Here is a 54,622-nt window from a genome sequence, read left to right on the forward strand (position 1 = left end):
CCGTATCGCGTTCGCCACGCGCGTCGAGAATGCCAGCGGGATGATGCGCCGGGTAGGTCCGCTGCTGCTCGCCGGCGCTGCCGGCGATCTCTTTCGTTTGGATCAATACGTGCAGGTGGTCTTCGCCGACGGGTCGATCGAGACTCCTCTTGGCCAGGAGCTGATACTGCCGGTCACCAATCATGACGTGGCGATCGCCGCAGGCGCCGAGCATGGGATCATTCGTGATGTCTTCGTCGACGGTCTGCATCTTCGGATGGTGACCGGCCCGGCCGGCAAGGGCCAGGCGGTCCAGTACGCCCGCCCGTTGACCGAAGTCGATCAGACACTCGCAAAACTCGCTTTGGTGCTCGGCCTCGTCGGGCTCGGTGGTATCGCGATCGCCGCCGCTCTCGGGATGATCGTCTCGCGCAGCAGCCTCGCGCCGGTGATGGCGCTCACGGCGACTGCAGAGCATGTCGCAGAAACACAGGACCTCGAGGCACGGATCGACGTCGATCGCGACGACGAGATCGGGCGACTTGCAGCGTCCTTCAACACGATGCTGGAGGCATTGCAGACCTCGCGTGAGCAGCAGCGCAGGCTGGTTGCCGACGCATCACACGAACTGCGAACACCTCTCACGAGCCTGCGGACCAACATCGAGTTCCTTGCCCGGGCCGAGGGGATGGGTGACGACGACCGGATGGCACTCATGGACGATGTGTCTTTCGAGATGCGCGAGTTGAGCAGCCTGGTCGGTGAAATGGTCGAGCTTGCGACCGATCCGAAGGCAGGCGACGAGCCGCTACAGGGTGTCGACCTCACCGAGACGGTCGACGAGGTTGTCGGACGGGCTCAGCGGAGAACCGGAAGGACGATCGAAGTGTCGGGTGATGCAGGGCAGATCGAAGGGCGTCCGAACTCGCTTCAGCGCGCCGTGTCGAACCTGATCGACAACGCTCACAAGTGGAGCCCTCCGGAGGCGCCGATCACGATCACCCTCTCACCGGGCAGGGTGGAGGTCGCCGATCGCGGGCCAGGGATTCCCACGGAGGACCTTGCCTACGTCTTCGATCGTTTCTATCGGGCGACCGAAGCGAGGTCCCTCCCCGGATCCGGGCTTGGGCTGTCGATCGTCAGGGAGATCGTCGAGAACCATGGCGGCACCGTGTTCGCGTTCAACCGGGACGGTGCGGTCGTCGGGTTCGAGATCCCGATTCTCACCTGATTCTCACGTTGCTCTCAGGCTCCTCTCATGGTGGGAGCGCATCCTTATGAATGCAACTCGACAAAGAGTGCTCTTCCCTCCCCAAGGACCCGGCTTTCGAGCCGGGTCCTTGTCTGCAGTTTGTCTGCACACAATGAAAGAAGACCCGGAGATACTTCGGCATTGAGCCGCCGCATGAGGACCAGCATGCGGATCTCCAGGTCCCGGTGGTCCGGTTGGTAGTCGCCACCTCGAGGAAGCGACATCATGGCCGCTTCAGCGACCGGCCACCTCCAGAGTCCTGTTACAACTGTCTACCAAGACCACCTCCTCTCTCTGGTGGCCTCAGTTTGGCACAGAACGCTGCAAGATCGGAGAGGTTTTTTTCGACGATCGAACCCTGGTTTCGTCTGAGGGAAAAGGAGATGGTCGGGAGACTTCCTCTTTTCGTTGCTTTCTCTGATGAAGGAACAGGGCGTCACGAGCAGGCGGAGTGTGAAGTGGGACGGTTCTCGCAACGCCTCCGTCGTCTCCGCCTGGCTTGGGACTTCCCTCTGCGGAGGGGGAGGAGGAACGGTGCCTCAGCGCTCGCCGACGGTGACGGCGATGGTGCCCTGCCGGCTGCCTCGGACGACGGTCAGCAGGAGCACGTCCCCTTTCTTGGCCGCGGCGATCGTGGCCTCCAAGGTCGGCTGATCGGTGACCTTTGCTCCGTTCACCGCGGTGATGATGTCACCGACCTGGAGACCTGCGCTGTCGGCCGGGCCGGTCGGGAGCACGGTCGTGACGATCACACCTTCGTTCGTCGCCAGTCCGAACCGTTGTTGATACTCGTCGCCGTTGGTGACGAATCCGATACCGATGAAGGCCCTGCCGAGACCTTCGAGGACGCGGTCGACGTCGGGAAGTGCGGTTTCGATCGGTATCGCAAATCCGATGTTCTGTGCGTTGCCTGCGATTGCGGTGTTGATGCCGATCACCTCGCCATTCCGGTTCAGTAGCGGCCCGCCGGAGTTGCCCGGGTTGATGGCCGCGTCGGTTTGCAGGAGGCCGCTGAGCCGACCGGTTTGCGTCCGGATCGTTCGATCGACGGCGGAGAGGATACCGACGGTGACCGTCGGTGAAGAGCTGTCCAGGCCCAGTGCGTTGCCGATGGCGACCACCGGGTCACCGACGTCCATCGAGTCTGCCCTTCCCAGCGGGAGTGGCTCGAGACCCTGTGCGTCGTCGACTTTGAGGATCGCCACATCGTCCGCCGGGAAGCCTCCGATCACTTTGGCGGTTCGTGTCCGGGCGTCCTCCCCGACGATCGTCACCTGGTCGGCTCCCGCGATGACGTGGAAGTTGGTGAGGATGTGGCCATCGTTGTCGATGACGATGCCGGTGCCGGTGCCCGACTCGCTCAGCTCTCGCCGCAGGAACATGTCGATGGTGATTCTGCTTTGCGTAACCGTGACGATGCCGGATCGAACGGTGTCGACGAGGTCCGAGACGTCGTAGAGGATCACCCCCGGCTGTGGAACGGCAGGCGAGATGGCAGGAGGCATGGCCGGTGCGCGCGATGGCGCGTTCACGGCGCCGAGACCTGCGCATGCCGACAGCACGATCGAGAACGCTGCAACGGAGATCGGGCGCATGCGGGTGAGTGTACGTGTTTGTGGCGGGTGTCTCGGAGTAGGGACGTTCGGCCCTTTCATAGGGGACCTTCGGGTGGATTCCAGGTACCCCCGGGGGTAGTAGAGTGATATGTACCACTTCTTGATACGCGATCCGACACGGGGGTCGAACTTATGGCACAGGATCCCGGACACGTTCCAGACGAGAAGGCGTCGAAGAGGCTCCTTCGACGCGATTTCCTGATCGGCCTGATCGCGATCCTGGTGGTGATCCTTGTTCCGATCATCATCTTCGTGCCGTTGCGGAGCCCTGCTACGCCGAGTGACCCGTGGTCTCACGTCCCGGAGAAGCTGGGGCACACCGACCACACGGCCTTGATGCCCGGCCCGTACGAGACCGGACAGGAGGTCACCCGGGCCTGTTTGGAGTGTCATCCCGACGCCGGTGAAGACATGCTGCACTCGGAGCACTTCACATGGGTGAACGATCCCGTCCCCATCGCAGGTCGGCAAGAACCGGTTGCGTTCGGCAAGAAGAACTCGATCAACAACTTCTGTCTCGGTGTGCAGGGGAACTGGCCGAAGTGCACGACCTGCCATGCCGGCTACGGATGGTCGGACGAGAACTTCGACTTCACGAACGAGGACAACATCGACTGTCTCGTCTGCCACAACCAATCCGACGCGTACGCCAAGGGGGAGTCAGGCAACCCCGCAGAGGGATCCGACCTCACCATCGCCGCGCAGAGCGTCGCGAATCCCTCACGTTGGAATTGCGGCCAATGCCATTTCGAGGGCGGGGGCGGCAACGGGGTCAAACACGGGGACCTCGACGACACGCTCATCTATCCGGACGAGAACATCGACGTCCACATGGGCAGGTACGACCTCGTTTGCACCGACTGTCACAAGACGGAGGACCACGACATCAAGGGCACCGCCACGTCGGTTGCACTCGATGCACACAACCAGATCCTTTGTACCGACTGCCACGATTCGAAACCGCACGAGGATGAGCGCCTGAACGGTCACACCGACGCGGTGGCGTGTCAGACCTGCCATGTCCCCGAGTACGCGCTGAAGGACCCGACGAAGATGTGGTGGGACTGGTCGACAGCCGGCAGCGACAGTATCCCGCAGGATCACTACACATACCTCAAGATCAAGGGCAGCTTCGTCTACGACACGAAGGTGACGCCCGAGTACTTCTGGAACGACGGAACCGCCGATCGATACCTGCTCGGTGACCCGATCGATACCGATGGCCCTACCCCGCTGAACAAACCCAACGGTGACATCACAGATCCGGGATCGAAGATCTGGCCCTTCAAGGTCCATCGTGCCAAGCAGCCGTATGACACCGTCAACAACATCCTGATTCAGCCGAAGTTGGCCGGTGAGGGCGGCTACTGGGTCGACTTCGACTGGCCAACGGCCTTGAGACTGGGAGCGGAGATCACCGGCCTGGACTACAGCGGCGAGTACGGATTCACGCGCACCGACATGTGGTGGCCGATCACCCACATGGTGCAGCCTGCAGAGAAGGCTCTGCAGTGCAACGACTGCCACGGAGATGGAGGCAGGTTCGATTGGGAGGCGCTCGGCTATCCCGGTGACCCGATGTTCTCTGGTGGCAGGGTCGATCTCGGTCTCGTGGGAGGCGAGTGATGGGACGCAAGACCGTACGCCGGAGTCTGACAGTCGGCTTGGCTGCCACCGCGCTCCTGACCGCCACCTTGGCTGCGATGACGAGACCGGCGGCCGCCGACGTGAGCCCCGTGCATCCCCGGTACGAACTGCTGGACCAGAACGGTCGGAATGTGCTCGATTCGGGCGGGCCGGTTTCCACGATGCAGACATGTGGACAGTGCCACGACACCGAGTTCATCGCCGATCACGACTTCCATTCCGACCAGGGGTTGACTTCGATGACCGAGCCGGGGTTGAGCCCCTCAGGCCGGCCCTGGGATACGAGTCCTGGTTGGTTTGGTGAGTGGAGCCCGATCACGTATCGGTATCTGTCGCCGGTAGGTGACGAGCGACTCGACCTCGGCACCGCAGACTGGATCGAAGCGCTCGGCTACCGCCATCCTGGCGGCGGTCCGGCCACGACGTCGCGAAACGGATCGCCGCTCGGCGATCTGGCGGTGATCCCCGGGGATCCGGAGACACACGTCGTCGATTCGGCCTCTGGCCAGATCGTGCCCTGGGATTGGAAGTCGTCGGGTGTCGAGGAACTCAACTGCTTCCTCTGCCACATACCGCAGCCCGACAACGCCTCCAGGATGCGTGAGCTTGCCGCAGGACGGTTCGAATGGGCCAACACGGCGACGCTCAACGGAACCGGGATCGTGACCTCGACCGTGGACCATGCCTGGAAGTGGAACCCCGGGGCGTTCGATGAAGATGGGAGACTGGCGAAGCAATACGTCAGGATCCAGGACCCCTCGAACGACAACTGCGGAATATGCCATGGGGTCGTTCACGACTCCGACCGACCGCTCGACGAAGTGGGTTCGACGACCGGCGGATGGGAGACCCTGACCACAGGCCAGGTCTTCTCGGCACAGCGGATCTCCGAATCGGCGCTCAATCTCGCCGACAAACAAGACCTGAACCGGGCGTGGGACGTACACGCCGAGCGCCTGGTGAAGTGCACCGACTGCCACCACTCGCTCAACAACCCCATCTATCTCGAGACGGCACGACCGAGTTACCTGGATTTCGATGCCCGTAGGGCCGACATCGGTGACTATCTGACCCGGCCTCTCCATGAGCTGGCAAGGGGCAGAAGCGCCCAGGGGACGCTCGCCCCGGAGTTCGACTACACGATGCGATCCTGTGAGTCGTGTCACGGTATCGAGAAGGCGCACGAGTGGCTTCCCTTTGCCGACCGACACATGGAGCAGCTTGCATGCGAGACATGCCATATCCCCAAGATGTACATGCCCGCCGCCGAACAGTACGACTGGACGGTCATCCACACCGATGGCACTCCGGCGGTGGTGAACCGGGGCATCGATGGGGTGCCGGGTGACCCTTCGGCGCTGATCACCGGCTACGAGCCGGTCATCCTGAAGCGTGTCGGTGAGGAAGGCGAGACTCGCCTCGCCCCGTACAACCTGGTGTCGTCATGGTTCTGGATATACGGCGATCCTGCGCGTCCTGTGCGTCAGAGGGACCTCGAAGCCGCGTTCCTGGTCGGGGGTGCATACCGACCTGAAATCGTGGCAGCGTTCGATACGAACGGCGACGGAGTCGTCGCCGAGAGAGAACTCGTGATCGACACGACGGAAAAGGAGGCGGCTGTCAAGAGTCGGCTCGAGGCGATCGGGCTCTCCGATCCTCGCATCGATTCGGAGATTCAGCCCTTCACCGTGGCTCATGGTGTGACCGGTGGTGAATTCGCCACCAAGGATTGTCAGACGTGCCATACGAAAGACTCCCGGCTCACGGCGTCCATGCAGCTTGCGGCATATGTGCCCGGCGGAGTCATACCGCACTTCGTCTCCGACACGAATACGGAGACGACAGGCTCGGTGCAACTGGCCGAAGATGGAACGCTCTGGTATCAGCCGACGACGTCGGAGGCCGACATCGGGGTGTTGGGAAGCGATTCGGGCGGTTGGATCGATTGGTTCGGCTGGGTGCTGCTCATCCTGACACTCCTCGGAATCAGTCTGCACGGCGCCCTCCGGGTTCTTCTCGGACTCAGGTTGAGCAAGGCCAAGCCCAAGACGGTGCTCGTGCACATCTATGAACCGTATGAGCGGTTCTGGCATTGGTTGCAGGCAGTGGCGATCATCCTGCTGGTGGTCACGGGTGCGATCATCCACTGGCCAGGTGCCGTGAGTCCTCGAGGCTTTACGAGGCTCGTGATCACCCACAATGTGATGGCGGCCATCTTGGTGGCCAACGCGTTGCTGTCGATCGTCTGGCACGTTGCCAGCGGCGCGATTCGCCAGTACATCCCGCGGCCGAGAGGGTTCTTCGACCAGGCAGTCCGCCAGGCGGTCTTCTACGTGCAGGGCATCTTCAGAGGTGAACCCCACCCGTTCGAGAAGGATGCCCGCCACAAGATGAATCCTTTGCAGCAGATGACATACGTCGTGATTCTGAATGTGTTGTTGCCGCTGCAAATGATCACCGGGATCATGATCTGGGGTGCCCAGCAGTGGCCGGGAGCGACGGCGGCCCTCGGTGGGCTGGCGTTCTTGCTTCCGGTGCACGCGCTCGGAGCGTGGCTGTTCGTCGCCTTCATCATTCTGCACGTCTACCTGACTACCACGGGAGCGACTCCGCTCGCCGCCATTCGGGCCATGATTTCCGGATGGGAGACCATCGAGGTCCATGAAGAGGAGGTCACGGCATGACCATCGCCACCGCGCGATCGTGGCTCACCAAGAAGCGCCCGGAGAAGCCGTGGATGAACCCGTATCTCGGTGGTGTGCTCCTCGGCCTGGTGCTCTTTGCTGCGTTCTTCATCACGGGGAATGGTCTCGGGGCCTCTGGTGGTTTCCAGCGGATCTGGGCATTCATCGAGGACTTGATCGTCCCGGGGCATGTCGACCGTACCGCCTACCTCGCGAACTACGCGGGTGGGAACAAGAACCCCCTCGACCTGTGGATCGTTCCGCTTCTGGTCGGAGTGCCGATAGGGGGGTTCCTGTCCTCCTGGTTCAGCGGTCGATTCAAGATCAGGACCGGGAAAGGGCCGAACATCTCGGTGAAGACTCGTTGGCTCTTCGCCTTCATCGGCGGAACGATCATGGGGTTCGGGGCCCGGTTCGCTCGAGGGTGCACCTCGGGTCAGGCGCTGTCCGGAGGGGCCGTGCTCTCGGTAGGGAGCTGGGCATTCATGTTCGCGATGTTCGCCGGGGGCTACGCAGTCGCGTGGTTCGTCCGAAGGCTCTGGAACTGAGGGGGTCGACATGGTCATGACATTCGCAATCGCCCCGTTCCCGATCGAAGCGGAACTCGGGAAGTGGCTCGCCTACGGGCTGTATCTGATCATCGGCGTTCTCTTCGGTGCCGCGTTGGAACAGGCGGGGTTCGCCTACTCGCCAAACCTTGCGGCACAGTTCTACCTGAAGGACATGCGCGTCTTGAAAGTGATGTTCACGGCAATCATCACCGCCATGACCCTCATCTTCTTCTCATCCGGGATTGGCATCCTCGACTACACGAAGGTGTTCGTGGATCCGACCTACCTGTGGCCCGGGATCGTGGGCGGCATCATCATGGGTGTCGGGTTCACGATCGGTGGCTTCTGCCCGGGCACGTCGGCGACTGCGGCGGCGACCGGCAGCGTTGACGGGATGTTCTATCTCGGCGGGATCATGACCGGAATCTTCGCGTTCGGCGAGACGGTCGATTCCTTCCAGAAGTTCTGGTTCGGTTGGGACATGGGGCGCTTCACGATCCCCGAGTGGCTTGGAATCTCCACTGGTGCCGCAGTCCTCCTGGTCATCGTCCTTGCTCTCGTGTTCTTCTGGGCGGCGGAGACCTTCGAGAAGCGTTTCGGCGGGATCGACCCGAAGAGCCGGCCGAAGGCCCGTTTCGTGGGCGCCGGCGTATTCGTACTTGCTGCGTTGGTGGTCATCCTCATCGGCCAGCCCGGCTGGGAGCAGCGATGGGAGCGCATGGCGGAAGAACAGAACCAGGTGCTGGCGAACCGGGAAGTGCAGATCCATCCGGGGGAGCTTCTCGGACTGATGAACAACGACAAGGTGAAACTCGTGATGCTCGATGTGCGTCCAGAGTCGGAATACAACCTGTTTCATCTTGCCTGGTCGCACCACGTCGATCCGGATCCCGCCGCGGTCGATGCCTTGGCACCCGAGTTGAATGCCAACCCGGCCAAGACCGCCGTGGTGCTGATGAGCGATGACGAGACCGCTGCAACCGAGGCGTGGAAGGTGCTCGTCGCCGAGGAGGTGCCGAATGTGTACATCCTCGAAGGCGGCATCAACGAGTGGCTGGAGACGTTCGGTGGACGAGAAGTGGAACAGGTAACGCATGTCGTGGGTGACGATCAGCTCCGTTTTGTCTTCGCGTCTGCGCTTGGTGACGCATACTCGGCGGCAAGTCCGGATCCCGAAGAGTACGAGCTGGAGTTCACGCCCAAGGTGGAGTTGGCAGCCAAGGCCGGCCCATCCGCCGGCGGCTGTGGCTGACGTTCCCCCGTATCCTCAATCGTCGGTGCTGCCGTGAACGAAGGGAGAAGCCCCTGAAGGCGGACGGCCGATCGGTAGCGACTACATTGGCGGCCGTGGAGAGCGCATTTCCTTTCCCCGAGGCGAATAGGCCGCTGGTGATCGGTATTGCGGGCGGCTCCGGATCGGGCAAGACGACGATCGCCTCCGCCGTGGTGGCGGACGTGGGGGTCGGGGAGGTCGCCGTCCTCGAGCACGACTCGTACTACCGGCACTTCGAAGGTCTCAGCTTCGAGGAGCGATCCAGAATCAACTACGACCACCCCGGTTCGCTCGAGACCGAACTGCTGGTCCGGCATCTCGAGATGTTGCTCGACGGTCATCCCATCGAGAAGCCCGTCTATGACTTCACGACACATTTGCGATCCCCCGAGACGGTCACCGTGAAACCGGCGCCGGTGATCGTCGTGGACGGCATCCTGGTTCTCGCCGATGCTCAGCTGCGCGCCCTGCTGGATCTCAAGGTGTTCGTCGACACCGACCCGGATCTGAGGGTGCTGCGACGCCTGCAGCGAGACATCGAAGAACGTGGCAGGACGATGCGCTCGGTGATCGAGCAGTACCTGGCCACGGTGCGACCGATGCATCTGCAGTTCGTCGAGCCGTCGAAGGTCCATGCGGACCTGATCATCCCGGAGGGATACAACCGTGGCGCCGTCGCCGCCGTCCTGGGGCTGGTTCGCCAACGCCTCGAAGGTGGCCCCGACGTCGGGTCCGTATAATCGCTCGGATGACACATCCAACAGTCGGAGTACTCGGTGTCGGCGCAATGGGCGAGGCACTCGTCGTCGGTCTTCTGAATGCCTCCTGGGAGCCGAGTGAACTGTCGCTCGGCGTGCGACGGGAAGAACAACGTGAGGAGCTGGCCGACCGGTACGGGTGTCCAACCAGCCTCGACCCGGTCACCGTGGTCGCCGGCCGCGACGTGGTCGTCGTCGCGGTGAAGCCCCGTTCGGTCCCACGGCTGCTCTCGGCAATTGCCGGTGTGGTCACGGCGGAACAGACCGTGGTGTCCCTCGCCGCCGGTGTCGCGACGAGTCTCTATGAGGATGCGCTTGGTGACGTACCTGTCGTGCGGGCGATGCCGAACACTCCGGCGCTCGTCGACGAGGGCATCACCGGGATTGCTCCAGGCCGCTTTGCGGGCGAGCGTTCGATGCGCCATGCGGATATCGTGCTTCAGGCGGTTGGTGGCGTGATCCAGATGGAGGAGCACCACCTGGATGCCGTCACCGCGGTGTCCGGTACGGGTCCCGCCTACGCGTTCCTTCTTGCCGAGGCGCTCACGGAAGCGGCCGTCAGAGAGGGCCTCTCCCGAAGTGTGGCCCAGCGCCTCGTCAATCAGACCATCAAGGGTGCCGGCGCACTCCTCGTCGAGACGGGCAAGGGACCGTTTGAGCTTCGTGCACAGGTCACATCACCCGGTGGCACGACCGCCGCTGCGATGCACGTCCTGGAAGGACGAGGTTTTCGGGCGTTGGTCGAGGACGCGGTCGCGGCTGCGGCGAATCGCTCACGAGAGCTGGGTGAGGCGGCTCGTCGAGAGGAGAGATGAGGGGTGTCGACACTCTTTCGCAAGGCCTTGCTGGCGGTGACCGAACGGAGTGCGGTTCGGGCGACGTTTACGAGGTTTCCGGCCGGGCGGGCCATGGCCAAGAGATTCGTCGCCGGTGAAAGCCTTGACGATGCGGTGGCTGTGGCCCGTCGGCTCAACGAGTCCGGTGCCATGGTGTCGCTCGACCATCTCGGTGAGGACGTGCACGACGCGGCATCGGCCAAGGCGGCGAAAGAGGACTACCTCGCCATACTCGACAGAATCGCGTCCGAGGGTCTCGACGCCAACATCTCCATCAAGTTGACGCAGCTCGGTATGGCCTTCGACGAGGAACAGGCGCGGGTGGCGCTCGAGGAGCTTGCCACCGAAGCGGCCGAGGTCGGTACGTCGGTGACGGTCGACATGGAGGAGTCCACCTGGACCGGGATCACGATCGATCTCTATGAGAAGGTCCAGCGTGCTCACGGGAACCTGGGCATCGCCGTGCAGGCCTATCTGCATCGCACTGCGGATGACCTCGAGCGGCTGATCCCACTCGGAGGGCATATCAGATTGTGTAAAGGCGCCTATGCCGAACCCGCCGACATCGCCTACCAGTCCAAAGGGGAGGTCGACGAGTCGTACGAGCGGCTGCTGGAGACGCTGATGGCCGCCAAGGAAACCAAGCCCGCGGTGGCGACCCACGACGAACGTTTGATCGAACGCACGTATGTGCTGGCCGCGTCGAGGGAAGAGCCGTTCGAGTTCCAGATGCTCTACGGGATCAGAGAGAACCTGCAGCAGGAGATCGTGGCCAAGGGGTACCCGCTGCGGGTGTACGTGCCGTACGGTTCCCAGTGGTATCCCTACCTGACCCGGCGGCTCGCGGAGCGCCCGGCCAACCTCTGGTTCTTCGCGAGGGCCCTGATCGGGCGGTAACTCACTGAACCCAGGGCTCGTAGGGGTCGTGGCGACCCCCCTGAGCCCTGGGTTCGCAGGGGGTCAGTCGTCGAGTCTGCCGAGGAGGTCCTCGACCAGGCCCGCCTCGTCGTGAAGTGGACCGACGGCTCCGGCACCATGACGGCACCAGGTGCACAGTGTCCGTCCGTCGGCGCCGACCTTGGCTGCCGTGGGCGTGTTGCAGCTTTCGCAGGCGGTCAGGGGTCCGGCCGCCAGTGTTCTGGCGTTGAGCAACCCCTCGATCCGGTCGCCGAAGCTCACTGCCGATTCCGGACAGGCAACGGCACAGATCCCACAGTCGAGACATGCCGCCGGCCGAAACGAGATGGCGAACGTCGCATCTTTCGTCGACATCGTCAGCGCATCGGTGGGACAGAACTGCACGCACGCCCGACACGCGGTGCACGCATCCGGATCGATGCGAACATCGGCAAAGGGAATTCGTGTCGTGCCCATCTCATCGATCGTGGGAAGGTGGGCGAGCAGCCGGACGCGCGATGTCGGAAGGCTGCCGCCGGGATCCCGATCGGTCAGTTCGGCAGCGCGATCCCGGACCAGGCCGAACAGCGCCCGCCGGGTGAAGTGCGGGTGGGCCCCGTCGATGACCTCGCGGACGGCGGCTGTTTCCGTCGCGTCCGAGGCGACGCGGATGGCCTGAGGGTTTCCGAGGAGGGCATTCACCGAATCGACCGCTGTGGCGATGACCGTGTGCGCCGAGCCGATGGGGCACTCTTCGCAGAGGGTGTCGTCCAGCACGATCGGTCGGTTCCCTTGGTCGGACAGTTCCAGGAGGTCGCCTATGTCGAGGCTTCCCAGGCATCGGGGGTGGGTGACGACGATGGCCGTCGGAAGTGGAGCTTTCCGCGGGTTGGTGCGGCGAACGCACACGACGCCGAGTTCGTCGGGTGCGTGCTGCGAGACCGACCGGAGGAGTGTCCGTTCGGTGTGGTCTCCCTCGCCGAACACGTCGGTTGGGCATACCGCGATGCAGACGCCACAGGCAACGCATGTTTCGGTGTCGAGGATCGGTGCAGGATGCTCCAAGCTGATCGCATCGACCGGACAAGCATTCGCGCACAGTCGGCAACCCGCGCGCCGATGGATGAGGTTGAGGCATCGGTCGAGGTCTGCCGATGGGACGTGTTGGCCGATCACCCGTGGCCTCCAGACGCAATCATGGGTCCGATCGGACCCATGATCGCGTCTGGGAGGAATACTGCAACGTGGGGCAGGCGAATCACCGATCGTCGCGGTGGCGCCGCTCGCCGGACTCCTACACCTTCTCGACCCTGACTTTCGTGTCGTAGAAGCTGGCGCTCCCACCGATCGGGTCGGTGAGACAGACGTCGCCGACCACCGGGTCGATTCGCATCGCCGGGTTCGGTACCGTGCCGGACGCCCGGGCCGGTTCGCCCTTGATCGTTTGACCGTCGATGACGATGTCGTTCGAGCCATACGCCCAGTGGCCCCGCCACGAGAGTGCCACGGTGCCCGGACGCATCCCCTCCATCACATCCACTTCGGCTTCGACCGCGTAGGTGCGGCCATCACCGAGATCGAAGGTCCCGGTCGGAAGGCTCGCCGACACGATGCGGGCACGCTCACCCGACTTGATGCCTCGCGCAACCGCGTCCCTCGTGTTCATCTGGATGTGGTTCCTGGGCGACAGTGCCTTCTGGAGCCAGGCGGATCCTCGGCTGCGGCTCTGACCCTCCCAGATCTCCTTGAAGGTGATGAGGCTCAAATCGAACGCTCCGTCGTCGATCTCGTTGCCGGCCGCATCCTTGACCGGTTGCCACTTCGGTAGACCATCGAACCGTTCACCGGTCATGCTGTCTTTCACCTTGGACACGTTCTCGATGAACAGGTTCCACCGGCCCTTCCATTGGTGGGCGAGCCACTCGTTGTCCTTGTACAGCTTGTCGCTCGCCTCGAATCGCCCGCCCCGGTTGAGTAGGTGGACGACGCTGGGCCACAGTTTCGGCGGTACGGCTCGCATCCACACGTCCTCGTCGAAGACGGTCTTCGGGAGGTGGCGTCTCGCTTCCCGGAAGATGCGGAACTCCTCACTGTCCGACTCCGGCAGTGTTTCGGAGCCGTCCTCCTTGTCTCCGAACGCCAGGTTGGCGAAGAACGCCAGGAAGTACTGCTCGGGACGGTCCAACGGGTAGCCGGGTCCGAGTCCATCCTTTCCGAATCCAGCCAGACCGAGCTTCTTGCCCACGGCGATCAAGAACGCGTCGAATGAGATCGGCATCCGTTCGCCGTCGATCTCGACGATCTCGGTCAGGGGAGCCATGGTGGGCTGGCGTATCTTGCTCATCTTCGTCAGGATCGCCGGCGACGTGTGTGGCGTTCCCCAACGTTCCATGTAGGTGAGGTCCGGCACGATGTAGTCCGCGTACATGGAGGTCTCGCCGACCACGATGTCACACGCGATGAACAGCGGGATCTTGGTGGGATCTCGCAGGAGATCGATCTGTGCCTGTCCCGCCGGTGAGGCGAGGGCCACGGTTCCCATGTTCGTGAGCACCACTTTCGCCGAGTACGGGTACCCTGCCGCGGCGCTGGGGATGACGTGCTGGTAGACGTCGTTCGTGAACGGGTACCAGGGCCGCTTGGCCGGGAACCCTTCGAACAGCGTCGTCTTGTCGTAGGACGCCTGTTGGCGGTTGATGTGGATGCCCCACTTCTTCAGTCCGCCGGGGGCTGCGGCAACGACACTCTTCGGGAAGGGTGCCCCGGGTTTGGAGCCGTCCTCGTGCCAGTGGCCGCCACCCGCGGTGAGACCGCCGCGATGGTTCACGTTGCCGATCAGCACATTGAGGGTGATGATCGCCTGACCGTTGTGGTAGCCGTTGGTGTGCTGCACCGGACCCCGATACATGTCGGTGGCGGCGCGCTTTCCGTGACTCGTGAATTCGTCGGCCAAGCTCACGATGTCCTGCTCACGTATGCCGCAGATATCTGCGTACTCGGCGAGCGTCCTCTCGTTCGCCCGATCCGCCAGCAGCTGAAACGCCGGCTTGACCACGATGCCGTTGACGGTGAACTCGCCCAGCAAGGCACCGGCCGCTGCCGCGTCGGCGAGCGTCGGACCGCCATCGGTCATCAGGACACGAGCTCCCGTGACCGGCTCGCCGTTCTCGTCGGTGGGAGGTTCGAGTCCGGCGTCTTCCGCCGTGAGGAACACCATCTCGTCGACCCGGACCAGATGGGTTGCGTCGGTGTAGGTGACTTCGCCGTTCGCCTTCGCAGCGTCCATGCTCGGTGCAGACAGGTAGGCGGCGTCGTAACGGTCGCTCGCGATGATCCAGCGGATCATGCCCAGCGCCAGGGCGCCGTCGGCGCCAGGATTCACCGGAACCCACTTCCAGGCTTTCGTGGCAGTCTTGCTGAGCCGCGGGTCGACGACGGCGAACTTGAACTTGTTCCTGATCAGTGAGTCGGTGACCTGTTCGGCCATCGGTGTCGGACCGAAGTTCGCCTCGAACGCGCCGGTGCCGAAGAAGATGACGAACTCGGCCGAGAGGAGATCCGGCTTCAAGTGGTCCTTGCCACCGGTCATCTGCTTGAACGCGATGTGGTGGCTCTGCTCACAGATGGTGGTATGCAGGTAGTAGTTCACCGAGCCCATACCGTCATACGTGAAGCGTTTGCTCAGCTCCTTGCGGCCGTGTTCGACGCGTCCGCCCAGGAACACGAACTGGTTGTTCACCGGTCCGAGATCCGGATGGTCGGGATCGATGAGGAGATCGAGATGGGCGGCGTGCTTCTGTTTGAACTCGTCGACCGTCATGTCACCGGCCACGACGGCGCTCGTGTCTTCGGCAAGCTGCTTGGCCAGCTCAGGATCCCGGAGCTTGTAGACGTCCTGGAGCCCGTCGACCGGACCCTCGCCGAAAAGGTCTCCACCGGTGACGACCTCGTCGATGAACTGGTTCCATTCGATCACCTGCCACTGGCCTTGGCCTCTCCGACCGACACGCTTGAGGACCTTTCGGATCCGGTACGGGTCGTAGGCGATCTGGACCGATGATTGTCCTTTCGGGCAGAGCTTCGCATCGTCCTTGGCCGCCTCCGGCAGCGGGGTGTTCTCCCACAATGCAGGCAGGAGATTCATCGGGCTGTACGGGTTGCCGTCGACCTTCACGAGCACACCGTCTTGAAGCTTCGCCTTGAGGGTGCAGGCCGTGTGACAGCCCAGGCAGACCGAGTAGATGAGGTTTTCGGGCTTGTTCAGTGCATAGACGTCGCCGGCGAGTGCCGTGGTGGGCTCCACGATGTTCCCGGTGATTCGTGCGAGCGCCGGAAGGGAACCGGCCATGGCGATCGATCCACCGACGAGGGCGCTCGTCTTGACGAAATCTCGTCGAGTTACCGAGAACGTGCTGTCGTTTTCCTGGGTGTCAACGTGGCGTTCATCGGCCATGTCGGACGACCTCCTTCTGACGAATGATCGGTAAGAGTTGGTATCCGGTGAGGAACAGGATTCCGGCCAGAGAGACCACCCAGACGAAGACGAGCCATTCACCGAGGCTTGGGTAGTAGTTGAACGTCAGGCCGGGACCGGTGAAGGCGTGCTTGAGCCCGGCGAGCTCTTCGACGTCGAGGCCGGGAAGGACGATGTTCAGCCGCACGGTGAGGAACGTGGATGCGATGAGCGCACCCGCCCATCCGATCGCCGCCTTCGACCGGCCACGGAAGGTCAGGAGCGCGGCCGGCACGATGACGCCGAGTATGACGTGAACGATCCAGAACGCCCACCAGTACGGTCCGAACATGACGAGGCGGATGCTCTCCGTCATCGACGGTACCGCCGATATGAGACCGGTGGAATACTCGGCCCATTCGAGGAGAACGTCGAGCGCCAGAAGCCCAAGGACGATCTGACCGAGGAAGATGACGGTGTTGCGGTGTGCTCGAGAACCTCGGTCGGGACCCCAAAGGACGGTGAGAAAGGTGAGGAGGGCACCTCCCGACACCAGGGCCCCGACCAGGAACACGATCGGTGTGAGGCCTCCGTGCCAGAAGGGTCGTGCACCGACCACACCGAAGAGCGCTCCGACACCTCCGTGGAAGGCGACGGCGAGGGGAACACCGATCGATCCGAGGATCTTGAGGATTCTGTGGTCCCTCTCGATGCTTTCGGTCGACTGGTCCCTACGTCCGAACGTCAGGAAGCCACAGAGCTTGCCTCGAAGCCCTGGATCGTTCGCGCAGGCGGCCAGGTCGGCTCGTATGGCGAACCACAGTTCGACGAGGAGCAGGACGAAATAGCTTGTGTACAGCCACGCCATCCAGCCCATCATCGACGTGAAGTGGGTGTGGGTGATCAGGCGGTATGCCCGCAGTGGATGTCCCAGGTCGAACCACACCAGCAGCATCGCTCCGAAGAGTGTGATCAGGGCGGTGAAGAGTGCCAGTTTGCCGACTCCTTCGAGCCGCTTCACTCGAAACACGTAGACGAGTGTCGACAGCAGGAATGCACCGGCAGACAGACCGATCAGGTAGATGTAGGCGGCAACCCACAAACCCCACGGTATGTAGCTGCCGTAGTTGGCCATGTGATGGCCTTGGGTGATTCGTAGGACCACGCCGACGGTTCCTGCGAGGAACCCTGCGCCGGCGAGTGCCCAGGCGATGGTCTTCGATGTTTTGGTCACAGTCACACCTCCTCTCACACCACGTAATAGACGGATGGTTTCGTGCCGAGCTCTTCCTTGAGCCGGATGACGTCAGGCCGGGCGGCCATCTCGGCGACGAGGGAGTCCGGATCGTTGATGTCACCGAAGTAGTTCGCGGCGCCGATGCACGTCGTTACACAGGCGGGCAGCAGGCCCTGCTCCAGCCGGTGGAGGCAGAACGTGCACTTTCGCGCATTGCCTTCGGGTGACCCACCGTCACGCGGCCATTCCTTGCCGTACTCGTGGTTCGGTAGGAGCTCGTACTCCATCTGGCGTGGAGAGCCTTCGGTGTAGGTGTGTCCTGTATCGAAAGTTCTGGCGGAGTAGGGGCAGGCGGTGATGCAGTACCGGCATCCGATGCACTGGTCGTAGTCGATCTCGATGATGCCGTCGTCGCGTTTCCATGTTGCGCCCACCGGGCACACCTCGACGCAAGGTGGCTCTCCGCACTGCATGCACGGTCGTGGCAAGAACCGTCGGGTTACGTTGGGGAACGTGCCGATTTCCGTGTCCAACACGGGACGGTAGACGACGCCGGGCGGAAGCTTGTTCTCGGCGACGCAGCTGATGGTGCACGCGTGACAACCGACGCACTTGCGCAGATCGATCACCATCACCCAGTGGCGTTGGTCGACGGGTTTCTGAAGCGCCCGTTCGATGTCCATTCGCATTCGGATGAGCACGTTCTCTTGTTGGAGCAAGTCAGGCATGCAACATTCTCCTCTCGCATGGCCCGGGGGCATTGCATCATCCAACGCCGGTCGTTGGTAGCGGGAGAATCCCTGATTCGTGTCCGTGGGGTCCTGTTTGTCGCGGGGCCCGGTGTCGGGGAGATCCCCTACATGGCAGAGGAGGCGGCCTTCGAGGTCATGGGCGGGAACCACCAGCTGTGGTGGGATGCACCGCATGTACTCGAAGACCCCACGATACGGCGGGCACTCGAAGTCAGGGCCGCACGGGCCCTGTGACAGAGGGGTGCTCGACGGAGCAGCACTCAGGAACCGCCTATTGAAGGACCCCGAGTTCCAGGGCGAGTCGCACGAGGGAGGCTCGGCTGTGGAGGTCGAGTTTGCGCATCATGCGCGCTTTGTAGGTTTCGACGGTTTTGACACTGAGGTACAGCATGTCGGCGATCTCGGTGTTCGAGTGGCCGAGCGCCGTAAGCTCGAAGATCTCGGCCTCTCGCTCGCTGAGCGAGTTGTAGCGCTCATGCTTCTGGTCGGTCGGCTCCTGTGGCGTGTCGAGGGTGTCTTCGAGTAGCAGCTTGGTGTGGCGGGGGCTGACGTACACACCACCTTCGTGGACGGCTCGGATGGCGGTGAGGAGTTCCTCTGCAGCAGACTGTTTGAGGAGGAAACCGGCGCCGCCAGACTCGAGAATCGTCCGCAGGTATCCGGGGTCGTCGTACATGGTGAGTACGAGCACCTTGCAGTCGGGAGCTCGTTCACGGATCATCGGGAGTGCTTCGAGGCCGCTGCACACGGGCATGTTGATGTCCATCACGACGACATCCGGTTTGAGGTGGGCGACGAGATCGACACAGATCGCGCCATCACCGGCTTCTCCGACGACCTCAAGGTCGGCTTCAGCGTCGAGGAGTGATTTCAGTCCGGCGCGAAGTACTGCATGGTCGTCGGCGAGGACGATTCGAATCGGGCTCATGAGGGGACTTCGATGTACACGGAAGTTCCTCCGCTTCCACTTTCGAAGCGTACGCGTCCCCCGAGAAGGTCGGCGCGTTCGATGATGCTGTGGATGCCGACACTTGTGCCGGAGCGTCGCATGGCATCGACATCGAACCCGACGCCGTCGTCCTCGATGATCGCCTGGACCAAGCCGTTCCTTTGTGTGACGAGGACACTGATCGTTCTTCCCCGGCTGTGGCGGGCTGCGTTGGTCATGCTTTCTTGCACCATACGGTACAGCGCGATCTCCACGGTCGAGTGAAGACGGGTGGCGAGGTCGAAGTGGGTGTCCACGGCGAACTCGGGATAGATGTTCTCGAAGTCGGCGGCGTAATTGCGAAGTGCCTCGGCGAGCCCCAGATCGTCGAGGACGCTCGGACGCAGGTCCCGTCCGAGTTGTCGCACGGTCTGGAGCGTCTCGTCGGTGATCGCTCGCAGTTTCGAGGCTCTGGCATTGAGGTCTTCCGCGCCGGTGGCCAGTGTCAGCGCCGAGATCCCCAGGGTCAGTGAGTTGAGGGCCTGGCCTACACCGTCATGGAGTTCTCGAGCGATCCTCTTTCGCTCCTCTTCCTGGGCGGTGATGAGCTGTTCGAGCAGGCGTGTCCTGGCCGCTTCCTTCTCGTTGATGGTTGCCTGGCTCTCTTGGAGGTCATCGACCATGTGGTTGAACGCGTCTGCCAGCACGCCGATCTCGTCTTTCGCCCAGCGTCGGGCCCGCGCAGCGAGATCTCCCGCACCGACTTTCTTGGTCGTGTGTACGAGGTCGAGGATCGGACGAGTGAGGATCCAGGTGAGGAAGATGGCGGCAGCGATGCCGGCGAGGGCGACGACCAGCGTGGTGAGCAACATCTGGCCGGTTATCGCATTGATGACATTCTGCAGCCGCTTTTCGGAGAGCCCCACGCGAGCCGTGCCGGCGCGACCGTCGAAGATGGGTGCCGAGTACTCGTGCACGGTGCCTTCACTGCTCCCGTAGATGATCTCGCCATCGTCACCGGGATGAATACCGAGAAGTTGCGTTGGGAATCCGTCGGCTCCGAACGTGTGGGCCACGACGTTGCCGCTCGGATCGACCACGTAGGCGTAGAGGGCGTCCGGGTGATTGGCGACCGTGTCGGTGAGGAGATCGTGCAGTGAGAGTGTGTCGTCCAGGAGGAGTGGATCGGCGCTGCGCCCCGCGATGTCGCTGGCCACGGACTGGCCCCGGCTGTCCAGTTCACCGATCAGAACCTGGTGGAGGACGGCTCTGACCTGCCACGTGATTCCGAGGCCGAGAACGGTGGTGAGGGCAAGGACGATGCCGAGAATCTTGGTTCTGACGCTGACGGCGCCCAGGAGCTGTTTCGTCTGACCTGCGTATCGTTCGAGGTTCGACGAGTCGCCGGGGTTGGTGATCATGGCGTCTGCTCGACCGCGTCGATGACGGCGCGTACGCCGTCATAGGCGCCGTCGTCGACGGAGACAAAGCCGTCGATGCCCAGCGTGGCCAGGACCGGTGTGCCTGTCGGATCCGTCGAGATCGAGAGAAGAAGATCCCTGAGTTCGGCTGCCTGGCGTGGCGTGACGTCCGGAGATACGACCACGGGGGGGATGGTGAATGCAGGCGATCGGTTGATCACCTTGATCTGCAGGGCGAGGTTCGGATTCCTCTTCAGCGCATAGTCGAGGACGAGGCTGTCGACGGCGGCCGCATCGGCGACTCCGTCTGCCACGGCTTTGATGGCCCGATCGTGGCTGTAGGTGAAGAATGTTCGAGCGAAGAACGTCTCTGGTGTCTCTCCGAGTTGTTCGACGAGGTACGTTGGATAGATACGTCCCGTCGTGCTGATCGGATCGGTGAAGGCGAAGACGACTCCACGGAGATCGCTCATGGACTCCGCCGTGCTGTCGTAGGGAACGATGAGTTCGGAGTAGTAGATCGTCTGGTCGTCGATCTGGGGGGCAACGAGAAGGCGAAGGCCGAACTGATCGTGACCGGCGACATAGGCGCTCGTGCACACGAATCCGACTTCGACATCGCCGGACTTGAGAAGATCATTGATCTCCTGGTAGGTCCGGCGTTGGACGATCTCGACCGGTCGACCCAACCTCTCTGCGAGGTAGCTTGCCAGGGCCCCGTAACTGTCGATGGTGCCTTCGGGCGACAGGATCGCGGCGACGGCGACACGCAGCGGTTTGATCGCGGTGGACGCGGCGACGGGGACCGGGGATCGGTGGGAAAAGTCGACGTACGGCAGGGCGGCAGTCCGGCTCGCGGTGCACGCACCGAGGAGCAAGGAGAGCACGACGACCCGGGTGACGCTGCAAGTTCTCACGTCTCGCGTCCGTTGTTCCCGAGATGGCCGACGAGGAAGTCGGCGAGTCCGGAGGCGTCGTCGAGGCCGAATTGAGGCACCGGCAGGTCCCACGTGTGATCGGTGACCAGAGCCAGCAGCTCGTCCGGGTTGCAGAGGAGTTCGCCGCTGCGGGCCGAACGGTGTACCTCGATCTTGGGATAGGCGCCGCGTTTGTAGCCTTCGGTGAGGACCAGATCCATGTCGGAGAGATGCGCTGCGATGACCGCGTCCAGGTCGGTCGACCCTGCCTGTCTGCGAAAGACGGCCACTTGTACCGGGCTGGCGCCGACAACGACCTCCGCTCCTGCTTCTGCGAGTCGGTGCGTGTCCTTTCCGGGGACATCGAAGGAGGAGAGATGGCTGTGATGCTTCAACACGCCGACCCTGACTCCTCTGGATTCGAGTTCCGGAAGGAGCTTCTCGAGGAGGGTGGTCTTGCCGGTGCCGGACTTCGCGACGACCGAGACGACCGGTGTGACTCGCCCGAGTTCCTTCACTCGAGATCGTTCGAACCCGGCACCCGTGCTACGTCGGCGGGACATGACGTTCCGTCTCCTCCCGTGGGTCGTGATGGCGGGATCATACCCCTGTGTGAGCGAGGTCCTGTCGGAGACACGTCCGGGACGGTGATGCCCATTTGCCGACGTGTCGGATCGGCCCCCTTCAGAGCCTCGTCTATCCAGGCGGGGGCGGCGATCACGGCGGGGGACCTCGCGGTCCTGATCGCACCTGGTGCAACGTGGCGTATCTCGGAGATGTCCGCTCCGGCATCCGGGACCTTTCGGTCCTCGGGACGCACCGTGCCTTCGACCGGTGCGCCGATGGCGATGTCCAACTTCGTAAGGCGGCCGGCTCTTGCATCCAAGCGGCCGACAGTGGGGCGCCGACGCAGCAGATCGGGCGTGAGACCCGGTCCGCTCATCGTTGCGCTTCGGTCGGGTAGAAACGCCGGCGAGCCCACAGAGCGACGTACACGAGACCGACGAGGACGGGGACTTCGATCAGAGGTCCGACGACGCCGGCGAGGGCCTCACCCGAGGAGATGCCGAAGATGCCGATGGTGACGGCTATGGCCAGTTCGAAGTTGTTCCCGGCGGCCGTGAACGACAGCGTCACGTTCTTCGGGTAGGAGAGTCGTAGGCGCAGGCCGAGAGCGAAGGAGACGCTCCACATGATGGCGAAGTATGCGATGAGTGGCAGGGCGATGCGGGCGACATCGAAGGGTTGTGAGGTGATCGCGTCGCCTTGGAGGGCGAATAGCAGCACGACCGTGAACAGCAGACCCCAAAGGGCGATCGGACCGATCCTCGGCAAGAACCTTCCCTCATACCACTCGACGCCCTTGGATCGCTCACCCCACAGTCGGGTCAGCCACCCTGCGACCAGGGGGACGCCGAGGAAGATGAGTACCGACTTGGCGATTGCCCATATCGAGATCGAGACCGTGTGCGTCTCCAGGCCGAGCCATCCCGGCAGCACGGTGAGATAGAAGTAGCCGAGAACTGCGTACGCGACGATCTGAAACAGTGAGTTGAGAGCAACGAGAACCGCAGCGGCCTCACGGTGTCCGGACGCAAGGTCGTTCCAGATGAGCACCATTGCGATACACCTGGCCAGACCGACGAGGATGAGCCCGGTGCGGTAGGCGGGAAGGTCGGGGAGCAGCAGCCACGCGAGGGCAAACATGAGTGCGGGTCCGACGATCCAGTTCAGGACCAGAGAGGTGACTATCAGCGTGCGGTCCGTGGCGATCTCGCCGATACGCGAGTACCGCACCTTGGCAAGCACCGGGTACATCATCGCCAACAAGCCGAGCGCTATCGGCAATGAGACGGTGTCGATCTTGACTGCGTCGAGCCAGTCGTTGAGCGTAGGGACGGCCCTCCCGAGGCCGAGGCCCAGGGCCATGGCGAGGCCGATCCAGATGGGCAGGAATCGGTCGAGTAGCGAGAGGCGTTCGACGACCGACTCCTCTATCGCCTTGACCCGGGTATGCGGCGACGACATCATGCTCCACCCCTTCGGAGGTGATCCACGAGAGACTCGATCTTGGGTGCCGTGCCGTTGAGTGTTTCGGCACCGGCGGTCATCGGGCGATCTCCGACATGCGGTATTCGCGGGGAAGTGCGCGATCGAGCCTCTCCCAGGCTTCGGGGGCGATCGAGTAGTCGATCCATCGGCCACGCTTCTTGCCGACGATGAGGCCGGCTTCCCTGAGGACCTTCAGGTGGTAGGAGAGCAGGTTCTGGGCGATCGCGACGATGTCGCCGATCTCACACACGCACTTCGGCGTCTCCGAGAGGAGATCGAGGATGGCCAGCCGGGTCGGGTCGGCGAGCGCTCCGAGCAACTCGGCACTCTGTTCAAAACGTCTTGTATCAAGAGTTGTTGAGACGTTCATGCTTGGACTGTACCAAATGGGACGAGGGAGGCAAGTCCAGGTGAAGAACCGTCGTGCCCTTCATTGTCGGCATCATGGGCGATCGTCACCAGATGCGGACGCGACGATGCCGGTCGGCGTTCACCGATCGGCATCGTGTGGCTGAGAGTGCCCGGCGGTGGGGCGTGACCGGAGGTCGCCGGGCCAGATCACCCCGAACGCCGGGCGTGTTCGGGGGTCTACCGTCCTGTGAGCAGGTCGCTCCGTCTCTCTTCGAGTTCGAGCGCATCGATCTCCCCTCGGGCGAATCTTGCCTCGAGGATGTCGAGGGCGCGGTCGCGAGAGGTTGTCACCTGCTCCGGCCTCGAGCCGGCACTCCGAGCAATCCAGACGATTCCCCAGAGGATCGCTCCCCAGAACAAGACCATCCAAAGAGCTCCGAACCATCCTCCAAATGACCACATCATGGTGTTCTCCTTACCTGTTGATGCGGTCAGTACATCAGAGGAAGATGAACGGTCTACGCATGCCCGTGTAAAGCTTCTGCAACGGGTGACGCCTTCTTGCAACGAATTTGCAATAAGCTGCTGTTCGAGAGACTTCGATAGGAGAAGGGCCGTGCCGGAACTCATTGCCACGATCCGCACGGTTTCCCCCGTCGGCGTGGCCCTTCTCATATCGGCTTTCTTCCTTGGATTGCGGCATGGCATCGACTGGGATCACATCGCCGCCATCTCGGATATCACGAGCACACAGGAGACGGTGCGGTCCTCGCTGTGGTTTTCGACGCTCTATGCGATCGGGCACGCGGCTGTCGTGCTGGCCATCGGTGCCGCTCTGATCGTGGCCGACTTCGAGATGCCGGCAGGTCTGGAATCGCTCATGGGCAGGGTCGTCGGGGCCACACTCGTCGTCCTGGGAGTGTGGGTCCTCGTGGCACTGGTCCGTCACGGTGACCGTTTCCGGATGCGGAGTCGTTGGATGCTTCTGTTCTCCGGGGTGCGTTCCGGGATCCGACGCCTTCGAGGCCATCGGCCCGGTCCCGAAGCATCGGACCAGGATCCATTTGCGACCTATGGAGCCAAGACGTCGCTGGGTGTTGGCATGCTCCATGGGGTGGGGGCCGAGACACCCACCCAGGTGGTGATCTTCCTCGGTGCAACGGGCGTGGGTGGAAAAGGTCTCGGGATGGGCGTGCTGGTGGTTTTCGTCGTGGGGCTGATTGTGGCCAACACGCTGATCGCCGTTGGCGCCTCGGTCGGCTTTCTCGGCGCGACCCGCTCTCGTTGGGCATACCGACTGACCGGCGGCGTCATTGCGCTCTTCAGCCTGGTCCTCGGAACGATATTCCTACTCGGCGGCGCTTCGATGTTGCCCACCCTTGCGGGCTGAAGGCGCGCCGAGCGCTCGACGGCGGATCGCCCCGACGCAAAGCCGTTGCAGCTCTTTCCCTCGACTTCGTCGTAGTCCGCCGACGGCCACTCCATCCATTCGCGGTCTTGCATCGACTCGAGGTCTCGATGCGAAGTACCGGATACCACGTGGCGCGATCGGCACCCACGGCTGCTCAGAGGGCCGGAGGGGCCTCAGAGCAGCATCATCAAGACAAACGGCACGAGCACGAGTAGCGCCAGGGTCGGGTGACCGCGCCGTCGCGTGTTGTGACTGTCCCAGGTGAACAAGTAGACCGCCAACGCGAAGCCCAGGATCCCGCTGAGCGCCAGGGCGATGATCGACCCCCATGCGCTGAAGTCTGCAGCCTCTCCCATCGCCAAGGCATTGAACGCGTTCATGGCGTGGGTGGCAGGAAGCAGCCGGGCGAACCTCCCGGCAGCCTCCGGCAATTCGGCGTAGGGGATCATCATTCCTCCCAGCAGTATCGAGGGGAGGAAGACGAGTTGGGACCACAGCATCTGTGCGCGTGAGTTGGGGGACACGACTCCGATCAGCACGCTGATGCCGGCGGAGGAGAGGGTGGCGGCAAGGAACGTGAGGGCGTATCCACCCCAGTTCACGGGCGAGGGAGCACCAAAGAGCAGGGGAGCGCCGACGGTGATGATCGTCGCAGCGATCACCAGGTGAAGGGTGGTCGTGAGCGCCGGGATGGCCAGGATGGACGAGGAAGGAACCCCGTTGATCTTGTAGCTGCGAAACACGCCTGCTTCGCGAGCATCGACCAGGGGTTGGGGCAATCCCATCAGCGTGGCGGTGAGTATCGCGAACACGACCATCGCGGGCATCATGGCCTGGAGGAAATAGGGGTTGAGGCCGGGCAGGATGAGCCCCATCATCAGGAAGAAGCTCAGTGGGAACAGATAGTTCATCATGAGCAGCGACTTGTTGCGGATGCCGGTGCGGAAATCGTACGAGAAGTGGATGGCGAACGCGTTCATCGCCCTCCTTGGGTGTTCGCGGCGTCGGCAATCTCCAGGAACCTATCCTCCAGTGAGGGGCGTTCGACTCGCAGATCGATCAGAGAATCGTTGGTGTCCTCCACATGAGCGATGATCGCCGCCACGGTGGGACCGATGTCGGTGCTGAAGAAGATCGAGTAGTCCCCTTCCTGCGCCGTCCGGCTCACCGCCGGGAAGGTGACAGAGGCCCCGGACAGACCGGTGCCCTGAGTGCGTACGCTGATCTTCGTCAGCCCCGCGCCCGTGGCGGTGATCTCTCTGGGCGTACCGACCGTGGCGATGCGCCCTCCCATCAAGATGGCGACACGATCGGACATCTCTTCCGCCTCGGCCATGTCGTGGGTGGCCAGGATGATCGTCGTGCCGGCGGTGCGCAGCTCGTTCATCAGATTGTGCAGCTCGACTCGGGACGGCACATCGAGCCCGGCTGTCGGCTCGTCCAAGAACAGCACGTTCGGGTCGTGAGCGATGGCGAGTACGAGAACCAGACGTCGCTGCTGTCCTGCCGACAGGCTGTGGTATTGGGCGTCGCGCTTGTCGCTCAGGCCGAGCCGCTTCAGCAGATCGAGCCGAGGCGGCACGCCACGATAGGCACAGAAGAGCTTCATCGACTCGTCGACGGTGATGCTGTCGGGAAGTCCAGACGACTGCAGCTGCACTCCGATCAGACTTTGCAGCTTGCGGGGCTCGCGTGCCGGATCGATCCCCGCCACCCGCAAGGAGCCACCGTCGGGAGCACGCAATCCTTCGAGGCTCTCCAACGTGCTCGTCTTGCCCGCGCCATTCGGGCCGAGTAGACCGAAGATCTCACCCTGTTGTACATCGAAAGAAATGCCGTCGACGGCAACGAACCCGCCGTACGTCTTGCGGAAGTCGGTGACTTCGATCACCGGCATCGTCACCGCACGCATCCTTCGACGGTTCCGTTGCGGGCAATGCCGGCAAGGTGAAACGTGCTCGAGGGAGACTCCTCCCGTACGAGGTGGGGGGCTTCTTGGGTGTCGACCGAAGCGCTCATCCGAACATCATACCGATACGATCCGAGGTCCCGCTTCGGCAGTTCAGGCCTGGAAACACGTTCAGTTCCTTCCTGGCCCGGTCGCTCCTCTTCGTCGAAGATGCAGTCTGGAGACGGCGTCGAATGTTGCCGTGGGCGGACCCACAGGCGCCCGGCGGGTGCGTCCGCGAAATGCTTCGAGGCGTGGATCTGTCGAGTGGTAGTGGCGCGACGATCGAAGGCTGTCCGCTCGAGTCGCGAGTCCCTTGTCACCACCCGCTTGATACCGGAGGACGACGTGGCCCTTTCAGCCGTGTGGATTGCAGAGTCCACATCGCATCCGTCCCATTGTCGACGAGCCGTTCGCCTTCGTCGCCGAGGGCGATCGGGTACCCGTCGCCGCCGAGAGAGAAGGTTCCGGCGGCATCGATATCATTTCTGGTCATCGTCGGGTTGTTCCCGCCGATGACGTCGAAGGTCCGGGCGGTCGTGTCGCCGGCGCCCGGACGGACATGAGACCGTGCCGGCCCGTCCGCGTTTCGAGAGCGGTGTCAGCAGTGTCGGCGGCGGGAGCGATGCCCGCCGGACCTACGCCTGGAGGCGGTGTCGCGTGTGGTGATGAGGTCGGTGACGGCGTCGATCTTGCCGGTGATGCCGGCTTGGCCGGCCCGTTCCGCATCCTCGCCGGGCCGCGACGGTGCGGGTGTCTGGCGGGGTCTCGGCGGGATCGGCCGTCCGGCGGTGGACGCGTCGGCCGCCTCCAGGTTCCAGATCGCAGTATCCAGCCGAGTGGCCAAACGGCGCAGCTCGTTCGCGTCATCCGTCTTGTCGAGGTCCTTCAGGATGCCGGCATAGGCGACGGACGCATCACGGAAATAGGCGAGCGCCGCGTCGTCATTCGAGGTCTTGATCCGTTCTTCCAAGCGAAGGATGTCGTTGGCCACGTTGTCCAGTCGGCGGCGAAGTTCCCTTTTCGTCTCTTCCAGGCGGGTCGTTCGAGAGCGCCGATTCTGTTGCCCATTCCACCAGGAGATGGCTGCGGCAGCCAGGAGGGCGACGACCGTCAGTACGCCGAGAAGCAGCAATGTCGATGACAGATCGGTGCCGCGAGAGTCAAGCGCCCTGAACGCGAGGTAGAGCAGTACGACGATGACGATGGGGGAACGGAAGGAGAACATCCTTCTCATGATGGCATCTCGATTCGATGGTAGTTCGACGGGGAGTCGACTGGGCCGCTCATGGTTCTGTCCTGTCTTGTGGCACGGTGGCGACGATCTCTCGCCAGACGCCTTCCCGTCGTACGTCTTCGAGTTCCAGGCCGGCAGCCACCACGTTGTCTTCGGTCGGCCGATTGATGTTGAATCCGAACACGTTTCGTGTGATGGGGTTCAACGCATCGAAGAGACGTGCGAGGAGTGCGTTGCGGGGTCGCACATGCTCGAGGAGCAGAACCCGGCCGCCGGGCTTCACGACTCGAGCCACCTCGCGTAGACCTGCCACAGGATCCGCGACGGAACAGAACACCGTGGTCGCCACTGCCGTGTCGAAGCTGTCATCGGCGAAGGGAGCTTGCTGAATGTCGGCGAGGTCGAGATCGACGGGCGCCGAGATTCGTTTGGCACGTCGCCTGGCTCGCTTCAACATGCCTTCGGACACATCGATGCCGACAAGCTGGACGTCTTGGGGATAGTGCTCCAGGTTCTTGCCGGTGCCGACACCCACCTCGAGGGTGGTTCCCCGCGCCTGAGACACGAGGCGCCGCCGCCTTCGTAGCGTTCCCAGCCGTTCCATCGGCGCGTCATACAGGTCGTAGAGAGGGGCTATCCGGTCGTAGCGCCGGGTGATCTCGGCTTGGCTCTCGACGGGGCCCTGTCCGGTCATGCGTCTTCCAGGGCCGTGAGTACGGCGACGAGGCGCGACCGGGCTTCGTCGGCGATCGGCTGAATGTCGGAGCTCTCGCTGACGGAGAGCATGGCGGCGGGGTCGACGGCAGAGATCCGTGTAGACCCGTCCTCGGTGGCGCGCAACGTCACGTTGCACGGCAGCAAGAGGCCGATGGCCGGTTCGATGTTCAGTGCCTGATGCGCAAGATGCGGATTACAGGCTCCCAAGATCTTGTAAGGCGGTGTGGTGACTCCCAACTTTGCCTCGAGTGTCGCCGCCACGTCGATCTCGGTGAGAACGCCGAAGCCCTGTGCCGTCAGCGCGGCACGGGTTTCCTCCTCCGCGGATGCGATGTCGGTGTCCTTGGTGATGCTCATTTCGTAACCCTGCTTTTCCATGGGAAAACCTCCTGCGGCAGGTAGCCGTCGTCGTGGGGTAGTGTGCTGTTTACCCTACCCCACCCCGGGTGGGGTGCAAGTTTCCGGTCTCAGGAGAATGGCACCATGTTCGGATTGATCAGCTACCGCCCGATTCCCATTTTCGAGTTGGGTCCGTTGAAGCTGTCGCTGCACGGGCTCGCCGCCGGGCTCGGGTTTCTCGCCGGCGCATGGCTGCTGTTGCGGATCGCCCGACGGCGCGGGTTCGACACGGAGCGACTGCAATCGGTGCTGACGTGGGCCTTGGTGGGAGCGTTGATCGGTGCGCCGCTGCTGACCGTGCCGGCGCGCCTGTTCAATCCTGGATTCGGATTCCACGATCTCTTCGCTTCGATGTCGATCCTCGGCGGTATGACAGGCGGCATCCTCGCCGGTTGGATCAGGATGAGGATGCTCTCTTTGCCCTTCCTGCCGGTCATCGACATGGCGGCTCCCGGTCTTGCCCTGGGAACCGTGATCGGTCGGCTCGGGGATCTGGCGATCGTGGAACACCTTGGGAGGCGCACGTCGTTCTTTCTCGGCTATGCGGTGAAGCCCGGATATGATCTCGCACCGCAGCACAACGCACTCGAGTGCACGACGTCGCAGGCCGTCGATGGCATCTGCGGTGTTTATCACCCCACCGCGCTCTACGATCTGCTCGGGGCGCTGGCGCTCCTCGGCGTGCTGCTGTGGCTCGGTAGGCGCTGGCAGACCCGGCACTATGGACAGCTCTTCGCCTTGTGGATGGCATGGTATGGATTGCAGCGATTCTTCGTCGATTTCACACGGGCGGGTGGACCCAACATCGACCAGATGATCGGTGGGGTCACGTGGAGTCAGGTGACCGGTCTCGGTGCCGGTCTGGCCGGCCTGATCTTGCTGTGGGTTCTGCGGCGGCGGATGCCTGTGGTCGGCGCCGAGCAGGACGAGGTGTATACGGCCGTCTGAGCTATCGCGAGCCGAGGGGGCTCCATGCACGTCCGGTCGGCAGGTTCCTCCATGTGCGGCGGTTGGGACTCCCGGAGGCCGGGACCGGGGTCCAGCGAGCCGGCCCGAACGCAGACCGAGCATTTCTCGATCGTGGACGCCGGTTCGGATTCCGGGGAGATCTGATCGAGTCGGCCGTGCACGGGTCTCCATCGAGGACCCTTCCATGTCGACTCGCGCCGGTGCGCGTCGACATCGCCACTTGACATTCCATTCGACTGGAGGGTGTACGTTTGGCGGTGCTCGGCACGGTGAGCCGTCGCACCGTTCGATCTTCCGGCCGTGATCGCCGTGATCGTGGTGCTCTCCATCCCGGGAGACCGTCGTCCCGTGAGCGGAGAACGACGTAACCCGATCAGGGCTCTGCCGGGATGTCGAGCAGTTCGCAGGCGTGGTCGGCAGATTGCCTCGAGGAGGGGAACACATGAACGCCCAGGATCCCGAGTACACGATCGTCGGTGCCGGACCCGCCGGACTCGTTGCCGCCCTGACCCTTGCCCGCGCCGGCAAGAGGGTACGTGTGTTGGAGAAGGCCGACAGGGTGGGTCATCGTTTCAAGGGCGACTTTCAGGGTTTGGAGAACTGGTCGCAGCGACTGGACGGGCTCGAACGCCTGGCACGGCTCGGGGTCGAATCGACGTTTCGTCTCCGTCCGTTCCATGCCGTCAGCGTCTATGACCACAAGCTCCGACCAACCATCGCTCGTACCGCCGAGCCGCTCTTCTATCTGCTGTCCAGGGGACCAGGGTCGGGTTCGCTCGACACCTCGCTCCTGGCCCAGGTGCAACGGGCCGGTGTGGAGGTTCGGTTCAATTCGCCCGTTCGGCATCCGATACGCGGAGCCATCGTCTCCGCAGGGCCGCAGTATGCGCACGCCGTCGCCACGGGCTACTTGTTCCAGACCGATCTCCCGGATCAGGCGCATTGTGTCTTCGCCGAGGAGGTGGCGCCGGCGGCGTATGCCTACTTGCTGGTCTGGGACGGGCGCGCGACGCTGGCAACGTGTCTCTTCGCCGACGTCGACCGGGCTGCCGAGGTCCGAAGAACCGCCGTCGAGGTATTCCAACGGCTCGTTCCGGGGCTCGACCTCACCGGTGCACGGCCGTTCTCGGGGTACGGGACGGTGTTCTCTCGAGCGGTGTTCAGCGATACCGTGGGTCAACTCTATGCCGGCGAGGCAGCAGGGCTCCAGGATCCGGAGTGGGGGTTTGGCCTCTGGTACGCGATGGAATCGGGTTGGCTCGCGGCCCGTTCCCTCCTCGAAGGATTCGACTATGCCGTGGAAGCATCCAGGCGTTTCGAGCTCCAGCGGCGTTCGGGCTTCGCCAATCGTCTGTTCTTTGAACATATCCCCCAAGCCATCATCCCCGTCTTGGTGCGACAAGTCGCTTCATCGAGCATGCTGCGGGAACGGCTGAGACGTCATTGGAAGCCGAATTGGGTGAAGTCCACGATTGCGTATGCCGGACGGTCGAGGCTGCGCCGGTTCACGCCGGACCGGGAGGTGAACGGCAAGGCAAGACGAAGCATGCCGGAGACGGCCGACCGATCTACACCGGGTGCCATCTTGTCTGCGCCGAGCGACGGAGACACGATCTGAAGAGGGTCTTGTATGCCGCTGATCCGGCGTCACGCAATGATCGTCCATTCGGGCAACAACCCGTTCGGACGGGATGTCAACCCGGGAGCAGGTGGACGAGCTGCCAGGCTCCGATGAGTGGTTGAGCTATCACGCCGACGAGGATGACGCCTGCGGCGGTGACCACGACCGTGGCGCCCGAACGCCAATCCAAGACAGGCTGTGCTGCGAGGTGCTTGTCGACGTAGGCGGGAGCGATGATGCGCAGGTAGTAGAAGAGCGAGATCACCGAGTTGATCACGGTGACGACGGCGAGCCACGTGTAACCGGCGTCGATCACGGCTCCCATGAGTAGCAGTTTCGCCGCGAAACCGCCGAGAGGCGGTATTCCCACGAAGGAGAGGAATCCGATCGCCAAAGCTGCGGCGAGCCAGGGGTGTGGGCCTGCAAGTCCCCGATACGATTCACGGTCGGTGAGGCCGCGAAGTTGGACGACCACACCGAATACTGCGAGCGTCGCGAGGGCGTAGGCGACCAGGAACATGAGCAGGGAAGGGATCGCCAGATCACTGCGGCCGAGTGCGACGATGGCCAGGAGCCCGTATCCCGCCTGTGAGACTGCCGACCAACCCAGCAGCCTTCGCACATCGGTTTGCCAGAGGGCCGCGAGGTTTCCCAGGGTCATCGTGGCCGCCGCCAGGATCGCCGTCAGCGGTCGCCACCCGAGCGCGGTATCGGGGATCACCATGACCAGGCGAGCCAGGAACACGAACGCGCCGACCTTGCCGACGATCATCAGGAACGGAGCCACGGGAGCCGGCGCGCCCTCTGCAACGTCCGGCACCCACGGGTGAACCGGGACGGCACCCAACTTGAAGGCCACGCCGATCATGACGAGACCGAAGCCGACGATGAGGGCGAGTGGATCTGCACCGACGAGGCCGGTGCGCAGTCCGGTCAGCGTGGTGGTTCCGCCGAGCCCGAACAGGAATCCGACACCATACAGCGCCGTGCCGTTGGCGAGCGCTCCAAGGAGGAAGTACTTCATCCCGGCCTCGGAGGAGTTTCTCGATCGCCGGTGAAACGCAGCCAGTGTGAACCCGGTCACCGACGAGAGCAGCATGGCCACGATGAACTCCATGAGACTGGACGCGCCCGCCAGGAGCACTGCACCAAGAGTCCCAAACAGCAGGATCGCGTAGTACTCGCCGTGGCGGGCGTCCGACCTGAACCATTCGACCGAGAGGGCCACGGTGAAGATCGTCACGACGATCAGTACGAGGGTGGCCCACCGGCCAACCCCGTCGATGGCGAGCGTGTCGAAGAACGTGAGGCGAGAAGGCCCCGCCAGGTCCTGGCCGGCGAAGAAACCGGCCGCGGCGAGTATGGCGACGGCAAACGCGCCGATCCACGCCTGGAACCGGCGCGGAGTGAAAAGGGCGACGAAGATGATCGCTATCGCCCCCAGAGCGAGCGTCAGCTCGGGGAGGACGTCCCCGAGGAAGCGCACCATCTGGGCACTCATGTCGACTCCGGCCATGTCAACCGCCCACGACGGCTCGGCTGAATGCGTTGACCACGTTGACCAGCCACGCAGGAGCGACTCCGATGACGACGACGAGCACGAGCGCCGGCGTGAGCGCGACCATCTCCGACCATCCGAGGTCCGTCCAGCCCGTCCAGCGTTCCGGCAGAGGACCGAGGAACACCTGCTGCAACATTCTCAGGAACAGCGCAGCAGTCACGACGATCCCCAGCAGTCCGATAGCCGCCAGCCAGGGGAACACACCGAGGGTGCCGGCGAAGATCTGGAACTCGGCGACGAATCCGGCGAGGCCCGGCAGCCCGAGGCTCGCGAAAGCTGCGAGCATCATCGCTCCGGTCAATGCCGGCGCCCGGGACGCAAGCCCTCCGAACTCCCCCATCTCATACGTGTGGCCGCGGGCCAGTATCGAGCCGGACAGGAGGAACATGCTGCCGGTGATGAGACCGTGGGCGACCATCTCCACGGTGGCGCCGGTCAACGCAAGAGAGCGGGCGGCGTCCGAACCGACGAATGCCGCGCCGACCGACACGCCGAGGATCACGTAGCCCATGTGATTGACAGACGTGTAGGCGATGAGGCGTTTCAGGTTGGTCTGCGCCATCGCAACCAACGCCCCATACACGATGCTGACGACCGCGATGATTCCGAGAGGGAGCGCAAACCTGTCGAAGGTGCCCGGCATCATCTGGAGGAGCACACGGATGAACCCGTACGTCCCCATCTTCAGCAGCACACCGGCGAGGATCGTGGAAGCCGGCGCCGGGGCGTCGACATGGGCGGGCGGAAGCCAGGTGTGGAACGGCACCAGTGGTGCCTTGATGGCGAAGCCGATGGCGATGGCCCAGAAGATGAGCGTCGAGGCGAGCCCCGCAGCCGGGAGCGGCTGGGTGCGGATGATCTCGATCATGTCGAACGTGCGGGGCGACGTGTTCAGGTAGATGCCAAGAATGCCGAGCAGCAATGCCAGGGATCCGACGAGTGTGTAGAGGAAGAACTTGAGCGCCGAACGCTGGGCGTCGCCGTGTCCCCAGATGGCGATGAGGAAGTACATGCCTACCAGCGAGAGGTCGAAGAAGACGAAGAACAGGATGAGGTCCAGGGCGAAGAAGAGGCCCAGTGAAGCCGTCTCGAGGAAGAGGAAGGCCGCGTAGTACTGGCGTGCCTTGCCGCGTAGGTCGGCGGGGAAGACCATCGAGAGGGTGAACAGCAGAGCCGTCATTGCCAGCAGCGGGAGGGACAGCCCGTCGACGCCGACCTGATAGGTGACTCCGATCGAGGTGATCCATGGGGCCGATTCGACGAGTTCGAAGCCGGGGCCCCCCTTGAACATGGTCCATGCCGCGATGATGATGCCCAGTGGCACGAGGCTCACTGCCACAGCCGTCCAGCGGGCAAGCTGGGGTCGGTCCTTCGGAAAACCGAGCAGCGCTGCTGCTGCGATCACGGGAAGGAAGATGGCGATACTGAGCATTGGGCTACCTCCAGAGAACGGTCACGAAGATGATGAGGGCGGCGCCGATCACGAGGATCGTGTAGTAGTGGTAGGACATGCCGGTTTGGAGCTTTCGGCTCTGCTCGCCGGCGATGCCGATTCCGAGGGCGATTCCTTCGACGGTCCCGTCGACGGCCTCGTCATCCACGGATCGTGATGTGTCCGCCGTGCGCAGCACGCCGCCGGCTATCACGTGCACGCCTCCATCGATGACCCGTTCCGCGCTCCTGCGCAGAGAAGCCGACACACGAGTGGCTGTGCGAGCAGTGCCCAGCACGAGTGCGTCCACGACGGAGCGGTCCGTGATCCTGAGGCCTTCGGACAGGCGCAGCACAGGGTCGACGATCACGACGCGTCCTGCCGTCGGCAAGCCCCACCAGTCGGCCACTGCGGCACGGAGACGGTCGGGAATCCCGAGATCGACGAGGCGGTGGCGTTTCCAGAGCGCGGCGATGATCGCCAACCCGAGAGCGATGACTCCCAGAGATACCCACAGTTCCCACGGCTCCCCCCCTGCGATCCGGCCCGATGCGACCGTCTCGAGAAGCTTCTCTCCTCCAGGGAGCCAGAGTGCACCGAGGAGCAACGTGATCGTGGCGAGTGCGCCGATCGCGAGAAGCTCGCCGACCCCCGGACGTTCGCCACTGGTCTGTGTGGGGCCTGGCCCATAGCCGAGCAGGTGAAGGCGGCTTGCGTACAGGACGGACAAGAGTCCGGCAACGACCGTTCCCGCCCCGACCCAGACGCCGGCGTCGAAGGCTGCGGCTAGGACGGCTTCCTTGGTGAAGGCGCCGCCCAGAGGAGGGATGGCAGCCAACGCAGCCGCACCGACACCGAACAGGAGCGCCACTTTCGGCAGGGCCGAGCCGAGACGGAGCGAGCCAAGATCCAGTGTGCCTCCCGTGTGGAGTGCCACGCCCGCACCGAGGAACAGGAGTGCTTTGAAGAAGGCGTGGGCGGTGAGCTGACCCATGCCGGCTGCGGTGAAACCGGCACCGATCGCTATCAGCATCAATCCGTACTGGGCGGACGTGGAGCCTGCCAGCGCTCTCTTGAAGTCGGTCTGGACGAGTGCCACCACACCGCCCGCCAGCGCGGTGACGAGGCCAAGTCCGATGACGGTCGGTGGGAACCACGGAACCTGCGAGAAGATCGGCTCGAGCCGGATGAGTGCATAGGCGCCCGCGGCCACCATCGTCGCCGAATGGAGTAGCGCCGATACGGGGGAGGGGCCTGCCATCGCCGAGAACAACCAGGGAGAGAAGGGAACCTGGGCGGATTTCGCTGCGGCCGCCACGAGCACCCCGCCGGCGGCGATGGCCAGCCAGCGGGGGTCGGATGAAGCGGCGAGGTCGCTGTACCGGAAGCTGCCTGTCGCTGCAAAGGCGGCGCCGGCGGCGAGGTACAGCCCCAGGTCTCCGAAGCGCGTCGTGATGAACGCCTCCTTCGCCGAACGGGGCCGGTTCGGGTCGCGCCACTCGTGACCGATGAGTGACCAGGATGCCGCACCGACCAGTTCCCAGCCGATGAGCAACGTGAGGAAATCGGCGGCGACCACCAGCAGCTCCATGGCCCCGACAAAGGCGACCATGAGCCCAAGAAGGCGGGCGAGCGCCGGATCACGGCGGAGGCTTGCAGCGGTGAAACCCACGATCGGTAGCGCCACCAACGGTACGAGCACCACCATGGGACGGGCGGCACCCTCGACGGAGAGTTGGAGGGCGATACCTGCACCCCAGTCCCAGGATGCCGTCGAACCCGCGAACGCGGCGACGACGGCGACGGCGAGCGTCCCTGCGAGCGCGGCGACGGCGATGGGACCCAGAAGTCTGCGCCGACGCCGGAATAGGAGCACCATGGCGGTACCCGCTACCGGCACGAAAACTGGCAGCCAGGCCATCAGTTTCGGAGCCTCTTCAGCTTCTCGGTGATGTCGGCCTTTCGTGCCCGGTACACGTTCGCCACCAGCGCGAAACCGATCGCCGCCTCGATGGCCATGGCCGTCATGACCACGATCACGAGGAGTTGGCCTTCCGGGTTGCCGCCGGTGGAACCCCACCAGAAAGCGGCGACGGCCAGGATGGTGGCGTTCAGCATCAACTCGAGTCCCATCATGATCATGACGAAGGACTGCTGGCTGAGAGCACCGTAGATACCGACGCCGAAGATGGCGGCAGCCACGACAAGGAGTGCTTCAAGGCTCACTGGCTCGTCTCCACTTCGAGTGGAGGTTCTTCGGAGCCCTGTTCGGCGTCCCCGTACCGTCCACGGTGAGAGACGAGCGCGATCGCTCCGATCATGACGGCGAGGAGTGCCACGCCGGCAGATTCGAACACGAGCATCGACGTCCCGAGGAGTTCCTGGCCAAGGGGGACGATGGCCGGCCCGACGATGGCTGCCGGACGATCCGGAAACTCGGCGAACAATCCGACGGTTGCCAGGGCCAGGAACGAACCGACGCCAGAGAGGATTGCCGTGCGATGTTGGTGCACCATGAGCATCGGGTTCAGACCGGCCGGGTTCATCATGAACATCACCATGAAGATCGCCATGATGGTCATTTCCCCGGCCATCATCAGGATGAGGATGAGGCCGAGAAACTGCGCGTTGAGCGTGACGAGAATGGCTCCGACCGCTACGAACGACGCCATCAACCAGTACGCCGCCCGCACCATCGAGTCGGTCACGAACACGAGGATCGCCGAGATCACGGCCATCGCCGAGAAGGCCCAGAAGAGCACGTCGGTCGGCCATCCGCCGCTCACAGTGTCAACGCTCCCGAGACGAAGACGTCTACGAGGGCAAGAGGGAGGAGCACCAGCCAGCCGAACTTCACGACATTCTCCATTCTCGGACGAGCGGTCCGATGACCGAACCAGATCATGACGGCCAGCAAGGCGACCGTCTTGAGGATCGACCATGCCCAGCCGGGGAGCCAAGGGCCGAGAGGGCCACCCAGGAATGCGGCCGATCCCATGGCGGCGGCCGAGACGAGGAGTGCGGCTCTCGCCGTCCGCCACGCGAGCAGTGCCGTTCCCGACGTCTCGGTCTGTGAGCCACCTGCGAGGTCGGCGGCATCGGGATGCTGAAAGGGTCCCCAAAACGCGAATCCGAGCGCCGTCAAGAGGTAGATGGGCAGGCCGAGCGGCTGGCGGAGCACGTTCCACAATTCCGCCTGGGAGCTGATGATGACTCCTACGGACAGGGATTCGGCGGGTATGGCCGTTGTGATGAGCACCAGGGAGAACGGGATCCCCACGGAGAGGGCCAACGCTGCGAACCGGTATCCGCCGATCAGCGGAAAGATCGAGTTCGACGACCAACCGTGCAGGAAGACCGCCACCATCACCTGGACCAGGGCTGCACCGAAGAGAACGATGCCGACGGGCACGTCGGCGATGGCGAGCCCCGGGGTGAGTGGGATCGCGGTGAAGGCCACCGCCGCGAGGCCGGCGAGCAAAGCCGGTGCCAACGCCCAAGCCTCCCGGTCGGGCCGTTCGGTGACGGTCCTGCGTTGCGACATGAGGAGAGCAACGCTGCGGAAGGGGTCGAGAAGGAGCGCAGCGGTACCCTCGCGGTTCCCGGCCGCCGTGCCGGCCAAGAGTCGGTCGAGCACCGACACGATGTACACACCGGCGCCGAGGACCCCGCCCGTGAAGAGGATTGCAGTGGCCGGGTTCACGCAGCTTCCCCTTCGCCGGCACTCGGGGGAGCCGCGGCTGCCTCGGCAGGGTCCATGTCGATGCTCGCCAGGCAGGTCACCGCGTCCCCCCACTCGAGGCCGGTCAGGAGGGCAGGCAGGAGTTCGAGTAGCCGGCTCGAAGGGGTCGGTGCTCCTTGCTCCAGCCGTCCGTGGGGTCCTTCGACGACGCCGTCGCCGAATGCGGTTCGATCTGGAGCTTGCATGGCGAGATCGAGAGACTGGGTGATCTCAGCGAGCCGCTGTCTCCAGCGAGCGCGAGGGTCGCCGTCGGCGAACGTGATGGGTGTGAACCCGAGGCTGCGATAGGTGGGATCCTCCAATCTGGCGTCATCAGGAAGGCCACTCGCTCTGGCAACGGGGCCGAGACCCTCTGTCAACGAGGGATCGAGGCGACCGGCCGAACCGAGGCTCCAGGCGAAGGCGCCGCTTTTTCGGATGGCGCGAGCCAACGCGTCGACGGCGTCGTTGTCCTGGGGTGTCAACCGTGCGGCGAGCCGGAGCGCCCGAAGTCCCAGGGCTCCGAGTCCCACCAGACGCAGCGCTTCGGCCAGCCAGATCAGATGGTGTCGGGCTCGGGCCAGTTCCAGGTCGGCGAGAGGGACCGGACGGCGCAGAGCTTCTTTGAAAGGGGAGGCGATGGCGGCGGTCACGGCCGCCGGCCCGACAGAGGCTTCCTGGATGATGTCGCCCTGGAATGTCACTCGAAGTGTCAATCCGGCGGGGAGGGCAGGAAGCCAGGGCCCCAGCGTCACCGGAAGGCGATCGAGCTGGATGCCGTCCCGGTCGGGTCCGCGTTCGGCCATCGGACGTCCGTAGGGGACACCTCCGGTCATGCCCTTGCCCCCCTGACCGTATGGCCCGACATTTCGCCATTCGGCCGGATCGATGTCCGGCAGCAGGGGTGCTTCCGAGGGAAGTGTGCCGTGGAGGAGAGCGCGGTGGAGATCCACGATGGCATCCACGAGTCCATCGACGTTCCCGGACACGACATGTTCCGCGGGAAGACCTTCGAGCGTGGTTGGCCCCCAGTGAACGGTCAGGCGAGGTGGCGACATCTGGTCGTGAACGCGACGGAGGGCGGCGATGCCGGCATCCGTGAACGATCCCGCCACCAACAGGATGTTTGCAGGCCTGGGTGTGTCCAGCATGCTGATTTCGGTGCGCAGACGCAGATTCGCCAGGTCGTCGCGTGCACCGGCTCCCCCCACGGCGAATACCGGGACGCGAGCTCGGCCGGCGATGCCTGCCAGGAGGCCTTTCAGGCCCATTCGAACCCTCGCTCACGCCAGGCGTACACGATTCCTACGACCAGGATGAGGATGAACATCAGCATCTCGACCAGTGAGAGGAGTCCCTCCCGCACGAACACGACTGCCCACGGGTACATGAAGACCATCTCCATGTCGAAAGCCAGGAAGAGCAACGCCATCGCGTAGTAGCGGGTGTGGAACCGGTTCCATGCGTGGAAATCCGGTTCCACACCTCCGGCGGACGGAACGCGCTCGGGCGCGGTTGTCAGTACGGGGTTGAGCCGATCACCCACCCATCGGGTGCCGACGACTGCAAGCCCGGCTGCCAGGAACACTACGAGCGCAGCTCCGAGAGATGCCATGTCAGGCGACGTAGTCCTTCGGGTTCTCGTCGAACTCTTCTTTGCAGTCGTTCGAACAGAAGTAGTAGGTCGTCCCTTCGTACGCGCTCGTGCCGACGGCATCGTCCATCTCAATGGTCATGCCGCAGACCGGGTCTTTCATTTTCATCTCGCACTCCTCTTGTATTGCGCGGCCGCCGACCCAGCGACGGCCATCCATTCGTTTCACTCTATCCGGTGAGGAGCCTCGTGGCTCTCCTTGATTCCTCGCTCGAACTCACCTCCTTGTGCCGACCCACCCATCTCCTTGTCGGAGTGGCCGCGTTGAGTCGGTGTTCAAGTCGTCATCTTTCTACACCTTCCATCCGCCTGGAATGTCAAGCGGACCGTGGGGAATCGTGATTTCGGACTCGGCCCGCATCGATGTGTGGAGCGTGCCTGTGCTCTTTGACCTTGGTTGGCTCCATGGGTTCCGCGTGCGGGGGTGAAGTTCGCACCTGACCTGTATTAGGCACTTGACATTCCAGTTGCCTGGAAGGTGTAACTTGCGAATATCGAGAGGAGGACCGAATGAGTGACGACCCGAATGTGACGCTGGTGACGTCAGGCGGACCGGTCGATCGGCTGGTGGGCGCCCCGGTCGTACTCGAGGCGCGCTCGGTGATGAAGAGCTATGTCAGGGGATGGCGGAGGAGGCCGCTCAGGGTCCTTCGGGGCGCCGATCTGGAACTCCATGCGGGAGAGATCGTGGGTCTCGTGGGAGAGAACGGCTCCGGCAAGTCCACCTTCATGAAGATTCTCGTAGGCGCGCTCGATCGTGATGGCGGTGAACTCGTCCGAACGGGAACCTTTGGGTACTGCCCGCAAGAGCCTGTCTTGTATGAGCGACTCACCTGTGACGAGCATTTCGAGTTGTTCGGACACGCCTACGATCTCGATCCCGGAGTCAGCGATCGAAATCGTGACGAGATCTACGAACGGTTCGGATTCGAAGCGTACCGGGACGTTCTCGTGGAGGAGTTGTCCGGTGGCACCCGCGCCAAGCTGAATCTCGGCGTCGCGCTCCTGGCGGATCCGCAGATACTGTTGCTTGACGAGCCCTATGCGGGGTTCGACTGGGATACGTACCTGCGTTTCTGGGAGTTGACGGCGGAGCGGCGTGATGCCGGCCGTTCCGTGCTCATTATCAGTCATTTCGTCGCCGACGAGGGGCGATTCGACCGTATCGTGGAGCTGCGGGACGGTCGTGCGGTCGAGCGATGAAGGCGACACTGCTTACCCGCCGGTATCTGCTCGAGTATGCGCGCAGACCGTTGAATCTCGTCCTGCTGCTTCTTGTTCCTCTCGTGTTCGTCGTGCTGGTCTCGGGTGCGCTCGGCGATTTCGCCAAGGTGATTGGTGGGGTTGGCGATCCTGGCCTGTTGGCAGCTCCGAGTGCCGGATGGGCGGCCGGGTTCCTTGCCGGCGTCGCCGGTTTCTTTCATGTGCTCGGCTCTCGAAATGCCGACCGGCGGCTGGCTTCGGCGGGGTTCGGTCCTCGCCGTATCGTGACCGCTCGTCTCATCTCTGGTGTGATTCTGGCGCTCCTGGCTGCCGCATCGGCGCTCGTGGCGCTAGCGGCGCGTACCGGTCTGGCGGATCCGGTGCGAGCGATCGCGGGTTCGGTCATGTTCGCCGTCATCTACCTTGCCATCGGTGTGGCGGTCGGCTCGGTGATTCGCAACGAGGTCAACGGGTCGTTGGTCGTGATCTTCGTTTGGATGCTCGACGTGTTCCTCGGTCCGGCCATGGCCGGCGGCGACGTGTGGGTCACCCGTCTGTTCCCCACGCATTTCGTGACGTTGCTCATGCTCGACGCCCCATCCGGGCATGCGGGGTCGATCGGCGATGTGGGCTGGGCGTTGCTGTGGACTGTCGGCGCTCTGTTGCTGGCGGCCGTGTTGCTTGCATCCGCGACGAAGACACATCCTTTACACTGGTACCGTGGCGCACGTTGGGCGTCGGTCCGTCGGGCCTGGGAGGGTCTGCGCTACGGGATGCGCGAGTACCGACGCAACATCGCCATGTGGGTGCTGCTGGCGGTGCTGCCGGTCTTCTTCATCTCTCTCAGTTTCGTCATCACTCCCGATCAGCCTGCTCCTGTGGAGTTGTCCGAGGGAGGCGTGACCACGGCCCGGTTGATCTCCATGACGGACCTCCACGGCGCGATCATGGTCCCGATCACCATCGCATTCTTGGCAGGGTTGGCCGGGCTGTTCGTGATACAGGCGTCTTCGGAGGCTGATCGCCGGCTGGTGATCGCCGGGTTCCGAACCCGCGAGATCTTGGTGGCGCGGCTCGGAGTCATCGGTCTCGCCGGTCTGATCGCGACCGGGGTGTCCCTGGCGATCACGGCGATCGACTTCACACCAGGCTCCTGGATGGGGTTTACCGTCGGTAACGTGCTGGTAGCGGTGACGTACGGGCTGGTGGGGGTGTTGATCGGTTCACTGTTTGGGCGACTTGGAGGTCTCTATCTGATGTTCCTCCTGCCCTTCATCGATGTTGGCCTCGCACAGAACGTCATGTTCTCCGCCGTTCCTCCTGCCTGGGGTGCGTTCCTGCCGGCACGGGGCGCGATGCGCGTGCTCGTCAACGCGGCATTTACGCCGAGCTTCGACCAGATCGGCAATCTGCTGCTCGCTCTCGGCTGGGTGGTAGCCCTCGGATTGGTGGCTGCCCTGGTGTTGCGCCGCACGGCCGGGGTCCAGAGCACCTGACCGGCTCCAAAGGCTGGATGAGCGATCCGCGAGGAACGCAGGGCCATATCCGACGGTTACGCATTCCGGGCCGTCGGACAAGAGGGAAGCTTCGCGAGCACACTGCCACACGACCGCACCGGGAAGAACGCCGAGGTGGATGGGTGAACGTGGAGGGACAAGTGTCGAGAGAAGGTGTGGTTGTCGCGCTTGCTACGGCCGATACCCTCAGACCCGCCGACTGTCATGAGTCCGCTCGCTTTCGGACTTCACGATTCCTCAAGCATTCTCCGTCCCCTCGCATTTCGGGCCTCGCAGTGGTTCATCGATCGTCTCTGGGCCATGAGGAGGCCCCGTGATCACGGACGCGGTGTCCACCACGACGGCCCCGTCGACGATCTCGACCGCGAAGCGATCCAGGCCTCGTGGGGCGGGGCCTTCTCGCCACTCTCCGACCCGGTTGAACTTCGAGCCATGACACGGGCATTCGAACTCACCCGAAGAATCACACCACGGCACCCTGCATCCAAGGTGCGGGCACTTCCACCAGAGTGCCACGGTCTCACCTTTGTCGGTGGTGAGGTATCCGCGCATGGCGTTCACTTCGGTGACGTTGTCCGTCGGCACGCCGTTGGCCGGCCCCGCATTCACTATCTCGCCGAACCCGCCGGTTTTCGACGGCTTGAAGATGTCCCAGGTCGTCCAGATGCCCGCAACACTCACCAGCCCGAATCCCCACTTCCAGGCCCTCGTCAGCAGCTCTCTCCGGTTGATCTTGCTCATGATATTTCGTCCTGGTCTCTCCGCCGAGGAGAACCGGCGGTTCCGGGCCGGTGGTCGACAAATCGTAATGGCGTTCTTTTGCCTGCGCGGCTTCCTCCGCCATGACTGGAGACCGTGCGGTTGCCGGTTGGTCGTTCGATCTGCCCAATGGGGAGCCGGTCTCGGCGACCGGCTCGTGCACCATCTCCTCGCCTGTTCTTCCGGTTTCTTATCCGTCGGACTTGCTCGTCACCATATCGGTGAGCGGTCCTTACCGTCTTTTGTACACCCTCTACCCGAGGGGAATGTCAAGGGGTAGAGGGTTCTGATCGGTCGCCTACGTCGAGCGATCGGCGTAGGCGACAGGCGGGGAGGCGGTCTCGTCAAGCGACCGGAGCTTGTTTCCGGTCGTGTCCAAACACCGTCGCCGGGCCTCGATCGACGTCCGCCGACCTGGGCCATGCCGGTCGTTCGAGTGACCCTCGACGTTGGTTACTTCCCGTGGGAGTGAGGGGTCGGCCGCTTGTGGACATGCCGGGCGGCCGCAGCACCTCTGACCGACTCGTGATGAATGATGGTCTGACAGCGATTGGGGTCGGTGCAGGTCGACGGATCGAGGCTACGAGCCTGCTCCGCCAGAATGGCGAGTTGTCGTCGGGTCTTCTTCAAGGCTTTGATGTGCGCATCCAGGTCGTGCATGTGGCGCTCGAGCAGTTCGAGCACGTGGTGACAGGTCGTTTCACCTCTGTCACGAAGATCGAGAATCGAAGCGATCTCCGTGAGCGTCAGGCCGGTGGCCTGGGCATCCTTGATGAACAACAGTCGGTCGACGGAGCCTGTGTCGTACATACGGTATCCGTTGGGAGCCCGGTGAGGAGCCGGCAGGAGACCTATGTCTTCGTAGTACCGAACTGCCTTGGTCGAGACTCCGGCATGCCGGGCGAGTTCTCCGATGGTCATGGCACCATCATATCGTCGTGACCCTCCAGTGGGATGGAAGAAGCGGTTTGGGGTGGCCGAATTGGCCGGCGTCTTCTTGACATTCTAGTTGACTGGAAGGTGTACGTTGGCGGAAGCAACAGGAAGGAGGTGAAGGGATGAAGCGCTTCATCGTTCCACGCATCGCTCACTGTTCAGACGGCTGTACCGCCGGATCCTGAGCAGGATGTGAAACTGCTTGGCGTGGTCGGGGTCCTGCGAATCCCGACCACGCCGCCACCGAATCATCTCCTTGCACATGGGGCAGCTTGGCTGGATCTCGTCGGAGTGGCCGCCCTCGAAACCGGCCGGGCAGAGTAGGCCGGGAGAGCCTCGCGAGGTACGCTACGCAACGTAGTAGTGCAGTGTCGAAGGTCCGGCCTCCTCGGGTTCTCGCGGGAGACCGGATGCATATCGGCGAAAAGGGAAGGAATGGCGGCATGGCCAGAGAACCCATTCTCGAGAATGCCGTGATGCTGATGCTTTGGCGGGAGGAAGGTCCTCTGACGCCGCGTCAAGTGAAGGCTCGGCTCGATGAGACCCATCCGGTGGCATACACGACGGCGATGACTGTTCTGATGCGACTGTGGAAGAAGGGCCTTCTGCGGCGCTATCGCGTGGGTCGAGCGTACGCGTACGCGCCGACCGTGGGACAGGCCCAGCATGCGGCTCAGCGTATGGAAGGGATCCTCAGAGGAGTGAACGAACGGGCGGTCGCGTTGGGCCGGTTCGTGGAGCAGCTTTCGGCGTCGGACCGGGAGGAGCTGATGCGGATCCTGAGCGCCGATGAGTGAGATCCTGTTGGTCGCTTCCCTCGTGCTGCTCGGCACACCGTTTCTGCTGAGCCGTTTCGGGCATCGTATCGCCGCAGCCGAGCGCACACGGCTGATGGCCGTATCGCTCGCCGGTGGACTGGTGTTCCTCGAGCTCGATCTCGTGTTGACGGCCTTGCCGACCGTCCTGCGCTCATTTCGCCTGACAGGTCTCGCCTCTGCGTGTGAACGACTTGTCGGACACGTGTTGGGTGGGGGGCCGATTGTGGGATGGGTCGTGTTCGCCATGGCTCTGCTCCTGCCGGTATCGGCAATCGTGACGAGCCTGAGATGTCGAACGCGGTATCGTCGTCTGCGTGCCGATCCGTGGGTCGGGACACATCGGCCATATGGCGAGCATGAGCTGGTCGTGCTGCCTTCGGCGGAGATGGTCGCGATCAGTGTTCCCGGCCGGCCCGGGCAGGTGATTCTCTCGGAAGGTCTGCTCGATACTCTGGCACCGGCAGAGCTGGATGCGGTGCTGCGGCACGAGGGGGCACACCTCGATCTTCGACACTCGAGGTATCTTCTGCTCGCCGCCGTCGTGCAGTGCGCCGTGGGATGGCTTCCGACGGTCCGGGGGAGCGTGGGCAGCCTCAGGCTGTCGGTGGAGGAGTGGGCCGATGCGGTCGCAGTTCGAGATCTGGGCACCAGCAGACCCGTCGCAGATGCTTTGCGCTCGTTGGTCTTTGCCTCGCTCTTTCCACACGCGGCTTCGTTCTCTGCCGCCGAGACGATTGGTGAACGTCTCGAGGCCCTCGAGCACGGTGAGCCTCGGAAGGCCCCCCTGGCTCGCCTGGCCGCCTATTCGCTGATAGCGCTGCTGTGGCTGGGGGCAGGCGGATCCGTAGCGACATGGTTGACACATGCCCGTGGATTGGTCGGCATGACGCCGTACTGTCCTCTTTGAGGTTCGGTGCCGCAGCGGCCAGACGCATCCGCGAGGAGACCGGAAGCCGGACCGTGTTGACGCAACCGACCCGTGGACGGCAAGCCGATTCGCCAAACGTCGATGACGACTCGACTAGAGCCGAAGCTGCCGGTTTCGGGTTGGGCCGGCACGCTCCCGGCGGTGGCTGTCTTCGCCGGCCTTCGAATCGACGACCCGGCCCGTCTGGAGGGGGTGTCGGTGTGGATGAGAAACGCTTCCTCAACGCCCCGTCTACCTATTGCACAACGTCTACGACCCAGATCGTCGACCTGGTGGATCGTCACCGCCTGTTGGATGTGATCGAAGGCCGTTCCCGTGACGCACTGGACGCCGGGCTCACCGGACGGGGAGACTGCCAGTGTGGTCGTGTCCGCATCGCCACTTTGGACCCGGCAGCCGGATACCGCAAAACCTGGTCGATTGCCTCGGCGTCGCCACCCTGATCGTGGATCGTTTCCATGCGATATGCCACTCGAATCGGGCGGGCGACGAGGTGTGTCATCGAGTCCGGTCACCAAACCTTGGGACATCGGGGTCGCAAGACCGACCCGGCGTATCGGTCGTGACGGGTCCTATCGAACGGAAAGATAACGACTCACCGGAGGCCATTTCGGACAGATGCGCTCGTCATCCACCGCCAAAGATCCTGACGGCGAGGGTGTTGCCGCTCGGGACGGTCGAACTCGAAGCGGGTGTCCGCGATGCCGGTCCTCTCCCGGCGGGTCGGTGCTCGGCGGTGGCGATCGAGGACAGAGGCTGCCTGAGCTCATTACTGGGGGCACCGGGGAGAGGTGACGTCACCGTTCCGCCTGGGATTGGTGTTGCCGCAGGGTGCCGTGTCGCTGCGGTTGGTTCGAACAAACCAGTCGGTGTGGGCGCGGAGCGGTTCAATCTGCTGATAGTGTTGTTAGTTCCGCTAGCCCACGGGTGGTCGTGAGGGTTCGTGTTGCGCTGGTGTTGAGTCTGCTGGTGGCGGTGCAGCTGCTGCCGGTACCGGGAGGGGCTGCCGTTGAGAGCCCGGTTGTGTCGCGGGTTGGTGGTCGTGTCGATGGTGGTGGGGTTGTTGGTGTGTCGGCCGTGTCGATGCCCGGCGATCTTCCGGTCGAGGTTCAGGGTGATGCCGGTTCGGCTCCTGTGGATGCTTTCCGACCGAATCCTGAAAGCTTGAAGCCTGGCTGGCGGACCGGGGTGTTCGAGATTGCTGTCCCTGATGGTGGCGGCGAGGTGCGCGTGTCGGGGTCGCCTGTGCGTCTTGTGGCTCCGGCGGGGTTGGTCCCGAGCGGGTCTACGGCTCGTGTCGAGGTCTTTGATCGTGGTGCGGTCGGGAGTGTTTCACCTTTCGGGGCTGCAGTCTCGGTGGGGTTTCGCGACGCTGCGACGCAGTTGTCGCCGACTGGGCGTTCGGGGTCCTACGGGTGGGCGATCTCGAATCTGGCCTACGGGTGGGAATCGGCCGAGCCGGTACCGGTCATCGCTGGGGCATCCTATGAGGTTGGCGGATGGGTGCGTGGCGAGATCGACGCGGCCGAGTCGTTCGGGGCGTGGATCGTTCGTGCGTCGTTCCTCGATGCTGGCGGTGAAGTGACCGGCCACGTCGATGTGGCCAGAGGCGACCCGGGATCGTTGAGCGACCGGTGGGAACGGGTTGGCGACCAGGTCACAATCCCTGATGGTGTCGTGTCGGTACGGGTCGAGTTGTTCAACTACCTCAACGGCGGGTGGGTCGCGTTCGATGACACGACCGTATCGGCGGTCTCGGACGCGTCGGTGTCGACCACCTACGGTTTCGGTTCCGGTGCGGTGGCCGTCGGTGTCGATGCAGATGTCTCCTACACGTTCGGGGATCATCTCGGGTCGGTGGTAGCCGCGTATCGTCGGTCGGATGGGCGAGTGTCGCGACGTTTCTTCCTCCCCTACGGGCAGGTCCGTGCGTCCGATACGATGCCGACCGACCGTAGCTTCACCGGTCAACACGCCGACGCTACCGGCCTGTTGTACCTGCATGCCCGCTACCTGGACCCGACGATCGGCCGGTTCATCCAGCCAGACGTCCTGATCCCGGACGTAGCCGCCCCCCAATCGTTGAACCGTTACAGCTACGTACTCGACGACCCGATCAACCACACCGACCCGACCGGACGTCAGGGGTGGCCTGTGGGCGAGCGCGACCCGCAGATCGAGACTCGGGACTGTAGAGGGTCGGGGGGTTGCGGGTTGCTGGTGGTTGGTGTCCACGGCGGGTTCGGATGGGCCCGGGTGGCGTATATTGGTGCGCTTCGCCGTACCGCTGTGTCACGGGTAGCCGCCGCCGCCGGGGTGATGGTTGCCGGTGCGGTTGCTGTTGAGGTGGCTCCTGCGTTGGCTGCGCTCGTACCGGACGCGGCCGGGGCCGTCTCGGCTGCGGTCGATAACGCCCTGATCCGCATCCTTGCGAGGAGCACTGTCGCAACGGCGCAGGCCACAGGCTGGATACGACACCTCCTCGGAGCCGACACCACCACAATCGAAGAACAAACCCTCGCCACAAACACAGCAGACGACCTGCTGGCCTTGCCCGGCAGACAGGTGGATGCTACTTGGGGTGTGAACACGTATCGGCATGGCGGCACGATGACGACGATCGAGCACATCAACTATCGGCATGCCTGGGACACCGGGTTTTCGAATGTGAGCCGTTTCGCCGAAGGGACTAGCGCTCGCCAGATTCAGGGTCTTGTCGACGACGCGCTGAAGTACGGCACGGTGAGTGGGAATGGGACCAGCGTCCTGTGGGACGCTGGTCGGGCACTGGGGGTCGATGCTGCAGGCAACACCGCTACCGGTGTGCAGGTCTACATCCGAGACGGGATCATTCAGACTGCCTTTCCTGTGGGTGTGCCGTAATGGGTGTCTGTCTGCTGGATCGGTTCTTCGACGAGGAGTGCACGTCATATGTGCGTGATCTGCTGCTGGAAGCAATGGGCCGTAGCTCCGGGACTGAGTACTTCACCTTCAATGTGTTCAACGTCCTGATAGATGCTGACCGCGGCGTTGTCACCGTTGAGGACGAATTGGATCCGGCGGCGTCCTGCACTACCTCGCGTGGATCCTTCGTGTCGCGTTTGCAGGCGGTCTGAGGACATGCATCGGTACGCCGGTGGAGGTTCGGTCCGGCTGCCTGAGTATGCAGGTCTCTTCCGAGTCCTGGCTATCTTCGTGTTCATTGCCATCTGGCTTGGCGCTCCTGTTCCGAGTTCCGCTGCTGGACGGGCCACCGATGTTTCGCCGGCGCCCACCTGTGCCTACGACGACTGGGCGCCAACTTCCGCACCTACGACGAATGGCGTCGCCAGCCTCGCGGATCAAGTCGTTCGCGGCCCCAGCGAGGTCCAGGGACACCTCTACGACGTCTCTGCTAACTCCGTTGCCACAAACGCGCTACTCACACCAGGCCGACTTGCGGATGATGTCGCGGAGGCTGTTGGGGGAGTTGCCAAGCCCGCAACGAGCGGCACCGGCCAGGTGATCACGATCCCTCAAGGGAACCGCCAGATTGTCATCCGCATCATGGAGGAGGGTGGCGGAAGAACGAACTACTACCGAGTCAGTGTTGCAGGCAAGGAGGCCCTAACCGTCATGGGCGAGGCTTCGGTGGACAGGGCTCTGACGCACATACCGATCGGTGAGAGCTCTCTCGACGACATTCTTCGGCTCGTCAACCAACTTGCCGGTGGTGGCGGATGACTGTGCTCAACCGGATCTGGGGAGGCCGCCTGACACAGCTACGCGTCGATGCTGCCGTTCACAGGGTGCGCCTGGTCATATCCACGGTCACTGGCGCTGTGGAGGACGTCTGCGAGATCGTCTGTTCCGAAGTCCGCGAGATGCGCCTGTTCGATGAGAGCATGTCGGTGTGGGATTATGTTGAGATCACGGCTGCCTCAGCTAGGCCAATGCCCGATGGCTCCATGGTGCTGGAGTTGACGATGTGGACTGAGGAGGCTGGGCTGATGATCCGATGCGGCGAGATCACAGTTGACGGGGAGGCACTGTCATTCAACGGCTGCTGACATGGCTCAGAGTGTTCTTGTTAGGCGTGGTCGCCGCAGGCATCCTCCTTTTCGACCCGTGGGCTACGGCTGCCGGCGCGAACCCGATCGTCTCTCAGTCACCGGCTCTGGATGCGTGTGGTTACGATGCCCTCACACGTTGTGATGCATCTACGACGGTTTCAACGGCTGACCTTGCGGTTCAGCCTGCCACCTCACCCTCCGGTGAGGTGGGATACGTGTACGACTCTCCCCGTTTCTCCCATGCCACAAACGGGGCAGAGATCCCTGAGGTCATCTACCGAGGAGGAGGTAGGAGCCCCTCGAATCTGACGTTGCGTGAGGGCGAGGAGGCACTGTCATTCCGGAGCTCGTTGTCAAACCCCTACCCGTCTGGCCGGCAGCCGGTGTTCCGGCCGGGACGCGAGTACATCGGGATCGATACCTCTGGGCTTCCTCCGGGATCGGTTGTTGTGGACAACGTCCCGCAGGGGCATGTCTCAGTGTTCGTGGATGATGTCGACCTTCTTCGGTCGCTGATCGTTGAGAAGGGTCGGTTCCCGAAGTGAGCGATTCGTCAGACAGTGTTGTCGAGGCAATCCGATGTCTTGTCCGGGTCGCAGAGATCTTCGGCGACTTGGCCTCGTGGCTTCGACAGATCGAGGGAGCGACTCGAGTGATGCAGCCGTGTTCCATGACCACGCTTAGGCGACGCGAAGACGAAGTGATCGAGTATGGCATCGGCGACGGGGTCGGGATCGACTGGTACGCTGATGTGGAGTTTACCAATGGCAGAGCGCTGAGCTTCGGCCTGGAGCTGAGCTGGGACGGGGGCGAATGGCGGGTGGTGCCCGGGATCCGGATCACCCATCGAGCGGGCCAAGATGATCTGTTCGACCTTGCCGATCGCTACGCGGTTGACGATGTTGACATGTGCAACTCACTCCTGGGAGCTGCTCGCGAACTAGCCAGCTTGCGGGATGAAGCGTTGGAGTTGTTCCGGTCATGGTCCGGGTGATCCCCTCCCGGGCCTTTGCACACTCTGCCGGGCTCGTCGTTATGGCTGCTGCGGTGCTGGGGCTCACGGCCCTTTCCGGATCGGCCTCCGCTGAGGCGCGGCTGGACGTTTGGACGGTTACTCATACGCACGACGACACAGCGACTGCACCTATGGCTATGACGACTCGCGGCGTCGACGTTGCAGAGCGGCCAGTTCCGTCCTCCTCAGGCGGTCTCGGATTCACCTACGACCCTTCCGGCCATTCCGATGCCACAAACACAGCAGGGGTGGTTGATGATGCGGCCAATGCTGCGCAAGGTGCTCGGCTGCGAGAGCACTTGAGGCTGTTGGAGCAGTACGGTGCGGGTGGGGTACGCGAGTTGGCCGATGGCCGTATCCGCTACTACAGCGAGGTGACGATAGCATCGAAGCCAGGCGAGATGGCTGGTGCGCGTCTGGTACGGGAGTGGAATCCTGCGACCGGCAACTACCGAACGTGGTACGAGACGCTTGACCACGCCGGCCAGATACGCCAAGTCCATCCATATCAGCCGTACTCGTCGTACCACTACATGTTCATGTTCGATGAGTTCGGCAACTATGCGGGGCGCGGGTGATGCGCAACTTGGTACCGTCACCGCCGTCGCAGGCAGATATCCGGGACATGCTGCGGGGGCTCCTCGCTGGCAGTCTGTCGCGCGAGGAGGTTTCGAGATGGGCTCAGCGGTGGGTCGGGGCGGTAGATCCAGGGATCGACGACCCTGTTGTGTGGCGTGCGCTGACACGGCTAGGCGGCGTCGACCTGCGCGCCAGCACTGACGAGTACCTGTACTACGACCCCGACTTTCACTCGTGGCTGGATGAGGTGGAGGATGCTATCGATCCTGGCGACTAGGAATCCGCGACCTGCAGGTGTTCTCAACCGCTTGATCGGGATCGCGCTTCTCGTCGTCCTTTTCTTGGTCGTAGCCCCACCTACGATGGCCGGACTCGACTACGACCTCACGGGTCCTGTTGATGGGACTGTGATGGTTTCGGCCACTGACCTGCCTGTTCAGTCGGTTCCCTTCCCGGGCAGTAATGCCGGACACGTCTACGACTCCCTCCACTATCGACATGCCACAAACGAGACAGCTGGCGTTGGGACAAGCATCGTCAAGTACGAACCGTATCCACCCGCCGCGACGAGTCCGGGAGGGTTCTGGGGAGCACCTGTTCGGAACAGGCTTCGCCCCGGAACGATCATTTCGCGCTACGGCGGGGAGGGCGGGACGTACGCCTCACCGGCGGGAACACCGTTCTCTGCCAGAGCGCTCCCGCCAGCGCAAGAAGCACTGGGTGAGAGCCTCTACACAGTCACACAGCCGCTCGACGTCGATGCCGGCATCGCCGCCTGGTGGCAAGGAGGTGGCGGAGGGATCCAGTACAGACTTCCGGCCTCGGTGTCGGAACTCCTTGAGAGCGGATTCCTGAAGAGGCTGGATCTATGAACCGCCGCGATCTTCGACGGTGCGCTGAGGCCGAGGGTATTCGAGAGACGGCCTACAGTCTTGAGGGAGGACTGCCACCCGAGACGTACGTGCTTGCGCTCGAGGAGGGCGGATGGTCCGTCTACTACTCCGAACGCGGCTCACGCGTTGATGAGCGCCACTTCGATACAGAGGACGAGGCATGTTCGGACCTGCTGCTTCGACTCGTGGAGGACCCAACCACGCGTGAGCGGCGATGACGTTCTCTGGTGCCGACAGCGAGCGCATGGCCACGCTCCGGTGGGTCGGAGCCGTGCCTGCTCCGATCTTCGTGATGAAGGATGACCCTACGCCCTTCTTTGGCCGTACCGATACCTCGGTCGAGGACCAGACCCCATGATGGCGGCCGTGCGGTCGGGTCGGTCGAGGTGGCAGTCGTGGCCGCTGTTCGTGGCTGTTCTCGTGTTCTCTGTACTGGCTGGGCCGGTGGCGAATCCTCAGTGGGCGTACGGCTACGACGGGCCTTCCTCGATCTACGACGGCCTGGGCACCGTCGCGTCAGTCGATGGACCCATCGGCGGTAGCCCCGTGCTTTCGGCGACCGTGGACGCCGATCGGTACTCCGGGTTCATCCACGACTCCTCCGGCTACGCATCTGCCACAAACGGCGCAAGAGGTGTTCGTGGACTGTCTGGTGCTGGCGACGAATTGGCTCAGGGTGGCGTCTACGCGCTACGTGATCCCGTCACGGGGCAGGTCGTGCGAACGGGACGAACGAGCGATCTGATTCGGCGTGCAGGTGAGCACCTACGTGATCCGGCGCTGGCCGACTACGAGTTCGAGATCATTGCTCGAACTGACATCTATGCACAGCAGCGAGGGCTTGAACAGCTCATCCACGAGGCGTACTCGCCTCCTCTGAATCTGATCCGGCCAATCAACCCGACGAATCCGAGTGTGACTACCTACTTGGACGCGGCGGCTGAGTTCTTGTCGACATACGGAGGCGGCTAGATGACGAAGAAGCTGCCCTATACCAATGGTGATCTTGTTGCCGTGCCGCTCCGCGAGGGGCTTGGATATGCAGTCGGTCTCATCGTGGCTCATGACGGTCTGGGTGGGGTGATCGGCTACTTCTTCAATCTGCGGTTTGATGCGATTCCGACCGTTGACGCGGCAGGGGCTTGGGGGCGCTCTGATGTACTGAGGGTGATGCGTTTCGGCGATCTGGGGTTGATCCGGGGCGATTGGGTGGTTCTCGGCGAGCATCCTGAGTGGCGACCTTGTGATTGGCCGATTCCTGCCTTTGGGAGACGCGAGCCTACGGGTAGGGCATTCAGGGTCACTTACTCGGCCGAGGATCTTCGCGGGCCAGCCCGCGAGGAACTGATCGACGACGATGAGTGCGACCGTCTGCCTCGAGACGCCCTCAGCGGCTCGGGTGCTGTCGAGCGAGTTCTGACCCATCTGCTATCCGTGGACACCTAGCCATGACCCCGATTGTCGGAGCTGTCTCTCCAGTGCCACGTCGAGGTCAGAGCTGCGCGGCTTGGTGGACGGTGACGGTGATGCTGCTGAGTTTCGTTTCCCTGCTCGCAGTTTCTCCCGCGGCCCACGGGTCCAACCAGGCTGCACTTGGGTACTACTACAACGGCTCGATTCCAGACGCTGCGCCTACGACAGTTCCTGC

General features: G+C 63.4%; 56 protein-coding genes and 1 pseudogene (1 of these 57 only partly in view). 28 read left to right on the forward strand and 29 right to left on the reverse strand.

Features of this window, described 5'->3' with window-relative positions:
* Positions 1–1,210, forward strand: the 3' portion of a protein-coding gene (locus GXP34_04495; GenBank protein ID NOY55228.1) for a HAMP domain-containing histidine kinase. Its footprint begins 131 nt before the window's first position; 1,210 of the gene's 1,341 nt are visible here — the last part of the coding sequence; its start codon lies off the left edge, out of view; its stop codon occupies positions 1,208–1,210.
* A gap of 560 nt (positions 1,211–1,770) precedes the next feature.
* Here GXP34_04495 and GXP34_04500 read toward each other — a convergent pair.
* Positions 1,771–2,826, reverse strand: coding sequence for a PDZ domain-containing protein (locus tag GXP34_04500; GenBank protein ID NOY55229.1), 1,056 nt, complete (start codon positions 2,824–2,826; stop codon positions 1,771–1,773).
* Positions 2,827–3,072: 246 nt separating this feature from the next.
* Here GXP34_04500 and GXP34_04505 point away from each other — a divergent pair, with 246 nt between their 5' ends.
* From GXP34_04505 to GXP34_04535, 7 genes are all read left to right on the forward strand, one after another.
* Positions 3,073–4,473 (forward strand): tetrathionate reductase family octaheme c-type cytochrome, encoded by a 1,401-nt coding sequence (locus tag GXP34_04505; GenBank protein ID NOY55230.1) that lies wholly within the window; start codon positions 3,073–3,075, stop codon positions 4,471–4,473.
* Complete coding sequence (locus tag GXP34_04510; protein ID NOY55231.1) at positions 4,473–7,178, forward strand: hypothetical protein; 2,706 nt, start codon at positions 4,473–4,475, stop codon at positions 7,176–7,178. The genes GXP34_04505 and GXP34_04510 overlap by 1 nt, the downstream gene beginning before the upstream one ends.
* Positions 7,175–7,726: a YeeE/YedE family protein gene (locus tag GXP34_04515; protein ID NOY55232.1), complete on the forward strand. Its 552-nt coding sequence runs from the start codon at positions 7,175–7,177 to the stop codon at positions 7,724–7,726. Before GXP34_04510 ends, GXP34_04515 begins: the two co-directional genes overlap by 4 nt.
* A 16-nt stretch (positions 7,727–7,742) precedes the next feature.
* Complete coding sequence (locus GXP34_04520; GenBank protein ID NOY55233.1) at positions 7,743–8,981, forward strand: YeeE/YedE family protein; 1,239 nt, start codon at positions 7,743–7,745, stop codon at positions 8,979–8,981.
* Positions 8,982–9,076: 95 nt separating this feature from the next.
* Positions 9,077–9,742 (forward strand): uridine kinase, encoded by a 666-nt coding sequence (gene udk / locus GXP34_04525; protein ID NOY55234.1) that lies wholly within the window; start codon positions 9,077–9,079, stop codon positions 9,740–9,742.
* Between the two features lie 8 nt (positions 9,743–9,750).
* Positions 9,751–10,575, forward strand: a complete 825-nt coding sequence (locus GXP34_04530) for a pyrroline-5-carboxylate reductase (protein ID NOY55235.1) — start codon at positions 9,751–9,753, stop codon at positions 10,573–10,575.
* A 3-nt stretch (positions 10,576–10,578) separates the two neighbouring features.
* Positions 10,579–11,493 carry a proline dehydrogenase gene (locus tag GXP34_04535; protein NOY55236.1) on the forward strand — a complete coding sequence of 305 codons (915 nt, stop codon included), beginning with the start codon at positions 10,579–10,581 and terminating at the stop codon, positions 11,491–11,493.
* Positions 11,494–11,556: 63 nt separating this feature from the next.
* Here the strand turns inward: GXP34_04535 and GXP34_04540 are convergent, their stop codons facing one another.
* The 4 genes from GXP34_04540 to GXP34_04555 form a co-directional block, all read right to left on the reverse strand.
* The gene (locus GXP34_04540; protein ID NOY55237.1) at positions 11,557–12,669 is read right to left on the reverse strand and encodes a 4Fe-4S dicluster domain-containing protein; all 1,113 of its coding nucleotides are present in this window, start codon (positions 12,667–12,669) and stop codon (positions 11,557–11,559) included.
* Positions 12,670–12,787: 118 nt separating this feature from the next.
* Positions 12,788–15,946 (reverse strand): molybdopterin-dependent oxidoreductase, encoded by a 3,159-nt coding sequence (locus GXP34_04545; GenBank protein ID NOY55238.1) that lies wholly within the window; start codon positions 15,944–15,946, stop codon positions 12,788–12,790.
* Entirely contained in the window at positions 15,936–17,180 is a 1,245-nt protein-coding gene (gene nrfD, locus GXP34_04550; protein ID NOY55239.1) for a polysulfide reductase NrfD, read from the reverse strand. The genes GXP34_04545 and nrfD overlap by 11 nt, the downstream gene beginning before the upstream one ends.
* 14 nt (positions 17,181–17,194) lie before the next feature.
* On the reverse strand, positions 17,195–17,911 hold the full coding sequence (locus tag GXP34_04555) for a 4Fe-4S dicluster domain-containing protein (protein NOY55240.1): 717 nt from the start codon (positions 17,909–17,911) through the stop codon (positions 17,195–17,197).
* Between the two features lie 18 nt (positions 17,912–17,929).
* Here GXP34_04555 and GXP34_04560 point away from each other — a divergent pair, with 18 nt between their 5' ends.
* Positions 17,930–18,169 (forward strand): hypothetical protein, encoded by a 240-nt coding sequence (locus GXP34_04560; protein ID NOY55241.1) that lies wholly within the window; start codon positions 17,930–17,932, stop codon positions 18,167–18,169.
* Positions 18,170–18,206: 37 nt separating this feature from the next.
* Here the strand turns inward: GXP34_04560 and GXP34_04565 are convergent, their stop codons facing one another.
* The 7 genes from GXP34_04565 to GXP34_04595 form a co-directional block, all read right to left on the reverse strand.
* Complete coding sequence (locus GXP34_04565) at positions 18,207–18,863, reverse strand: response regulator transcription factor (GenBank protein NOY55242.1); 657 nt, start codon at positions 18,861–18,863, stop codon at positions 18,207–18,209.
* Positions 18,860–20,284, reverse strand: a complete 1,425-nt coding sequence (locus tag GXP34_04570; GenBank protein NOY55243.1) for a HAMP domain-containing protein — start codon at positions 20,282–20,284, stop codon at positions 18,860–18,862. Before GXP34_04570 ends, GXP34_04565 begins: the two co-directional genes overlap by 4 nt.
* Positions 20,281–21,201, reverse strand: a complete 921-nt coding sequence (phnD, locus tag GXP34_04575) for a phosphate/phosphite/phosphonate ABC transporter substrate-binding protein (protein NOY55244.1) — start codon at positions 21,199–21,201, stop codon at positions 20,281–20,283. Before phnD ends, GXP34_04570 begins: the two co-directional genes overlap by 4 nt.
* A complete protein-coding gene (gene mobB / locus GXP34_04580) occupies positions 21,198–21,764 on the reverse strand; it encodes a molybdopterin-guanine dinucleotide biosynthesis protein B (GenBank protein NOY55245.1) in 567 nt (188 codons plus the stop codon). The genes phnD and mobB overlap by 4 nt, the downstream gene beginning before the upstream one ends.
* A gap of 376 nt (positions 21,765–22,140) precedes the next feature.
* Positions 22,141–23,229, reverse strand: a complete 1,089-nt coding sequence (gene arsB, locus GXP34_04585; GenBank protein NOY55246.1) for an ACR3 family arsenite efflux transporter — start codon at positions 23,227–23,229, stop codon at positions 22,141–22,143.
* Between the two features lie 79 nt (positions 23,230–23,308).
* The gene (locus tag GXP34_04590) at positions 23,309–23,623 is read right to left on the reverse strand and encodes a winged helix-turn-helix transcriptional regulator (GenBank protein ID NOY55247.1); all 315 of its coding nucleotides are present in this window, start codon (positions 23,621–23,623) and stop codon (positions 23,309–23,311) included.
* A gap of 218 nt (positions 23,624–23,841) precedes the next feature.
* On the reverse strand, positions 23,842–24,066 hold the full coding sequence (locus GXP34_04595) for an SHOCT domain-containing protein (GenBank protein ID NOY55248.1): 225 nt from the start codon (positions 24,064–24,066) through the stop codon (positions 23,842–23,844).
* Between the two features lie 154 nt (positions 24,067–24,220).
* Here GXP34_04595 and GXP34_04600 point away from each other — a divergent pair, with 154 nt between their 5' ends.
* On the forward strand, positions 24,221–24,994 hold the full coding sequence (locus GXP34_04600) for a hypothetical protein (GenBank protein NOY55249.1): 774 nt from the start codon (positions 24,221–24,223) through the stop codon (positions 24,992–24,994).
* 194 nt (positions 24,995–25,188) lie between these two features.
* Here the strand turns inward: GXP34_04600 and GXP34_04605 are convergent, their stop codons facing one another.
* The 6 genes from GXP34_04605 to GXP34_04630 form a co-directional block, all read right to left on the reverse strand.
* Complete coding sequence (locus tag GXP34_04605; GenBank protein ID NOY55250.1) at positions 25,189–25,995, reverse strand: ABC transporter permease; 807 nt, start codon at positions 25,993–25,995, stop codon at positions 25,189–25,191.
* Positions 25,992–26,918 carry an ABC transporter ATP-binding protein gene (locus GXP34_04610; protein ID NOY55251.1) on the reverse strand — a complete coding sequence of 309 codons (927 nt, stop codon included), beginning with the start codon at positions 26,916–26,918 and terminating at the stop codon, positions 25,992–25,994. The genes GXP34_04605 and GXP34_04610 overlap by 4 nt, the downstream gene beginning before the upstream one ends.
* Before the next feature lie 364 nt (positions 26,919–27,282).
* Positions 27,283–27,459, reverse strand: coding sequence for a hypothetical protein (locus GXP34_04615; GenBank protein ID NOY55252.1), 177 nt, complete (start codon positions 27,457–27,459; stop codon positions 27,283–27,285).
* A gap of 105 nt (positions 27,460–27,564) precedes the next feature.
* Positions 27,565–28,200 (reverse strand): hypothetical protein, encoded by a 636-nt coding sequence (locus GXP34_04620; protein ID NOY55253.1) that lies wholly within the window; start codon positions 28,198–28,200, stop codon positions 27,565–27,567.
* Between the two features lie 49 nt (positions 28,201–28,249).
* Positions 28,250–28,894 carry a methyltransferase domain-containing protein gene (locus GXP34_04625; GenBank protein NOY55254.1) on the reverse strand — a complete coding sequence of 215 codons (645 nt, stop codon included), beginning with the start codon at positions 28,892–28,894 and terminating at the stop codon, positions 28,250–28,252.
* Positions 28,891–29,274: a DUF302 domain-containing protein gene (locus GXP34_04630; GenBank protein NOY55255.1), complete on the reverse strand. Its 384-nt coding sequence runs from the start codon at positions 29,272–29,274 to the stop codon at positions 28,891–28,893. Before GXP34_04630 ends, GXP34_04625 begins: the two co-directional genes overlap by 4 nt.
* Positions 29,275–29,400: 126 nt before the next feature.
* On the opposite strand from GXP34_04630, the gene GXP34_04635 reads away from it, so the two are divergent.
* Both GXP34_04635 and GXP34_04640 read left to right on the forward strand, forming a co-directional pair.
* Positions 29,401–30,264: a prolipoprotein diacylglyceryl transferase gene (locus GXP34_04635; protein ID NOY55256.1), complete on the forward strand. Its 864-nt coding sequence runs from the start codon at positions 29,401–29,403 to the stop codon at positions 30,262–30,264.
* A 463-nt stretch (positions 30,265–30,727) separates the two neighbouring features.
* Entirely contained in the window at positions 30,728–31,903 is a 1,176-nt protein-coding gene (locus GXP34_04640; protein ID NOY55257.1) for an NAD(P)-binding protein, read from the forward strand.
* Between the two features lie 76 nt (positions 31,904–31,979).
* On the opposite strand, the gene GXP34_04645 is transcribed toward GXP34_04640, so the two are convergent.
* The 9 genes from GXP34_04645 to GXP34_04685 are packed head-to-tail and all read right to left on the reverse strand — an operon-like array spanning position 31,980 to position 40,383.
* A complete protein-coding gene (locus tag GXP34_04645) occupies positions 31,980–33,395 on the reverse strand; it encodes an NADH-quinone oxidoreductase subunit N (GenBank protein NOY55258.1) in 1,416 nt (471 codons plus the stop codon).
* A 28-nt stretch (positions 33,396–33,423) separates the two neighbouring features.
* Entirely contained in the window at positions 33,424–34,899 is a 1,476-nt protein-coding gene (locus tag GXP34_04650) for an NADH-quinone oxidoreductase subunit M (protein NOY55259.1), read from the reverse strand.
* A gap of 4 nt (positions 34,900–34,903) precedes the next feature.
* Positions 34,904–36,820, reverse strand: coding sequence for an NADH-quinone oxidoreductase subunit L (locus GXP34_04655; protein NOY55260.1), 1,917 nt, complete (start codon positions 36,818–36,820; stop codon positions 34,904–34,906).
* The gene (gene nuoK / locus GXP34_04660; GenBank protein NOY55261.1) at positions 36,820–37,125 is read right to left on the reverse strand and encodes an NADH-quinone oxidoreductase subunit NuoK; all 306 of its coding nucleotides are present in this window, start codon (positions 37,123–37,125) and stop codon (positions 36,820–36,822) included. Before nuoK ends, GXP34_04655 begins: the two co-directional genes overlap by 1 nt.
* Positions 37,122–37,685 (reverse strand): NADH-quinone oxidoreductase subunit J, encoded by a 564-nt coding sequence (locus GXP34_04665; protein NOY55262.1) that lies wholly within the window; start codon positions 37,683–37,685, stop codon positions 37,122–37,124. Before GXP34_04665 ends, nuoK begins: the two co-directional genes overlap by 4 nt.
* On the reverse strand, positions 37,682–38,602 hold the full coding sequence (locus GXP34_04670; GenBank protein NOY55263.1) for an NADH-quinone oxidoreductase subunit H: 921 nt from the start codon (positions 38,600–38,602) through the stop codon (positions 37,682–37,684). The genes GXP34_04665 and GXP34_04670 overlap by 4 nt, the downstream gene beginning before the upstream one ends.
* Positions 38,599–39,891, reverse strand: coding sequence for a hypothetical protein (locus tag GXP34_04675; protein ID NOY55264.1), 1,293 nt, complete (start codon positions 39,889–39,891; stop codon positions 38,599–38,601). The genes GXP34_04670 and GXP34_04675 overlap by 4 nt, the downstream gene beginning before the upstream one ends.
* Positions 39,882–40,235, reverse strand: a complete 354-nt coding sequence (locus GXP34_04680) for an NADH-quinone oxidoreductase subunit A (GenBank protein NOY55265.1) — start codon at positions 40,233–40,235, stop codon at positions 39,882–39,884. The genes GXP34_04675 and GXP34_04680 overlap by 10 nt, the downstream gene beginning before the upstream one ends.
* Before the next feature lies 1 nt (position 40,236).
* Positions 40,237–40,383 carry a YHS domain-containing protein gene (locus GXP34_04685; protein NOY55266.1) on the reverse strand — a complete coding sequence of 49 codons (147 nt, stop codon included), beginning with the start codon at positions 40,381–40,383 and terminating at the stop codon, positions 40,237–40,239.
* A gap of 401 nt (positions 40,384–40,784) precedes the next feature.
* On the opposite strand from GXP34_04685, the gene GXP34_04690 reads away from it, so the two are divergent.
* Positions 40,785–41,477 carry an ABC transporter ATP-binding protein gene (locus tag GXP34_04690; protein NOY55267.1) on the forward strand — a complete coding sequence of 231 codons (693 nt, stop codon included), beginning with the start codon at positions 40,785–40,787 and terminating at the stop codon, positions 41,475–41,477.
* Positions 41,474–42,973 (forward strand): ABC transporter permease, encoded by a 1,500-nt coding sequence (locus GXP34_04695; GenBank protein NOY55268.1) that lies wholly within the window; start codon positions 41,474–41,476, stop codon positions 42,971–42,973. The genes GXP34_04690 and GXP34_04695 overlap by 4 nt, the downstream gene beginning before the upstream one ends.
* Before the next feature lie 258 nt (positions 42,974–43,231).
* Here GXP34_04695 and GXP34_04700 read toward each other — a convergent pair whose 3' ends face one another.
* Both GXP34_04700 and GXP34_04705 read right to left on the reverse strand, forming a co-directional pair.
* Positions 43,232–43,735 (reverse strand): Rieske 2Fe-2S domain-containing protein, encoded by a 504-nt coding sequence (locus tag GXP34_04700; GenBank protein NOY55269.1) that lies wholly within the window; start codon positions 43,733–43,735, stop codon positions 43,232–43,234.
* A 471-nt stretch (positions 43,736–44,206) separates the two neighbouring features.
* A complete protein-coding gene (locus tag GXP34_04705; GenBank protein ID NOY55270.1) occupies positions 44,207–44,674 on the reverse strand; it encodes a heavy metal-responsive transcriptional regulator in 468 nt (155 codons plus the stop codon).
* Positions 44,675–45,132: 458 nt separating this feature from the next.
* On the opposite strand from GXP34_04705, the gene GXP34_04710 reads away from it, so the two are divergent.
* From GXP34_04710 to GXP34_04775, 14 genes and pseudogenes are all read left to right on the forward strand, one after another.
* On the forward strand, positions 45,133–45,486 hold the full coding sequence (locus GXP34_04710; GenBank protein NOY55271.1) for a BlaI/MecI/CopY family transcriptional regulator: 354 nt from the start codon (positions 45,133–45,135) through the stop codon (positions 45,484–45,486).
* The gene (locus tag GXP34_04715; GenBank protein NOY55272.1) at positions 45,479–46,414 is read left to right on the forward strand and encodes a M48 family metalloprotease; all 936 of its coding nucleotides are present in this window, start codon (positions 45,479–45,481) and stop codon (positions 46,412–46,414) included. Before GXP34_04710 ends, GXP34_04715 begins: the two co-directional genes overlap by 8 nt.
* A gap of 221 nt (positions 46,415–46,635) precedes the next feature.
* The gene (locus tag GXP34_04720; GenBank protein ID NOY55273.1) at positions 46,636–46,878 is read left to right on the forward strand and encodes a transposase; all 243 of its coding nucleotides are present in this window, start codon (positions 46,636–46,638) and stop codon (positions 46,876–46,878) included.
* 490 nt (positions 46,879–47,368) lie between these two features.
* Positions 47,369–49,318: an RHS repeat-associated core domain-containing protein gene (locus GXP34_04725; protein NOY55274.1), complete on the forward strand. Its 1,950-nt coding sequence runs from the start codon at positions 47,369–47,371 to the stop codon at positions 49,316–49,318.
* A gap of 50 nt (positions 49,319–49,368) precedes the next feature.
* On the forward strand, positions 49,369–49,551 hold the full coding sequence (locus tag GXP34_04730) for a hypothetical protein (GenBank protein ID NOY55275.1): 183 nt from the start codon (positions 49,369–49,371) through the stop codon (positions 49,549–49,551).
* A 4-nt stretch (positions 49,552–49,555) separates the two neighbouring features.
* The gene (locus tag GXP34_04735; protein NOY55276.1) at positions 49,556–50,158 is read left to right on the forward strand and encodes a hypothetical protein; all 603 of its coding nucleotides are present in this window, start codon (positions 49,556–49,558) and stop codon (positions 50,156–50,158) included.
* Positions 50,155–50,484 (forward strand): hypothetical protein, encoded by a 330-nt coding sequence (locus GXP34_04740; protein NOY55277.1) that lies wholly within the window; start codon positions 50,155–50,157, stop codon positions 50,482–50,484. Before GXP34_04735 ends, GXP34_04740 begins: the two co-directional genes overlap by 4 nt.
* 673 nt (positions 50,485–51,157) lie before the next feature.
* Entirely contained in the window at positions 51,158–51,481 is a 324-nt protein-coding gene (locus GXP34_04745; protein ID NOY55278.1) for a hypothetical protein, read from the forward strand.
* A 422-nt stretch (positions 51,482–51,903) separates the two neighbouring features.
* Positions 51,904–52,008 (forward strand): annotated as a pseudogene (locus GXP34_04750) (citrate synthase).
* A gap of 71 nt (positions 52,009–52,079) precedes the next feature.
* Positions 52,080–52,358 (forward strand): DNA-binding protein, encoded by a 279-nt coding sequence (locus GXP34_04755; GenBank protein NOY55279.1) that lies wholly within the window; start codon positions 52,080–52,082, stop codon positions 52,356–52,358.
* Positions 52,336–52,953: a TNT domain-containing protein gene (locus GXP34_04760; GenBank protein ID NOY55280.1), complete on the forward strand. Its 618-nt coding sequence runs from the start codon at positions 52,336–52,338 to the stop codon at positions 52,951–52,953. Before GXP34_04755 ends, GXP34_04760 begins: the two co-directional genes overlap by 23 nt.
* Entirely contained in the window at positions 52,950–53,192 is a 243-nt protein-coding gene (locus GXP34_04765; protein NOY55281.1) for a hypothetical protein, read from the forward strand. The genes GXP34_04760 and GXP34_04765 overlap by 4 nt, the downstream gene beginning before the upstream one ends.
* A 136-nt stretch (positions 53,193–53,328) precedes the next feature.
* The gene (locus GXP34_04770; protein ID NOY55282.1) at positions 53,329–53,946 is read left to right on the forward strand and encodes a GIY-YIG nuclease family protein; all 618 of its coding nucleotides are present in this window, start codon (positions 53,329–53,331) and stop codon (positions 53,944–53,946) included.
* Positions 53,947–54,420: a hypothetical protein gene (locus GXP34_04775; GenBank protein ID NOY55283.1), complete on the forward strand. Its 474-nt coding sequence runs from the start codon at positions 53,947–53,949 to the stop codon at positions 54,418–54,420.
* Positions 54,421–54,622 lie beyond the last annotated feature (202 nt).

The sequence above is a fragment of the Actinomycetota bacterium genome, from assembly GCA_013152275.1.
GTDB lineage: Bacteria > Actinomycetota > Acidimicrobiia > Spongiisociales > UBA4744 > BMS3Bbin01.

What these genes read in the sequence shown, in the direction of transcription:
- GXP34_04500 (NOY55229.1), bottom strand. Translation starts at nt 2,826, where the DNA reads ATGCGCCCGATCTCCGTTGCAGCGTTCTCGATCGTGCTGTCGGCATGC.
- GXP34_04510 (NOY55231.1), top strand. Translation starts at nt 4,473, where the DNA reads ATGGGACGCAAGACCGTACGCCGGAGTCTGACAGTCGGCTTGGCTGCC.
- GXP34_04515 (NOY55232.1), top strand. Translation starts at nt 7,175, where the DNA reads ATGACCATCGCCACCGCGCGATCGTGGCTCACCAAGAAGCGCCCGGAG.
- GXP34_04520 (NOY55233.1), top strand. Translation starts at nt 7,743, where the DNA reads ATGACATTCGCAATCGCCCCGTTCCCGATCGAAGCGGAACTCGGGAAG.
- GXP34_04530 (NOY55235.1), top strand. Translation starts at nt 9,751, where the DNA reads ATGACACATCCAACAGTCGGAGTACTCGGTGTCGGCGCAATGGGCGAG.
- GXP34_04545 (NOY55238.1), bottom strand. Translation starts at nt 15,946, where the DNA reads ATGGCCGATGAACGCCACGTTGACACCCAGGAAAACGACAGCACGTTC.
- GXP34_04555 (NOY55240.1), bottom strand. Translation starts at nt 17,911, where the DNA reads ATGCCTGACTTGCTCCAACAAGAGAACGTGCTCATCCGAATGCGAATG.
- GXP34_04560 (NOY55241.1), top strand. Translation starts at nt 17,930, where the DNA reads ATGGCCCGGGGGCATTGCATCATCCAACGCCGGTCGTTGGTAGCGGGA.
- GXP34_04565 (NOY55242.1), bottom strand. Translation starts at nt 18,863, where the DNA reads ATGAGCCCGATTCGAATCGTCCTCGCCGACGACCATGCAGTACTTCGC.
- GXP34_04570 (NOY55243.1), bottom strand. Translation starts at nt 20,284, where the DNA reads ATGATCACCAACCCCGGCGACTCGTCGAACCTCGAACGATACGCAGGT.
- mobB (NOY55245.1), bottom strand. Translation starts at nt 21,764, where the DNA reads ATGTCCCGCCGACGTAGCACGGGTGCCGGGTTCGAACGATCTCGAGTG.
- arsB (NOY55246.1), bottom strand. Translation starts at nt 23,229, where the DNA reads ATGTCGTCGCCGCATACCCGGGTCAAGGCGATAGAGGAGTCGGTCGTC.
- GXP34_04590 (NOY55247.1), bottom strand. Translation starts at nt 23,623, where the DNA reads ATGAACGTCTCAACAACTCTTGATACAAGACGTTTTGAACAGAGTGCC.
- GXP34_04595 (NOY55248.1), bottom strand. Translation starts at nt 24,066, where the DNA reads ATGTGGTCATTTGGAGGATGGTTCGGAGCTCTTTGGATGGTCTTGTTC.
- GXP34_04605 (NOY55250.1), bottom strand. Translation starts at nt 25,995, where the DNA reads ATGAACGCGTTCGCCATCCACTTCTCGTACGATTTCCGCACCGGCATC.
- GXP34_04615 (NOY55252.1), bottom strand. Translation starts at nt 27,459, where the DNA reads ATGACCAGAAATGATATCGATGCCGCCGGAACCTTCTCTCTCGGCGGC.
- GXP34_04620 (NOY55253.1), bottom strand. Translation starts at nt 28,200, where the DNA reads ATGAGAAGGATGTTCTCCTTCCGTTCCCCCATCGTCATCGTCGTACTG.
- GXP34_04625 (NOY55254.1), bottom strand. Translation starts at nt 28,894, where the DNA reads ATGACCGGACAGGGCCCCGTCGAGAGCCAAGCCGAGATCACCCGGCGC.
- GXP34_04630 (NOY55255.1), bottom strand. Translation starts at nt 29,274, where the DNA reads ATGAGCATCACCAAGGACACCGACATCGCATCCGCGGAGGAGGAAACC.
- GXP34_04635 (NOY55256.1), top strand. Translation starts at nt 29,401, where the DNA reads ATGTTCGGATTGATCAGCTACCGCCCGATTCCCATTTTCGAGTTGGGT.
- GXP34_04640 (NOY55257.1), top strand. Translation starts at nt 30,728, where the DNA reads ATGAACGCCCAGGATCCCGAGTACACGATCGTCGGTGCCGGACCCGCC.
- GXP34_04645 (NOY55258.1), bottom strand. Translation starts at nt 33,395, where the DNA reads ATGGTGCGCTTCCTCGGGGACGTCCTCCCCGAGCTGACGCTCGCTCTG.
- GXP34_04650 (NOY55259.1), bottom strand. Translation starts at nt 34,899, where the DNA reads ATGCTCAGTATCGCCATCTTCCTTCCCGTGATCGCAGCAGCAGCGCTG.
- GXP34_04655 (NOY55260.1), bottom strand. Translation starts at nt 36,820, where the DNA reads ATGGCCTGGCTGCCAGTTTTCGTGCCGGTAGCGGGTACCGCCATGGTG.
- GXP34_04675 (NOY55264.1), bottom strand. Translation starts at nt 39,891, where the DNA reads ATGGGCCTGAAAGGCCTCCTGGCAGGCATCGCCGGCCGAGCTCGCGTC.
- GXP34_04680 (NOY55265.1), bottom strand. Translation starts at nt 40,235, where the DNA reads ATGGCATCTCTCGGAGCTGCGCTCGTAGTGTTCCTGGCAGCCGGGCTT.
- GXP34_04685 (NOY55266.1), bottom strand. Translation starts at nt 40,383, where the DNA reads ATGAAAATGAAAGACCCGGTCTGCGGCATGACCATTGAGATGGACGAT.
- GXP34_04690 (NOY55267.1), top strand. Translation starts at nt 40,785, where the DNA reads ATGAGTGACGACCCGAATGTGACGCTGGTGACGTCAGGCGGACCGGTC.
- GXP34_04695 (NOY55268.1), top strand. Translation starts at nt 41,474, where the DNA reads ATGAAGGCGACACTGCTTACCCGCCGGTATCTGCTCGAGTATGCGCGC.
- GXP34_04700 (NOY55269.1), bottom strand. Translation starts at nt 43,735, where the DNA reads ATGAGCAAGATCAACCGGAGAGAGCTGCTGACGAGGGCCTGGAAGTGG.
- GXP34_04705 (NOY55270.1), bottom strand. Translation starts at nt 44,674, where the DNA reads ATGACCATCGGAGAACTCGCCCGGCATGCCGGAGTCTCGACCAAGGCA.
- GXP34_04710 (NOY55271.1), top strand. Translation starts at nt 45,133, where the DNA reads ATGGCCAGAGAACCCATTCTCGAGAATGCCGTGATGCTGATGCTTTGG.
- GXP34_04715 (NOY55272.1), top strand. Translation starts at nt 45,479, where the DNA reads ATGAGTGAGATCCTGTTGGTCGCTTCCCTCGTGCTGCTCGGCACACCG.
- GXP34_04735 (NOY55276.1), top strand. Translation starts at nt 49,556, where the DNA reads ATGCATCGGTACGCCGGTGGAGGTTCGGTCCGGCTGCCTGAGTATGCA.
- GXP34_04740 (NOY55277.1), top strand. Translation starts at nt 50,155, where the DNA reads ATGACTGTGCTCAACCGGATCTGGGGAGGCCGCCTGACACAGCTACGC.
- GXP34_04745 (NOY55278.1), top strand. Translation starts at nt 51,158, where the DNA reads ATGACCACGCTTAGGCGACGCGAAGACGAAGTGATCGAGTATGGCATC.
- GXP34_04755 (NOY55279.1), top strand. Translation starts at nt 52,080, where the DNA reads ATGCGCAACTTGGTACCGTCACCGCCGTCGCAGGCAGATATCCGGGAC.
- GXP34_04760 (NOY55280.1), top strand. Translation starts at nt 52,336, where the DNA reads ATGCTATCGATCCTGGCGACTAGGAATCCGCGACCTGCAGGTGTTCTC.
- GXP34_04765 (NOY55281.1), top strand. Translation starts at nt 52,950, where the DNA reads ATGAACCGCCGCGATCTTCGACGGTGCGCTGAGGCCGAGGGTATTCGA.
- GXP34_04770 (NOY55282.1), top strand. Translation starts at nt 53,329, where the DNA reads ATGATGGCGGCCGTGCGGTCGGGTCGGTCGAGGTGGCAGTCGTGGCCG.
- GXP34_04775 (NOY55283.1), top strand. Translation starts at nt 53,947, where the DNA reads ATGACGAAGAAGCTGCCCTATACCAATGGTGATCTTGTTGCCGTGCCG.